This window comes from Iodidimonas nitroreducens (assembly GCA_000710935.1).
In the GTDB taxonomy this organism is placed as follows: domain Bacteria; phylum Pseudomonadota; class Alphaproteobacteria; order Sphingomonadales; family Rhodothalassiaceae; genus Iodidimonas; species Iodidimonas nitroreducens.
Map to the genome: position 1 here is coordinate 57672 of BAYV01000010.1, position 57671 is coordinate 115342.

Genomic DNA, 57671 nt, shown 5'->3' on the forward strand with positions numbered 1-57671 from the left:
TTGGGACGAATTTCCCAAAAGCCCCCAAAAAAGCGATGCAAGCTTGGAAACATTATTCGCCTAAACAATATTCCCACTTGAAATAATTTTATATGATTAATGCTGTCTTTTCTTTATTCACTGACCTGATTTATATAAAAACTCTCATAGGCAATAAAAAATACATCAGAGTTATTAAGAGTAAAACATCGAAAACATATTGAAACGCATCTATCAATCCATGATTCTCACAATCTTAACGAAGCTGCAAACTATCCCTGCAACTCCAAATGCGCCTCAACCCAAATGAAAGCAAGCTGGCACATGTTTAGCCAGAACATCCCCAACCGCATAACGGGATCGTGAATTGCGCGGGCAAGCGATGCCTCCATATCTCCCGCACGATCAGAGTATAGTCTTGATCGGCTTCAAATAAAATCAAGGGACGGGAGAGACGAATGCGATTTTTCATTAAGATTCTTTCCAGCATCGGCTTAGCTTTGGTGCTGGGAACCGGGGCAGCCCATGCAGAATGGGTGGATTATTCCAAAGAAGCCTTTGCGCAGGCGCAGAAAGACGGGCGCACGCAGCTCGTTGATATCAGTGCCGATTGGTGCCCAACCTGTCGGGCGCAAAAGCCGATCCTTGATGAACTTGCAACCGAAGATCGTTTGGGGAATGTGGTCTTTGTCAAGCTCGACTATGACACCCATAAGGATTTTCTGCGCACCTATAATGTGCCACGGCAATCCACTATCCTGATTTTCGACGGGGCAACCGAGGTGAACCGCTCCATTGCTGAAACCGACCGCGAGCGCCTGCGCAGCTTCGTGTTCGAGAGCGTCGACCAGATCACCCCTTCGGATCGTTCTGATGGGTAGTGCTGCCCTTGCCTATCTCGCAGGCTTGGTGACGATCCTCAATCCCTGTGTGCTGCCGATCCTGCCGATCCTTGTTGGATCATCCCTCAGCCAAAGCCGCTATGGTCCGGCGGCGCTGGCTGCGGGCCTGGTGTTTTCGTTCTCAACGTTCGGGCTTCTGATTCTTGCTTTTGGTTTTTCCATCGGGCTGGATCAGGAGCTTTTACGCATGGGGGCGGGGGTGCTTCTGGTTGCGGCGGGGTTGCTCTTTCTATTGTCCCGCGCCCAGATGGCCTTTGTCACGGCCACCGGCCCGTTGGTGAGTGGCGGCAATCGTATGCTTGACCGAATATCGGGGGATGGCCTTGCCGGTCAATTCAGCATTGGGGCGCTTTTGGGGCTGGTTTGGGCACCTTGTGTGGGCCCAACCCTTGGCGTGGCCATCGCCGCCGCCAGCCGGGGCGAAAATCTCGCCGGCGCCTTTGGCATTTTTCTGGTTTTCGGCTTGGGGGTCGCCACCTCAATTTTGGCCTTCGCCTATGGCTCACGCAAAGCGCTGGCAGGGCGCAAGCAAAGGCTTCAAGCGCTGGCGCGCTATGCCAAACCGATATTTGGCATGGCCCTGCTTTTCGTGGGTGTGCTGATCTTATCCGGGATTGATCGCATGATCGAATCCGCGATGCTCGACATCATGCCGCAATGGCTCATCGAATTTACCACGCAATTTTAAATCCATGACCCCCGGGGCCATCCCCGGGGTCGTGAGGGAAAGACAGCCATCATCGCGTCGCGCAGCGCATCATCCATTCTGCTCATTTCCCTATGCCATCACTGATTTTATAGTGCATGCTGGCCTCTTCATAATGAGGCTTTTTTGGCACAATATCCACAATCTGCTACTCGCCGGTGATGGCATCTTGATTGCATGGGGGATCGATGACTATGCCAAATGCGGATCAGCGCCAGCCATCATGGCACATCTTAACAACCAAGGAGTCGCTCGACCGCCTAGAGACGCAGGCGGGCGGCCTTTCTGAAGCCGAGGCGACAAATCGGCTGGCAAAATTCGGCCCGAACCGGCTGCCGGAAGGCCCCCGACAAAGCGACTTCCTGCGCTTTCTCAAGCAATTTCACCATCTTCTGATCTATGTGCTCCTTGGCTCTGCAGTGCTGACAGCAGCGCTCGGCCATTGGATCGATACAGGCGTCATTCTGGCCGTGGTCCTTGCCAATGCCCTGATCGGCTTCATTCAGGAAGGCAAGGCGGAAAAGGCGATGGATGCCATTCGCCATATGCTCGCCCCCCACGCCACTGTGCTCCGCGATGGGGAACGCCACAGCATCAAAGGCGATCACCTCGTTCCCGGTGATATTGTCTTGCTTGAAGCCGGAGACAAAGTGCCCGCCGATCTGCGCCTTTTGGCCGCGCATGGCATGGCGGTGCAGGAAGCTATCCTGACCGGGGAATCCGTACCCGTTGAGAAACATATAGAGCCAGTAGCTGAAAATGCTGCCTTGGGAGACCGATCATGCATGGCATTTTCCGGTACCCTGGTCACGACCGGGCAGGGAAAAGGCGTGGTCGTTGGCACCGGCAGCCAAACCGAGATCGGGCGCATCAGCGGACTGCTTTCAAAGGTTGAAACGCTGACCACACCCCTTGTGGCGCAGATGGCTGTTTTTGCCAGATGGCTGACCATCTTCATCCTGCTGATTGCCGCGCTCCTGTTGGTTTATGGCTATTTTGTCAGCCGCCATGAGTTCACGGAGACGTTCATGGCGGTGGTCGGGCTCTCAGTTGCCGCGATTCCCGAAGGATTGCCCGCCGTGCTGACCATCACGCTGGCCATCGGCGTTCAGGCCATGGCGCGCCGCAATGCCATTGTCCGGCATTTGCCAGCGATTGAAACTTTGGGGTCGGTTTCCGTTATCTGCACCGATAAAACCGGCACCCTCACCCGCAATGAAATGATGGTGGCCTCTATCCTGACCGTTCGGCATCTCTTCACTTTGGAAGGTGAAGGCTATGCGCCCATGGGGGCACTCAAGCTTCTCGACGCGCAGGTGGAGCCATCCGATCATGACCTGCTTTCAGAACTCGGCCGTGCGGCGGCCCTGTGCAATGATGCGGTCCTGCGCCAGCAAGGCGGCCTATGGATGGTGGAAGGCGACCCGATGGAAGGGGCGCTTCTCGCCTTCGCCGGAAAGATGGAGCAGGATGTTGGCAAGACACAGGCCCTGTGGACACGCGCCGACATCATCCCCTTCGATGCCAAGCACCGCTTCATGGCGACCCTTAATCATGACCATGAAGGCCGAGCCTTCATTTTCGTCAAAGGCGCACCGGAAAAAATTCTGGCCATGTGCCGGGATCAGCGCGGCATGGATGGCGAAACGGAAGCGCTGGCGATCCATGACTGGCATGAGAAAGCCTGTTCCATCGCGGCGCTCGGCCAACGGGTGCTTGCCTTTGCCATCAGGCCGGTGGAAGCCGACCATAAAGCGCTTGAGCATAAAGATGTTGAAGGCACGCTCACGCTTTTGGGCATGACGGGCATGATCGACCCGCCGCGTGCTGAGGCGATAGCCGCCGTCGAAGACTGCCATCAAGCCGGCATCCGGGTGAAAATGATCACCGGCGACCATGCACAAACGGCCGCCGCGATTGCCAAACAAATTGGCCTGAAAAACCCCGAACAGGTTTTGAGCGGACGCAATCTCGACAACATGGATGATGCCACGCTGCATCAGGCCGTTCTGGATTGCGACATTTTCGCCCGGACCAGCCCGGAACATAAGCTGCGATTGGTGATGGCGCTGCAATCCCATGGCTTGACCGTGGCAATGACCGGAGATGGCGTGAATGATGCACCCGCCCTGAAACGCGCGGATGCGGGCATCGCCATGGGGATGAAAGGCAGTGAAGCGGCCAAGGAAGCAGCGGATCTGGTGCTGGCGGATGATAATTTCGTTTCCATCGCCGCCGCCGTGCGCGAAGGCCGCACTGTTTACGACAATATCAAAAAGGTCATCAGCTGGACGCTCCCAACCAGTGCGGGCGAAGCGATGACCATCATCGTCGCTTTATTGGCGGGGATGACGCTGCCGATAACCCCGGTCCAGATTTTATGGGTCAATCTGATCACCACTGTAACCCTAGGCATGGCGCTTGCCTTTGAGCCCACAGAAGAAAGCACCATGCGCCGTCCGCCGCGCCCGCGTGATCAACCGCTGCTGACCGGCGGATTGATCTGGCATATCATTCTGGTCTCGATCCTGTTCCTTTGCGGCGTGTTCGGCATGTATCACTATGCCATTAATCAGGGCTACACACTGGAACTCGCCCGCACCATCGCCCTCAATACGCTGGTGGTGATGGAAATATTCCACCTGTTCTTCATCCGGAATATCTATGGAACATCGCTGACATGGAAGGCGGTGCGCGGAACCAGAATGGTGTGGACAGTGGTCATCGTTATTACTGTCGCGCAGTTCGCTCTCACCTATCTGCCGTTCATGCAAACCGTTTTTGCCACAAAGCCCATCTCATTGAAGGATGGTATGCTGATTGTCGGCGTTGGCGTGGCCCTGTTTGCGATCATCGAAACCGAAAAGCAGATCCGCCTTCGGCTGTCGAAAAAAGTGATGAATGATGATGTTCGGGCATAGCGTCTGATATGCTCTAGAGCCTGCCGCTATTGGCCAAGCCAAGCGCATTTCAATATAATTTCATGATGTCAGGAAATGGTGACCCCTACGGGACTCGAACCCGTGTTTTCGCCGTGAAAGGGCGACGTCCTAGACCGCTAGACGAAGGGGCCGTGCGGCTTGCGTGGAGCGGTGTTTAGACAATGCAGGCATGATCCGTCAAGCACCCTTCGCCAAAATCCGAAAAATATTTGATCCCGCGTGCAAAAATACGCGGATTTTGCGCGCATATCCGAGAGTGTCCGGTGTTTTGTGTAAGTGGGATTTGGTCCATGTTTCCTGAAAGAAGCAAGGATGATAACGATTTCGAAAGAACTACTGGACGAATTGCTGAAGGGCTGCGAGCGGCCTGAGGATCTGCTTGGCGATGCCGGGCTGATGAAAGAGCTCAAGATCAAGCTGATGATCCGAAGGGACCGTGGCCGCAGTGCGGCCGCGTAAGCCCGAAGGATGATGCTGGGGGCCGAGTTGACGGCGCATCTGGGCTATGAGGAGGGCAAGGACGCGCCGCCCGATCAACCCAACCGGCGCAATGGTTCATCCGCCAAGAGATTAAAGGGCCAAGACGGTGAACTGCCGATCGCCGTGCTGCGAGACCGGGACGGTAGTTTCACGCCCGAACTGGTGAAGAAGGGCCAGACCCGGATCGACGGGATCGACGACAAGATCGTTGGCCTTTATGCCGCCGGACTGACAGTGCGCGACATCCGTGCCCACCTTGAGGATGTCTATGGCTTACAGGTCTCGCCAGACCTGATCAGCCGCGTGACCGATGCCGTGCTGGACGAGGTGCGTGACTGGCAAAGCCGGGCGCTGGAGCGGATGTATCCCATCATCATTTTTGACGCTCTGCGGGTCAAAATCCGTGATGCCGACAGCCGGATGGTGAAAAACAAGGCGGTTTACGTGGCCTTAGGCGTCACCCGTGACGGGGTGCGCGAGGTGCTTGGCCTATGGGTTGCTGAGAGCGAGGGTGCCAAATTCTGGTTATCCGTGATGACGGAACTGAAGAACCGCGGGGTTCAGGACATCCTGATCGCGGTCGTGGACGGGCTCAAGGGCTTTCCTGACGCCATCACCACCGCCTTCCCGGAGGCCACGGTTCAGACCTGTATCGTGCATCTGGTGCGCCATTCTCTGAACGTCTGCGCCTGGAAGGACCGCAAGGCCGTGGCCGCCGATCTGCGCCTGATTTACAGCGCCCCAACGGCCGATCAGGCTGCTGCCGAACTGAACGCGTTTGAGGAAAAATGGGCCGGAAAATATGCCTCCATCGCCCCGGCCTGGCGGCGGGCCTGGCAGGAGGTGATCCCGTTCTTTGCCTTCGATCCGGCCATTCGCAAGATCATCTACACGACCAATGCCATCGAGAGCCTGAACCGCGTCATCCGTAAATCGATCAAAACCCGGGGATCCTTCCCAACCGAGGAGGCTGCGACCAAGCTGATCTATCTGGCGATCCGAAACTTCGAGAAAGGCGGCAGGACTGTCCAGAAATGGTTTGCCGCCCGCAATCAGTTCGCCATAATGTTCGATGAACGCTTCAACGCGTGACCGTATCTGAAACCCCCATGGGCCAGACCAGATACACAAAGGTCATGACACTCCCGCATATCCAAAGATGCAGCCTGATCGCCCTCCTTAAACGAGGGCGGCATCATCGATGGTCATTTCGATTTTTGGCGTCATGCCCCATTCATCGATCTTGAGCCTGCCTGCCAGATGAAAGCGCTTGCCCACGCCCCCAAGAAGGGCCGCCCCCAAATCCTGATCGGCCGCGCGAAAGGCAATCGCCTTCAATCGCCCGCCCCCACGGCTCCCGAAAATGCAGCGCACATGGCCACGGCCCACTTCATCGCAGCGCACCAGATCAAGATCGGGCAAAACAAAACGCGGCGCCGGATTGCCCATACCAAAAGGGCCAAGGCGTTCAAGAGCCGTAACCAATTCAAGGCTGGCCCCTTTCAGGCTGAGCACACAATCCACCTCATGCAGGCGGCCCGCCCGGGCCTTTTCCACCCGCGCCAAAAGCCATTGCTCAAGAAAATCACGAAATGCCGGAAGCTTTTGCGCCGATGCGCTGAAACCCGCCGCCATGGCATGGCCGCCGCCCTTTTCGAGATGGCCCAGCCGCACCGCTTCAATCACCGCCGCACCAATATCCACATGGGGAATCGATCGCACCGAGCCTTTCGCCTCGCCCTTATCATCGATGGCGATCACGAAAGCGGGGCGGCCAAAGCGTTCGGTGAGCCGCGAGGCAACAATCCCGATCACCCCGGGATGCCAGCCCTCACCCGCTGCAAAAACCAGCGGATGAGGATCGCCGCCCGCGTTTTCCTTCAGCACCTGCGCCAGGGCTTCATCGGCAACGGCGGCTTCCAGCGCCTGGCGTTCGGTATTATAGAAATCAAGCTGCTCGGCCATGTGCCTTGCTTTTTCAGGATCATCAGTGGTCAGCAACCGCGCCCCCAGATCAGCTTCACCCACCCGGCCACCGGCATTCACCCGTGGGCCCAGCAAAAAGCCCAGATGATAAACCCCCGGCATCTGATCCATGCGCGCCACATCAGCAAGCGCCGCCAGTCCGATATTATGCCGCCGGGCCAGCACCTTCAATCCCTGCGCCACAAAGGCCCTGTTCACCCCGGTGAGCGGCACCACATCACACACCGTGCCCAAAGCCACCAGATCCAGCCATTGCATCAGATCCGGTTCAGGCCGGCTCGCCCCATACCAGCCCGCCGCGCGCAAAGCACGATTGATCGCCACTACCAGAAGAAAGCTCACCCCCACAGCGGCAAGCTGCCCATAAGTGCCATCTTCATCAAGGCGATTGGGATTGATCACCGCCACCGCAGGCGGCAAGGCGCTTTCGGCCTTATGATGATCAACAACGATCATATGAAGGCCCATGGCCTGCGCCGCCTTCAAGGGCTCGAACGACAAGGTACCGCAATCAACGGTGATCACCACTTGGGTCTGTTCATCCGCCAAAATCCGCAAAGCCGCTTCATTGGGGCCATAACCCTCGCGCAGGCGATCCGGGATATAGATCCGCGCCACCGCCCCCACAGCAGCGAAAAACCGCCACAGCAAAGCGGAGGATGTGGCCCCATCCACATCATAATCGCCAAAAATCGCTATTTTTTCTCCACCCATAATGGCTTTGGCCACGCGATCGGCCGCCACATCCATATCCGCAAAGCGCGAGGGATCAGGCAGGCTCTGGCGCAAAACGGGCTGGAGAAACGCCTCGGCCGCATCGATGTCAATGCCCCGGCCCGCCAGCACCCGCCCAACGATTTCATCGAGTTCAAGACGCTGGCTTAAGTGCAAAGCGAGACGATCATCACAGGGCCTGAGCCGCCAATGCCGCCCGCTCAAGGAACGGCTGACCCCCAAAAGGGCATCCTGATGAAGCGCGGGCGCGGCATCGGCGCTTATGTCGGGTTTCGTGCTCAATTGCGGTCGATCTCATGCTTGATATGATCAGATTGGATGCGACGCACCGTGCGGGTGGAAGCCCGCATCACCAGGGAATGGGTGCGCCAGCCGATCCGGGTTTTACTCACCCCCTTCATCATGGTGCCATCCGTCACACCGGTTGCGGCAAAAATGGTATCGCCACAGGCCAGTTCATGCATCTGATATTTACGATGAAGATCCGTGATGCCAATGCGCTGCGCCCGTTCCTTTTCATCGTCATTGCGGAAAACCAGCCGCCCCTGAAACTGCCCGCCCACGCAATTAAGCGCTGCCGCCGCCAGCACCCCTTCGGGGGCACCCCCCTGGCCCATATAAAGATCAATGGCGGTATCGGGTTCGGTGGTGGCGATGACCCCGGCAATATCACCATCGGGGATCAGGCGCAGCCGAACCCCAATGGCCCGCAATTCATGGATCAGCTTTTCATGCCGGGGCCGATCAAGCACGCAAACGCTGATCTCGCCAACTGCAACATTTTTCGCCGCAGCCATTGCCTTCACATTAGCCGTCGGGCTTTGATCCAGATCCACCAGCCCTTGGGGATAGCCGCCGCCAATGGCGATCTTGTCCATATACACATCAGGGGCATTGAGCAGATTGCCCTTTTCGGCAATGGCCAGAACAGCCATGGAATCGGGGGCCCAGCGGGCGGTGAGGCCAGTGCCTTCCAAAGGATCGAGGGCGATATCAACCGCCACCCCGCCCAAACCCACTTTTTCGCCGATAAACAGCATCGGGGCATCATCGCGCTCCCCCTCGCCAATCACCACGGTGCCATCGATATAAAGCTTGTTGAACGCCGCCCGCATGGTTTCAACGGCTGCCTGATCGGCCTCTTTTTCCCGCCCCAAACCGCGCCATTGGGCTGCAGCAATGGCCGCTGCTTCGGTCACACGCACCATTTCAAGAACGAGTTGCCGGTCAAGCGTGCCTTTATCTGTCATGATTTTTCCTCATCCCCTGTTCCCTTTAAACCCAAAAAATACCGGACCTCGAAAAGCCGGGGGCTTTGATTGCACGGTATCTTGAATTAACGTACATCTCATAAAAAGGCTAAACAAAGCATCCTCTAAATCTTTTTCAATATCGTGCCCCTGATGATGGAGACGGCCATGACACAATCGGATCATGCTGCAGATAAAACACCGGAAAGCCCCCTTACTCAGGCCGACTGGCAGGCATATTCCGATAATATGGCAAAAGTGGCCACCCGCACGCAGGAGCTGATCCAGGAATGGCTGAAAAAACAACAGGGTGCTCAACAGGATCAGGATATCGACCCGCTTAATATCGGCGAATCCTTTTTTGAACTGACCGCAAAAATGATGAGCGATCCCGCCCGCTTGGCGGAAACCCAGATGGCGATGTTCCAGGATTATCTGCAATTATGGCAGAATGCGACTTTGCGCATGATGGGGGCGGAAACCGAGGCGGTGATCGCGCCGGAAAAGGGCGATAAGCGCTTCAAACACCCGGAATGGTCGGAAAATCAGCTTTTCGATTTCATCAAGCAATCCTATCTGCTGGCATCGCGCCACATCAATAAAGCCGTTGAAGAAACCGAAGGGCTCGACCCTGAGGACGAGCGCAAAACAGAATTTTACACCCGCCAGTTCATCGATGCCCTTTCCCCCAGCAATTTTGCCCTCACCAATCCGGAAGTCTTGCAAACAACGGTGGAAACCCGGGGCGAAAATCTGATCAAGGGCCTGGAAAATCTGCTCAATGATCTGGAGCGGGGCAGCGGCGATCTTTCAATTTCCATGACCGATGAAAAAGCGTTCGAGGTGGGGCGCAATGTAGCCGTCACCCCGGGCAAGGTTGTTTATGAATGCGACTTGTTCCAGCTCATTCAATATAGCCCCAACACCAAAGAGGTTTATGAAAAGCCGCTGCTGATCTTTCCACCCTGGATCAATAAATTCTATATCCTTGATCTGACCGCGCAAAAAAGCTTCGTCAAATGGTGTGTCGATCAGGGCATCACGGTGTTTATGGTTTCATGGGTAAACCCCGATGCCAGCCTGCGCGACAAAACCCTTGATGATTATCTCAAAGATGGCCAATTGCGCGCTTTGGAGATGGTGGAAAAAATCACCGGCGTGCGCGGGATCAATGTTATCGGCTATTGCGTTGCCGGAACCCTTCTGGCCGCCACCCTTGCCTGGCTCGAAGCCCGGGGAGAAGCCGATCGGATCGCTTCCGTAACCTTTTTCACCGCCCAAGTGGATTTCGAAGATGCCGGTGAATTGAAGGTCTTTGTTGATGAAGATCAGCTTGAAGCCCTGTCGCGTCGGATGCAGAAAAAAGGCTATCTGGATGCCAGTGCCATGGCGGGCACTTTCAATATGCTGCGATCCAATGATCTGATCTGGTCTTTTGTGGTCAATAATTATCTGTTGGGCAAAGAGCCCTTCCCCTTTGATCTTTTATACTGGAATTCCGACAGTACCAATCTGGCCGCCGGGGTGCATGCGCAATATCTGCGCGCGATGTATTATGAGAATGCACTGGTCAAACCCGGCGGGCTGACACTGGCCGGAGAATCCATCGATCTCAGGCGCATCAAAACACCGGCCTATATTCAGGCCGGGCGCGAAGATCATATCGCACCGCCACAATCGGTTTATAAAATCACCGGCATTCTGGCCGGGCCGCAGCGCTTTGTGCTTGCGGGATCAGGCCATATTGCCGGTGTCGTCAATCCGCCCGATGCCAAGAAATACCAATATTGGACCAAATCGGGAAAGCTGCCCAAAAGCCTTGATGAGTTTACCTCGAAGGCCATCGAAACCCCCGGCTCATGGTGGCCGGATTGGCTGCAATGGCTGGAAAAATATAGCGGGCCGAAAATTCCGGCGCGTGATCCCGGCAGCGATCAGTTCCCGCCCATCGAAGAGGCCCCCGGCCGCTATGTAAAGGTGAAGGCGCAATAAGCTCATTGATCCCGGGCCCCGCGTGGGGGGGCAGATTTTTTTTGCAGTGCCCTAAATTTCAATTATTGCGTCTTTGTGATGCATTATTGCGCAAAATCCCCCCCAAGAACGAAAGCTCATTACGAGCAATGCATGTCATAATAGGACCTTGATAGAACGCCCGTTCAGTCTTTGGCCCCGCATCGGGCCGCAAGGCTGAAAGAGGGCGCAGCGCATATTGATCCGGGGTCTGCAGATGTTCATGCAAAAAGTCACGCTCGACGATAAATATCAGCTCAGATCGGGCCGCGCTTATATGACCGGTATTCAGGCGCTGGTGCGCCTGCCGATCGTGCAGCGCTGGCGCGATATCGAGGCCGGGCTTAATACCGCGGGCTTCATCTCGGGTTATCGCGGATCGCCGCTTGGCACCTATGATATGGAATTGATGCGCGCGAAATCCTATCTTGAACCCCTCCATGTTCATTTCGAGCCCGGCCTCAATGAAGATCTGGCCGCCACCTCGGTCTGGGGAAGCCAGCAATCCAATCTGGCGGGTCAGGGCCTTTATGATGGCGTTTTCGGCATCTGGTATGGCAAGGGCCCCGGTGTCGATCGCTCCATGGATGTGTTCAAACACGCGAACGCCGCGGGCACCATGGAACATGGCGGCGTGCTGGCCATCGCGGGCGATGATCATGCCGCCAAATCATCCACCCTGCCCCACCAGACCGAGCATGATTTCATGTCGGCGATGATGCCGGTGCTTTATCCTGCGGGCGTGCGGGAGTTCGTTGAATTCGGCCTTCTGGGCCTTGCCATGTCGCGCTATACCGGGGCTTGGGTCGCCTTTAAAACCACATCCGATACCGCCGAAACATCGGCTTCGATTGATCTTGAAGGCGAAAAGCGCTCGATCATCCTGCCCACCGATTTTGAAATGCCCCAAGGCGGCCTGCATATCCGCTGGCCCGATCCATGGCGGGGTCAGGATACCCGCTTGCAGCGCTATAAGGGCTTTGCCGCCCATGCTTTTGCCCGGGCCAATCAGATCGATAAAGTCGTTCTGGATAGCCCCAATCCGCGCTTTGGGATCATTGCATCGGGCAAGGCTTATCTCGATGTGTGCCAGGCCCTCCATGAAATGGGCATCACCAAAGAGGTCGCCAGCGAGATCGGCCTGCGGCTTTACAAGGTGGGCATGGTCTGGCCATTGGAACCCCAAGGTGCCCGCGCTTTCGCCGAAGGACTTGAAGAGGTTCTGGTGGTGGAAGAAAAGCGTGAGATGATCGAATATCAGCTCATGCAGCAGCTTTATAACTGGAAGGAAAGCGCCCGCCCGCGCATTGTTGGCAAGCATGATGATAAGGGCCGCTGGCTTTTATCCCCCGATAATGAGCTGGATATTTCCCTTGTTTCTCATGCCATTGCTTCAAGGCTTGCGCATTTCCACAATACCCCGCTGATCCGGGATCGTCTCGCATGGTTTGAAGCCCGGAAATCCGCTGCCGAAGCCTATGAGCCCGAAACCGCGCGCACGCCGTTTTTCTGTTCGGGCTGCCCGCATAACAGCTCGACCCGGCTTCCCGAGGGCAGCCGCGCTTTGGCCGGGATCGGCTGTCATATCATGGCCATCAATATGGATCGCCATAATGAAACCTTCACCCAGATGGGTGGGGAAGGCACGCCATGGATCGGCACCCATCATTTCACCAAAGAAAAGCATATTTTCGCCAATCTGGGCGATGGCACCTATTCCCATTCCGGCATTCTGGCCATTCGCGCCTCGGTAGCGGCCAAGGTGAATATCACCTATAAGCTGCTTTATAATGATGCCGTGGCGATGACCGGCGGGCAGGAAGCCGAAGGCCATTTAAGCGTGCCGCAGATTGCCGCACAGCTTGTGGCCGAAGGTGTGGGGCGCGTGGCGATTGCCTCGGAACGCCCTGAAATCTATGCCAAAGCCACCCTGCCCCCCGATGTGGAGGTGCATGAGCGCGATCAATTGATGAACCTGCAATATGAAATGCGCGAGATGAACGGCGTAACGGCGATCATCTATGATCAGACCTGCGCTGCCGAAAAGCGTCGCCGCCGGAAACGCGGCAAAATGGAAGATCCCGACAAACGGGTGATCATCAATGATCAGGTTTGTGAAGGCTGCGGCGATTGCTCGGTGCAATCCAATTGCGTGTCGGTTGAGCCTTTGGAAACCGAATTGGGGCGCAAGCGGCAAATCAATCAATCCACCTGCAACAAGGATTTCTCCTGTCTCAAGGGTTTTTGCCCCTCATTCGTGACGGTGAAGGGCGGCCAGCTCAAGAAATCGAAAGCGGGCGGCAAGGAAACCGATCTGCCTGATGTGCCCATGCCAAAGGTGCCCGCATTGGAAGAAAGCTATAATATTCTGGTGACCGGCATTGGCGGTACCGGGGTGCTGACCATTGGTGCCCTTTTGGGGATGGCCGCGCATCTGGAAGGCAAGGGCTGTTCGGTTCTCGATATGGCCGGATTGGCGCAAAAAGGCGGAGCGGTGCTTTCGCATATCCGCTTATTTGCGGAACAGGATCGCGAAGCCAGCGCCAAGATCATCACCGGCGGTGCCAATCTGTTGCTTGCCTGCGATAGCGTGGTGGCATCAGGCAAGGATGCGCAAACCGCCCTTTCAGAAGAACGCACCCGCGCGGTGATCAACACCACCCTCACCCCGGTGGCCGATTTCGTGCGCAATCGCGATCTCGATTTCAAGGAACTGGCCGTGCAAAAGGCGATTGCCGCCCGCACGATGAAAGATGGCCGCTTTCCCCTGCCCGCCACCGGGCTGGCCACGGCCCTGATGGGGGATTCCATCGCCACCAATATGTTCATTCTGGGCTATGCCTGGCAAAAGGGGCTGATCCCGCTGAGCCTTGATAGCATCAAGGAAGCCATCACATTGAATAAAGTGGCTATCGACAATAATCTGCGGACCCTGCATTGGGGCCGCGCCGCCGCCCATGATCTGGCGCTGATCGAAAAGCTGGTGGCTCCCTTTGATCGCGAGACGGATCGCTTTCACGCGAAAAATCTTGATGAAGCCCAAAGCTATCGCGAACATTTTCTGGAAAACTATCAGGATAAAAAACTGGCCGCCCGCTATCGCGCGATGGTGGAGGATGTGCGGGCCGCCGAGCACAAGATCGGCGCCGATCATCAGGCCCTGACCAAGGCGGTCATCCATAATTATTTCAAGCTATTGGCCTATAAGGATGAATATGAAGTGGCGCGGCTTTATGCCTCGGGCGATTTTGAAAATCGCCTGAAAGCGCAATTCGAGGGCGATGTGCGCTTGAGCTTTCATATGGCCCCGCCCTTATTTTCAAAGATCGATCCGCGCACCGGCAGGCCCAAAAAAACCGAATTCGGGCCTTGGATGCTGCCGGCCTTCCGGCTCCTGGCCAAATTGAAGGGCCTGCGCGGCACGCCTTTCGATCCCTTTGGCTATAGCGCCGATCGCAAGATGGAACGCCAATTGATCGCCGATTATGAAGCCATGCTGGCCCGTATTCTGCCACGCTTGCGGGCGGATAATCTCGATTGTGCCACCGCCCTTGCCGCCCTGCCCGATATGGTTCGTGGATTTGGCCCGGTGAAGGAAGATAGCGTCGAACTGATGCTCAAGAAGAAAGCGGAATTGCTGGATCGGTTCAACGATCCCACGATCAAAAACCCTGAAATCATGGCGGCGCAATAATGTGTCGGCCCACAACCAATCGTTAAGACGCAACAGATAAAGCTTCTGTGCTCTCTAGTTTAAAAGGATATCTCATGCCTGTTTTTTCCACACGCGCCTTCAATAAACATGAACAGGTGGTTTTTTGCAGTGATCCGGTCACCGGATTGCAGGCGATCATCGCCATTCATTCCACAGTGCTTGGGCCAGCGGTGGGGGGCTGCCGTTTTTGGGATTATGCCGCCGCCCATCGCGGGGCTTCCCTTGAAGTGGCGCAAAAGCGTGCCGAAGAAGATGCGGTGTTTGATGTTTTGCGGCTTTCGCGCGGTATGAGCTATAAAAACGCCATGGCCGGGCTGCGGATCGGCGGTGGTAAATCGGTGATCATCGGCGATCCCAAAAGCATCAAGACACCGGAATTGCTCAGAAAATTCGGCGAGCATCTGACCCGTTTGGGCGGCCGATATTATACCGCCGAAGATGTGGGCACAAAGCCGCAGGATATGGAAATCATCCATCAAACCAGCAATTATGTGGTGGGGCTTGAAAGCGGCGATTTTGCCACAGGCGATCCTTCGCCGCATACCGCTTTGGGGGTTTTCGCCGGGATCGAGGCCGCAGCAAAATATAAGCTCGGCCGCAAGGACTTGAGCGGGTTAAGCGTGGCCATTCAGGGTGTGGGCAATGTGGGCCGTGATCTGGCCATGCATCTGCGTGAAGCCGGGGCGAAGATCATCATTGCCGATATCGTGAAGGAAAATATCGAGCGTGTTTTGGCTGCTGGCCCGGCGGAGGTGGTGGATGTGCAAAAAATCCATGCCGTGGATGCCGATATTTTCGCCCCTTGCGCTTTGGGTGGGGTTTTGAATGCCAAAACCATCCCGCAGATCAACGCCAAAATCATCGCTGGCGCTGCCAATAATGTGCTCGATGATGAAGTGGCGGATGATATCGCCCTGCAAAAGCGCGGCATTTTATATGCCCCCGATTATATCATCAATGCCGGGGGGATCATCTCCGTAGAATCAGAGGTTTATCAAGAACATCTCGACCATCATGAGCGGTCCAAAAAAATCGCCCGGATCGCCGAGACCCTGATCGAGGTTTTTGAAACCAGCGATCAAAAGCAACAGCCCACGGGCAGGATTGCCAATGAACTGGCAGAACAGCGCATCGATGCCAAGCGCCAAAGCCTGAAAGATGCGGCCGAATAATCACGGCGGCACTCTTTCATCTCAAGCCATGCGCGGGACATCAGCGGATGCCCCGGCGTGGTTTGTGTTTTTTTTGGGCCTTAGCATCCCTGATAAAGGTTTCTAAGGCTGGACCCATCCCCGGCTTTGTAATAGAAAGCGCGCGCGGCCAAAAGCCTCGCCCTTGCGCTCCGATAGCCCCATGCTGAAAGGACCATATTCATGACAGATCTTCGCTATCTTTCGTCGGAAGACGGATTTCTTGGTCTTGACAGCGAAAACAGCCCACCCCCCGAAGAAGCCCGGGCGGTGATCGTTCCCTTTGGGCTGGAAGCCACGGTTTCCTATGAAGGGGGCACCGCAAAGGGGCCGCAAGCCATGCTTGATGCCAGCCATGAGGTGGAGCTTTTTGACGAAGAATTCTGGTTCGAGCCCGTGCATCATTATGGGGTGGCGACCCTTGAGCCGCCGAAAATCGAGAAACCCGTTGAAAAGGCACTGGATCAGCTGGCCGCCATCACCGGCGAGATTTTATCCCAGGATCGTTTTCCCATGGTGTTCGGGGGCGAACATTCCATCACCCCGGGGGCGATCCGGCCATTTCTGGAACAGGTTCCCGATCTGGTGGTTTTGCATTTCGATGCCCATGCCGATCTGCGCGATGGCTATAATGGGGAAAAATTCAGCCATGCTTCGGCCATTCGCCGGATTCTCGATGATCCCTCGGCGGAGGTCGTTTCGGTGGGAATCAGGAATATCTCACAAAGCGAAATCGGCTTTTATGAAGATAATCGTGATCGCATCCATATCCATTGGGCAAAAGATAAAGCCCTATGGACATTGGATAAAATCATCGAACCCTTGCGCGACCGGCCGATTTATCTGACCTTTGATCTGGATGGTTTCGATGGTTCGGTGATGCCGGCCACCGGCACCCCGGAACCGGGCGGCCTGTTTTGGGATGATGTGATGGCGATCATCCGCAAAGCAGCTGATGTGGGCGATATCATCGGGGCCGATATCAACGAACTGGCCCCCCGACCCAATTTGCATGGCTGTGATTTTCTGGCTGCCAAGCTTGCCTATAAAATCCTGTCTTTCGCGCATCTGGGCATGCCCGAAAAACGCGGGGCGCGACCTTCCAATCAATCCCTGCATTAAAATATCAGCCTGCCCTTTTTATGGGCGGGCTCGCCCTTTGCGGGATCATTCAACCCCTAAATGCTGCTCCAGAAATTGGGCCACAGCGCGATAAAGGGCCACCCGATTATTAAGTTTGCGCACGCCATGGCCTTCATCGGAAAAGCGCATATAGATAACCGGTAATCCATTGGCGCGCAGGGCTTTCACCAGCCTGTCGGATTCGGTGACCGGATCGCGGGGATCATTGGCGCCATGCTGCACAAACATCGGCACCTTGATCTGATCGGCCCGGGTGATGGGCGATAATTCCGCGAAAAAGGCGCGATCATCAGGATCGTTGATATCGCCATATTCCAGCCGATCCGATGCCTTCAGCGCCGGCGAGGCTTCTTCCAAAGCCCGCACCCAATCCGACACGCCAACAAAGGACACCCCGGCCTTGAAGGCATCAGGATAGCTGCCCAAAACAGCATTCACCATATAGCCCCCATAAGAGCCACCCATCACCGCAGCGCGATCCGCATCAACCCGGCCATCTTCTTTTAAAAAGGCCAAAGCATCCACCAGATCACGCACGGAATCCGGGCGCTTTCTTTGGTTATCCAGCCGGGCGTAATGTTTGCCAAAGCCGGTTGAGCCACGCACATTCACATCCAGAACCGCAACACCACGGCCCAAAAGATATTGTGTCACGCCCGAAAATGTGGGCCGGGCCTGCGCCGTTGGCCCGCCATGCACATCAATCACCACGGGTGGTTTCACGCCATCCGGGCTTTTTGCCGGCAGATATAAAAGCCCATGCAGCATAACCCCATCCCGGGCCTTGAAATAAACCGATTGCGGGGCCACCAGCGTTCTGGGATCGATACCCGCCAATTCGGCACGGGCGGCATGGGCAAAAGCCCCATCCGGAAGCGACCAGCTATAAACTGCACCCGGAATATCGGGAGCCGAGACCCGAACCGACAAAACCGACGCCCGATCGGCAAAATCAATGCCATAAACCCCGGCGGGCAAAGCCGGAGACTCGATCATTTCGTTTTGCGCCAGATCCCGCGCATAAAGCTTTGAAGTGCCACCGTCATTCACGGTCCAGATCAGATAGCGCCCATCATGGGACAGCGCCAGATCATCCACATCATGATCGGGCGTTTCGATCCAATCGAGCGATCTTGAGGCCAGATCATAATAGGCAAGGCCTTTGAAATTCCGCTCATGATCGCTGATCAGATAAAAACCCGCGCCATCCGGTCGCCATTGAAATGTGCCATAATAAGCGCTGATTTCAGGGCTAAACAGGGTTTGAAAGGCCCCGTCATCCACATTCAATAGGTGCAGATCATTGCCATCCTCGCCCCGGATTTCAGAAATGATTACCGATGATCCACCCGGCTGCCACGGCCCGGCATAAAAGCCAAAGCGACCCTGATGCACCATGCGGCTTTCACCGGTCAGGCGATTGGCCACATAAAGGTCGAAATCCGTGCCATTCCGTGCGGTTGACGCATAGATGAAGCGCTTTCCATCCGGCGAGAAGCTGCCAAAATTGCGATAGGCCTCGGAATGGTCGAGAATCTGCCTTTCGGCTCGGCCATCGGCACTGATCTGCCAATAGGCTTCGCGCTCATCGCCATTGCGGTCTGCCGCATAAAGAAGGGATGGCCAGTCCTCATCAGAGGGCGGCAGCCAATGAAATTCCGTCACCGCCGCGCCAAAGGTGATCTGATGGGGCCAACCCCCTTTTGCTGGCACCGTCCAGATCTGGGGAATGCCCGTGACCGTGCTGGTAAAGGCAAGGGTTTTTCCATCCGGCGACAAAGCCGCCCCGCCAATGCCGCGCACCATCAAATATCGCACGATATCGGTGGGGTTTTCCCCCGCCAATCCCGGCGCCACCGGCCCCACATCGGGAATATCGCCAGGATAGGGCCAATCCTGCGCCACGGCCATCGTGATGAAACCGCAGAAAAAAACCGGCAGTGCCAAAAGCCGCATGGCTGAAGCCAAAAAGCGGTGGCGCGGAAATCCTGTCCCAGCGGGATCAGACCTGATTGAAGGCTGCGGCATGTTTGTTTCCTTGTCCCCAGACGGTGGATAAAGCTAGACTATTGCAAAAGATATTTGGGGATGATCAGACCTCAAACACAGGAAATCAACAAGAAACGAAATGACGAGAAAGGCACTGACCAATGGCTGAACCGAGCCTGAGCTGGGATCAATTCATGGCTGTGGAGCTACGCGCCGGAACGATCATCAAGGCCGAAGCCTTCCCCGAGGCTAAAAAGCCCGCCTATAAGCTGTTGATCGATTTCGGGCCCCGGATCGGCCTGAGAAAAACCAGTGCCCAGATCACCGATCATTATCAGCCGGAAACTCTGGTCGGTCGGCAGATTTTGGGGGTGGTGAATTTCCCGCCCAAGCAGATCGGCCCGATGATGTCGGAATGTTTGGTCACCGGGATTTATCAGGATGATGGATCGGTTATGCTGGCGGTGCCGGATCGGGCCGTTCCCAATGGCGCCCGATTGGGTTGAGGCGAGGATCGGAACGCAAGAAGCCTTTCCCCCGCGCCCAGACTCCTTTATGACGATGAGACTCCTTGATGACCATCAGTCTAAGGATTTTACCCATCCAGCCGTGATGGGCCCAGAAAAAATCAACATATCCGAGTGGGTCATGACCGTATTAAAAACAAGCCTTTCCAAAGACAGCGACGCTTTCAAGGCCAATGCCCGGCATATGCAGGGGCTGGTGGCGGATCTGGCAGACATTGCCGGCAAAATCGCAATGGGTGGGCCAAGGCACGCCCGCGAAAAGCATCTGGCGCGGGGGAAATTGCTGCCGCGCGATCGCGTTTCCACCCTGCTCGATCCGGGATCGCCCTTTCTCGAATTATCGCAGCTTGCCGGCCACGGGCTTTATGATGCGGAGATCCCCGCAGGCGGGCTGATCACCGGCATCGGGCGGGTATCGGGCCATGAATGCATGATCTTGTGCAATGATGCCACGGTGAAGGGCGGCACCTACTTTCCTATCACGGTGAAAAAGCATTTGCGGGCCCAGGAAATTGCCCGGGAAAACAATCTGCCCTGCATTTATCTGGTGGATTCCGGTGGGGCCAATCTGCCCAATCAGGATGAGGTTTTCCCTGATCGCGATCATTTCGGGCGCATTTTTTACAATCAGGCCACCCTGTCGGCGATGGGCATACCCCAGATCGCGGTGGTGATGGGAAGCTGCACCGCCGGGGGGGCCTATGTACCCGCCATGGCTGATGAATCGATCATCGTGCAAAATCAGGGAACCATTTTTCTCGGCGGGCCGCCTTTGGTAAAAGCTGCCACGGGCGAAGTGGTTTCCGCCGAGGATCTGGGCGGCGGCGATGTGCATGCGCGGATATCGGGGGTGGTGGATCATCTGGCCCAGAATGATGCCCATGCCCTGATGCAGGCCCGGCGCATCATCGGCAATCTGAACCGCCGCAAAACCATGAGCCTTGAAATTCGGGAGCCGCGCCCGCCGCTTTATGATCCCCAGGAAATACATGGCATCATTCCCCATGATACCCGCCAGCCCTATGATGTGCGCGAGGTGATCGCCCGGCTTGTGGATGGGTCGGAATTTGATGAGTTCAAAAAGCTTTATGGCACCACTTTGGTCACCGGATTTGCCCATATCCACGGCTATCCGGTGGGGATCATTGCCAATAATGGTGTTTTATTTTCGGAATCCGCATTGAAGGGGGCGCATTTCATCGAGCTGTGCTGCCAGCGCGGCATCCCGCTGGTTTTCCTGCAGAATATCACCGGCTTCATGGTTGGGCGAAAATATGAAACCGGCGGCATCGCCCGCGATGGGGCGAAGATGGTGACAGCGGTGGCCTGCGCGGCGGTGCCCAAGTTCACCATTTTGATCGGCGGCTCATATGGCGCGGGCAATTATGGCATGTGCGGGCGCGCTTATGGTCCGCGCTTTTTGTGGATGTGGCCCAATGCCCGCATTTCGGTGATGGGCGGCGAACAGGCCTCGAATGTGCTGGCAACCGTAAAGCGCGATGCCATGGAAGCCCGGGGCGAAACATGGAGCCAAAGTGCCGAAGATGAGTTCAAAAAACCCATCCGCGAGAGCTATGAGGCGCAGGGGCATCCTTATTATGCCTCGGCCCGCTTATGGGATGATGGGGTGATCGATCCCGCCGATACCCGCATGGTTTTGGGGCTTGGGCTTTCGGCGGCGCTCAATGCCCCCATCGGCGAAAGCCGCTTTGGCGTCTTCAGGATGTAGGGAATGTGACAATGAATGACAATCTGGAAATCACCCGGGATGAGGCGGGTATTGCCCGCATCAGCCTCAATCGCCCGGCGGTTCATAATGCCTTTAATGATGCCCTGATCGATGATCTGCACAAGGCTTTCACCGAGCTATCCGCCGATGAAAGCGTGCGGGTGATCGTGCTGGCCGCCAAAGGGAAAAGCTTTTGCGCGGGTGCCGATCTTGAATGGATGAAAAAGGCTGCAGGCTATAGCGAACAGGAAAACCATCGCGATGCCCAAAAGCTTTCGCAGATGCTGCATATCATCAATAGCGCGCCCAAGCCGGTCATTGCTTTGGTGCAGGGGGCGGCTTTAGGCGGCGGTGTGGGGCTTGTGGCCTGCTGCGATATTGTGATTGCCGTGCGCGATGCCCTGTTTGGGCTGAGCGAGGTGCGCTTAGGCCTGACCCCCGCGACCATCAGCCCCTATGTGATCGCCAAGATCGGGGAAACCGCCGCCCGCCGCTATTTTTTGAGCGGAGAACGTTTCGATGCCGAAACAGCCTCGAAAATTGGGCTTGTTCATGAAACGGTGGGATCGGCTGGTGATTTGATCACTGCCGAAAAGCTGATCACCCAAAAGCTTTTGGCAGGTGCCCCCCAAGCGCAGGCCGAGGCCAAAGCGCTGATCAGTGCGGTGAAATATCGGCCCATCGATGCCGCCCTGCGGGATGAAACCGCCGCCCGCATTGCCACGCGGCGCATTTCCCCCGAAGCCCGCGAAGGCTTTGCCGCTTTTTTCGAGAAAAGACCCCCTTATTGGGCACCGCAAAAATAAAGAGAATAAAATGAGCCGTCATTTCAAAAAAATCCTGATCGCCAATCGCGGGGAAATCGCCTGCCGGGTGATCCGCACCGCCCGCGCCATGGATATTGCAAGCTGCGCGGTTTATTCCGATGCCGATGCCCATGCCCTGCATGTGGAACTGGCCGATGAAGCCATTCATATCGGGCCATCACCTGCCGCCCAAAGCTATTTAATGGCCGATAAAATCATTGAAGCCGCCAAGCGCTGCGGTGCCGATGCCATTCACCCCGGCTATGGCTTTTTATCGGAAAATGCCGATTTTGCCGAAAAATGCGCCGCCCATAATATCTGCTTTATCGGCCCCACCGCCGACAATATCCGCAAAATGGGTTTAAAGGATGAGGCCAAGCGCCTGATGTCTTTGGCGGATGTGCCGGTGGTGCCGGGCTATCTGGGGGCGGATCAAAGCCCCGAAAATCTACTGGAAGAAGCCCAAAGCATCGGCTTTCCGGTCTTGATCAAGGCGGTAGCGGGCGGCGGCGGCAAAGGGATGCGGCGGGTGGATGATGCCACCGATTTTGCGGCCGCGCTCAAAGCCGCCAAGCGTGAAGCCTTGGGGGCTTTTGGCAATGATCATGTGCTGATCGAAAAATTCATCCTTAAACCCCGCCATATCGAGGTACAGGTTTTTGCCGATCAGCATGGCCATGCAGTTTATCTGTTCGAGCGGGATTGTTCCTTGCAGCGCCGCCATCAAAAGGTGGTGGAAGAAGCCCCCGCCCCCGATATGCCCCTCGCTTTGCGCCAGCGCATGGGGGATGCTGCCGTGGCGGCGGCCCTTGCCATTGGCTATCAGGGTGCAGGCACCATCGAATTCATCGTTGATGTGGCAAATGGGCTCAAGGATGCGCCCTTTTATTTCATGGAAATGAATACCCGGCTGCAGGTGGAGCACCCGGTCACGGAAATGATCAGCGGCGAAGATCTGGTGGAATGGCAGATCCGGGTGGCGGCGGGCGAACCCCTGCCGCTGGATCAGGGTGATCTGGCGATTGATGGCCATGCCATCGAAGTGCGCCTTTATGCCGAAGACCCGGCCCGGGATTTTTTGCCCGCCAGCGGCACATTGCAGTGTTTCCGCCCGCCTTTGGATGAAGATTTCACCCGGATCGATACCGGCGTGCGCGAAGGCGATGCGATCAGCGTGCATTATGATCCGATGATTGCCAAGATCATCTGCTGGGGCGAAGATCGCGATGCGGCGATCAGCCATCTGCAACGCGCGCTGGCGCAAACCCAAATCGCCGGATTTGCCACCAATTTGTCGTTCCTGCAAAAAACCATCGATCATCCGGCTTTCCAGGCCGTAGATCTGGATACCGGCTTTATCCCGCGCCATATTGATGATCTTTTGCCCAGCAGCGAACCGGCAAGCCCCTCTATGCTGGCCTTGGCCGCCCTTGGCATCATCGCCCAGCGCAGCCATGAAGCCGCCGCACAGACCCAAAAAAGCGCCGATTCCACATCGCCATGGCACCAAAATCATGGCTGGAAAGCCAATCTGCCCGCTTTAGAACATCATAGCTTCATGGATGCCAGTGGCCGGGAACAGCGGATTGCGATCAATTTTAACAAGGCGACAGGGGCGATATCGGGTGTTGAAACAGGCGATCATGTGCTCAGCGCCGAACTCCGCACCTCCACCCCCGATGGCGGGCTGGAGATTGTCCTAGATGGCCAGATCCTGCGCGCCACCGTGCGGGTTAATCAGGCCAATGTGCATGTATTTGCCCAAGGCAGCCATTGCCAATTAAAGCGCATGGACACCCATCTCGATAGTGATGAAGAGGCCGATGGGCCGGGGGTTGTGGCGGCCCCCATGCCGGGCAAAATCCTCGATCTGTTTGTAGCCGTGGGGGATAAGGTGGAAAAAGGCCAGCCCCTTTTGGTGCTGGAAGCGATGAAAATGGAACACAGCCTTGCCGCCCCCAAGGCGGGCATCGTGGCCGATATTCCGATCAAGGCCGGCGATCAGGTAGAAGATGGCGCGCGCCTCATTATGCTCGAGGACGACACGCCATCATAAGATCATCGCCCAAGCTTAATCCGCATCATCGATCACAGCGGCATCGCTACCATTGATGCGCATGGCCAAAGCAGCTGCCAGATAGGCATCAATTTCGCCATCCAGCACCTTATCGGGCTGGCTGCTTTCAACGCCGGTGCGCAGGTCCTTCACCATCTGATAGGGATGCAGCACATAGGATCTGATCTGATGGCCCCAACCGATATCCGATTTGGTGGCATTGGTTGCGGCGGCAGCATCTTCGCGGCGCTGCAATTCCTGCTCATAAAGCCGGGCTTTGAGCATCGACATGGCGCTGGCCCGGTTTTTATGCTGCGAGCGTTCGCTTTGGCAGGCCACGATGATGCCGCTGGGGATATGGGTAATGCGCACGGCACTATCGGTGGTATTCACATGCTGGCCACCGGCGCCCGATGATCGATAGGTATCGACCTTCAGATCTTTATCCAAAACCTCAATCTCGATACTATCATCCACCACGGGATAGACCCAGACCGACGCAAAGCTGGTATGGCGACGGGCCGAGCTATCATAAGGCGAGATGCGCACAAGGCGATGCACCCCGGATTCGGTTTTCGCCCAGCCATAGGCATTATCGCCCTTCAGCAATAGGGTCGCGGATTTGATGCCCGCTTCTTCCCCGGCAGAATATTGGATGGTTTCCACCTTGAATTTGCGCTTTTCAGCCCAGCGCATATACATACGCAACAGCATTTCCGCCCAATCCTGGCTTTCGGTTCCCCCCGCGCCGGAATGGATTTCGATATAGCAATCCGATCCATCGGCCTCCCCCGAAAGCAGGCTTTCCACTTCCTTTGTGGCCGATCGTTTGACCAGATTTTCCAAAGCAGCCACACTTTGCTGCTCGAGCTCGGAATCGTCATCCATTTCCGCCAGCTCGATCATTTCGATGGTTTCATCGAGCTCCGCCTCCATGACGCGAAAAGCCGAAATGGCATCATCAAGCCGGGTGCGCTCGCGCATCAAAGCCTGAGCCCGAGAGGGATTGTTCCACAATTCAGGATTTTCGGATTCGGCGTTCAGTTCTTCCAAGCGATCAAGGGCAGCATCCCAGTCAAAGATGCCTCCTCAGCAGTGCGAGCGACTGCTTGATTTTATCGACCATGGTCTGGGCTTCAGCGCGCATATCATCCTCTTTATCGGGATCGGAATCGGGATCGGTTTCATACCAACGGCCTCTTTCATAAGAAAAGCCTTAATAAAGACCGCCGGTTCCTTTTCTTAGCCTGCCGTCTAGCGCCAGCGAGCCCGGTCCGTCAAGCACCGCGATATCACCCCCGCTCGGTTCGGTCCCCGGAATGAAGGCTTCCAAAATGACATCCTGATCCCCCAGGCGCGCCGGAACTCCGGTTTGCGCATCCACCCGCACCAGCCGCACGCCCTGGGGAATCCGAAAGGGGATGCCCTGCTCGCCTTCAAAGGCTTTGGCCATGAAATCCCTGAAAATGGGGGCGGCAGCGCTTGATCCTTCTTCGCCCGGCCCCAAAGAGCGCGGCTGATCAAAGCCAACGAAAACACCCACCGCCAGATCGGGGGCAAAGCCCACAAACCAGGCATCAAAGGATTCATTGGTGGTGCCGGTTTTGCCAGCCAAGGGGATGCCCACGGATCGAATCCGCCGACCGGTGCCCCGCTCTACCACCCCTTCAAGCATATGAACCACCTGATAGGCAATGCGCGGATCGATGATTTGCGGACGATGATCGGGCAAAGTGGGTGGCGCCTGATTGTGCCATTCCGTGGCATCGCATTGCGGGCAATCGCGCTGATCATTGCGCATGATGGTTTTGCCATAGCGATCCTGAATCCGGTCGATCAGGCTTGGCTCGATCTTTTTGCCGCCATTCACCAGCATGGCATAGGCCGCCGTCAGATCGATGGGGGTCACCTCGCCAGCACCTAACGCATGGGCAAGATTAGGCTCCATCCCCTGGGCCAAGCCAAAGCGATTGGCCAAGCCCAGAACCTTATCCATCCCGATGAATTGCGCCACCCGAATGGTCATCAGATTGCGGCTTTTCTCAAGCCCCAAACGCAAAGTTGAGGGGCCATAAAAACGATTGGATGAATTGCGCGGCTTCCATTTGCCTTGGCCTTCCCCCTGATCGATCACAAAAGGCGCATCCAGCACCAAAGACGAGGGCGTGAAGCCTTCTTCCAAAGCCGCCGCATAAACGAATGGCTTGAAAGCCGAACCGGGCTGCCGCTCGGCCTGGGTGGCCCGATTGAATTGGCTGGCCGCGAAATCAAAGCCCCCCACCATTGCCAGAACCCGGCCCGTATGGGGATCAAGGGCCACCAATGCCCCTTCAACGGCGGGGATCTGCCGCAGGGCATATGAGCCCACGGCCCCCACCGGTTCGCCCGCATCGGTCACAAAACGATCGAGCACCGTTTTCTTTTCCTGATCAGGCAAAGGCTCTACCGCGATCACATCGCCAATCGATAAAACATCGGCGGGATCATCGGGGCTTTGGCTCACCCGTTCGCCGGGCAGCCAGCGCCGCGCCCAGCGCATTTCATCAAAGGGAATGAAGCCATAGCTGCCATCCACCAGACCAATCACCGCCCCTGCCGCCCGCACATCATGAACAAGCGCCATCTGCCAATCGGCCATGCCCAGCATTGTGGGCACCGCCGCCAACCTTGAAGGCCAATCCCCTTCAATCGACCGCTGGGTGATGGGCCCACGCCAGCCATGGCGGCGATCATAAGCGATCAAACCATCATGCATGGCTTTTTCGGCAATGGCCTGAAGCCGGGGTTCAAGGCTGGTGCGCACCGAAAGGCCGCCGCCATAAAGCTCATCCGTGCCATAATCCCGAGCCAGATGGCGCCGCACGGCTTCTTCGTAATAATCGGCGCGAAAATTAGCCGCAGCACTCCGGGGCCGCACATCAAGGGGCTGGGCCTGAGCCGTTTGCATGGCATCTTTGCTGATATAGCCATTTTCCTGCATCTGCCCCAAAACCCAATTCCGCCGACCGATGGCAGCCTCTTTGCGGCGGATAGGATGGTAATTATAGGGTGCCTTGGGCAGAGCCGCGAGATAGGCGCTTTCCGCCAATGTCAGTTCATCAACCGATTTATCAAAATAGTTCAAGGCCGCAGCCGCCAGACCATAAGATCCATAGCCGAACAAAATCTCATTCAGATAAAGCTCAAGAATGCGATCCTTGCTAAAGGCTTTCTCTATCCGAAAGGCCAGAATGGCTTCCTTGATCTTGCGTTCATAAGACACTTCATTGGTTAGGAGAAAATTCTTGGCAACCTGCTGCGTGATGGTGCTGGCCCCCACAGGCCGACGGCCCACAAAAACATTCCGCACATTCATCACCATGGCCCGGGCAATGCCCATGAAATCAAGGCCGGGATGCTGATAGAAATTTTTATCTTCCGCCGATAAAAAGGCGTGAACCACCCTTTTGGGAATCACTTCAATCGGAATGAACAGGCGTTTTTCCGTGGCAAATTCGGCCAGAACCGATCCATCGCCCGCATGTACCCGGGTCATCACCGGGGGTTCATAATCCGCCAATTGCCGATAATCGGGCAAATCCCGGCCATAAACCAGCAGGGCATAGATCACCCCGCCCGCCAGCAAAAGCCCGGAAAAAAGGGCCATGCCACCGAACCCGGCCAAACACCAGACGACTATCCGTTTCCTGCGACTCATTCCAGCCTGTCTATCCGTGTTGAAGCAAATGCCTAAGCCATAGGGCCCAAGCCTTGGGACCCTTTCACATCCTGATCATGAATATGGCATTGATATGGCTGCAATCCAGCCTATAAACTCAGCTTTTCAAAATAAAGATATCAGAATTGTTCGCGATCAAGAGCGGCAAAATAGCTGTCGATCCCCGCAAGCAAAGCATTGGCAATCTGCGTTTGCCCGGCGCGCGAGCCCAGAAACTGGGCATCTTCGCGGTTCGACATATACCCCATTTCCACCAGAACCGATGGCACATCCGGCGCTTTTAAAACCACAAATCCGGCAAAACGATGGGAATTACGCCGCAATTGCACCCGATTTTTCAATTCGGGGATTAGATAATTGGCAAAGCGCGCGGAATAGTTCATCGATTCCCGCTGGGCCAGATCAATCAGGATATTGGCCACTTCGGGGGCTTCTTCGGCCAGATTCATCCCCGCCAGAACATCGGCCTTGTTTTCCCGGGCGGCCAATTGCGCGGCTTCGCGGTCGGATGCGGTTTCAGACAAAGTATAAACCGTCGCCCCTCGCACAGAGCGATTATTCAGGGAATCCGCGTGGAGGGAGATGAACAGATCCGCATTCACCTTGCGGGCAACATTGATGCGCTGGCGCAAATGCAGATAAATATCACGATCCCGGGTGAGTACCGCCCGATAACGCCCCGATGCATTGATCACCCGCGCCGTTTCGATGGCGGCGGCGAGCGTGATGGCTTTTTCCGGTTTGCCCGCGGCCCCCGGTGCGCCGGGATCATTGCCGCCGTGCCCGGCATCAATCACGATCAGCCGCTGATTGCGTGCGGCGCGCACCGATGGCACCGGGGCCAGATTGGATTGCGATGCTGTGCTTTCAACAACCCGATGAGGCTGTCTAACGGCTTTGGCAAATTCCGAACGGCTGGTTTTTTTAAGATCGAAAACAAGACGATAGAGATTTTGCCCTTGCGGCGGCAGGGTAAACACCCGATCCACGGCCACCGGACCTTCGAGATCCAGAACCAAACGCGATGTTTTTTCATCGAAAAGCCCGAACCGATAACGCCGGACCAAGCCGCGCCCATCGCCCACGCCCTGACTATCAAGCTGAAAATCAACGGCGGGCAGATCAATGACCAGACGATAGGGATCAGACAGGGTAAATACCTCGGCGCTGACCGCCTCATCAATATCGATCACAAACCGGGTTCGATCGCCATTTTCCCCCAGCCTCAATCCATTCACCGCCGGTGCAGCCATGGCGATGGATGCCCAGATCATCGCCATTATAAGCGCAAGAAAAAAGCGCATGCCCAAGCCTGTCCTCTCGTCTGTCCGTCTTGTTCTAAAGCCGCACGCTATCCCGAGCATGGGAGATTTTTGCGCGTCATGCGCCTTTATAATCCTCATAAGGTTAAAAATTCCCAAGGACCGGCTGGCAGCTTAACCAATTTGCACGACAAGGAAAACAGACTGTTTGCCCGTAATCGCTATAAAAAAGGCTGATGACAGGGCATTTTGTTGATATTTCGACATGTCCGCAAAGATTGGCGCTATAAAGTGATTGTATATGCCTGCCCAACTGATTAGGTTAAGAACACAAGTTTGCGCGATCATCATGCACAGGGTTCGTCCGGCATGAGATCTGCTCCGGTGTTCTGCCTGTCGTCAGAAGCGGCAATCCGTCTCAGCCCTCACCGGCAAAAGACCAGATCCCGGCTACTTGCCCGGCGGCTATAACCGATGGTTTAATAAACGTGATACGCAGAAATTCATTCCTGATCCGAAACGAGATTGAAAATGGTCTCTGCGCCCGCATCGTTGTTTTGAAACCATCCCTTTCAGCCAAATCTCACGATCATTTTACATCATACCCGCCCACCAGCGCGCCCGAATATCTGTTTCGGAAGTCGGCGCGGTGCGGCGTTCGGAGAATATTTCAATGTCAACGCGTATGCTTATCGACGCGCGCCACCCGGAAGAGACGCGGGTCGCCGTTATCCATGGTAATCGGGTAGAAGAATTCGATTATGAAAGTGTTGCCAAGCGGCAGCTTAAAGGCAATATCTACCTTGCTAAGGTCACGCGGGTAGAGCCATCCCTGCAGGCCTGTTTTGTTGACTATGGGGGAAACCGGCATGGGTTCCTCGCTTTCAGCGAAATTCATCCCGATTATTACCAGATCCCCGCCGAAGATCGCGATGCCCTGATGGCCGAAGTGGCCCGGGAAGCCGCATCTGATGCTTTGGACAATGAAAAAACCAGAAAAAAACAGAAATCTGCAGCCAATTCTGATGCAGAAGATGAGGCCGATCAGGGTGACGACGCTGATGATGCATCGGATGTCGAGCAAATCTCCGGCGAAGATGATTATGAGGATGATGGCCGCAGGCGCGCCCATGTGCTGCGCCGCCATTATAAAATCCAAGAGGTTATCAAGCGTCGGCAGATCCTGCTCATTCAGGTGGTCAAAGAAGAGCGCGGAACTAAGGGTGCCGCGCTGACGACCTATCTGTCCCTTGCCGGTCGCTATTGTGTTTTGATGCCCAATAGCCAGAATGGCGGCGGCATCAGCCGGAAAATCGCCAATTCTGCCGATCGTAAAAAGCTCAAGGATGTGATGTCCTCGCTGCAGGTGCCGGAAGGCATGGGCTGCATCATCCGCACCGCGGGGCTGAACCGCACAAAGGTCGAGATCAAGCGCGATTTCGATTATCTGGTGCGCCTTTGGGATGGTATTCGTGATCGCACGCTGAGTTCCATTGCGCCCGCCCTTATTCATGAAGAGGCCGATCTGATCAAGCGGTCGATCCGCGATCTTTATTCCCGCGATATCGATGAAATTCAGGTGGAAGGCGAAGATGGTTATAAGCTCGCCAAGGGCTTTATGAAGCTTTTGATGCCCAGTCACGCCCGGCGCGTGCAGCATTATAAGGATCGCATCCCGCTGTTTCACCGCTATCAGGTGGAAAATCAGCTTGAAGCCATGTATTCGCCCATCGTGCAGCTTAAATCCGGCGGCTATATCGTTATCAATCCGACCGAAGCCCTGATCGCCATCGATGTAAATTCCGGGCGTTCCACCAAAGAGCATAATATCGAAGAAACCGCCTATAAAACCAATCTGGAAGCCGCCGATGAAGTGGCGCGCCAATTGCGCCTGCGGGATCTGGCCGGATTGATCGTTATCGATTTCATCGATATGGAAGACCGGGGCAATAACCGCTCTGTTGAAAAGCGGATGAAAGATGCGCTGAAATCTGATCGCGCCCGCATTCAGGTTGGCCGGGTGTCATCCTTTGGCCTGATGGAAATGTCGCGCCAAAGATTGCGCCCCAATCTTCTTGAAGCGTCGATGATCACCTGCGGCACCTGCAATGGCGCGGGTGTGGTGCCATCTGTTGAAATGGCTTCGCTCAATATCCTGCGGGCTTTGGAAGAAGAAGGCATCCGGGATCGCAGCGCTGAAATCACCATCAAAGCGCCTTTTTCGGTGGCATTTTATCTGCTCAACAACAAGCGCTCCATGCTCACCGATCTTGAGCAGCGCTATGATTACACGCTGAGCATCAATGCCGATGCCCATCTGGGGATCGAGCCCTGGGAAATGGAACGGGTGGCGAAAACACCCGAACAGATTGCCGCAGGTGCCCGGGATGCCGCCCGACGCGCCGCCGAGGCCCCCGCCCTCATTGATGAGAGCGATCTGGATGACGATCTGCCCGAAAGCGATGAGGATACTGCGCCCGAACCAGGCGCATCAGCCACATCATCAGCCGATGCACCAGAAAAATCGGCCGATCATCGCGGTGATGATAAAGCCGCAGATAATAATGATGATGAAGGCGGTCGCAAAAAACGGCGGCGGCGGCGGCGCAGAGGTCGGCGTGGCCGGGGCGGTGATGATCAGCAAAGTGCCCAGGATCAGGGCGATCAGGACGATAGCCCGCGCGATGCCGCTGATGGCGATCAGCCGAGCATCGATCCGCAAAGGGCCGGGGAACAATCCTCTTTGCCAGTGGGTGCCAAAGATGATGAGCAAAAACCACGGCGGCGGTCCCGGCGGCGGCGGTCGCGCGGCTCTGATGAGACGGCAGGCCCAGCCCAACCTAATGCCACAAACAATGCTGAAGGCAGTGCTGAAGGAAGCGCTGATACGGCGGCACAACTCGGCGAACCGTCTGTATCAAACGCCACGGAAAACGCCCCTGATGCCGGCGATGACAAGCCCCGGCGCAGGCGGCGCGTGCGCAGAAAATCGCCAAGCGGTGAAGCGGCTTCCTTATCGGCTGAAGCGGATCCGGCACCGGCGGTGCCACCTGCTGCGCAAAGCCCTGAAGAGCAAAATCCTGCTGAACCCCAAAATCCTGCTGAACCTGCACGTGAGGCGTCAGATGACGAGGCCGTAGAAGCGGTGAAAAAGCCTCGGCGTCGGCGGAAAACGGCCAAAGCCCCTGATGAAGCGGCTGATGCCGGTGCGAGCAATGAGGCAGACAAACCGGTGAAGGCAAAAGCGCCACGGCACCGCGCGCCCGCAAAATCTGCCACGCAAAAACCGACCAAGGCCGATGGAGATGCAAAGGCCGAAGCAGAAGCGCAAGCAGCACCTGAAGCTCAGGCCCCGCAAACACCGCCTGAAGCTCAGACACCACAAACACCACCAAAAACTCAACCGGAAGTTCAGCCATCCCCGGAAGCCCAGCCAGCGCCTGAAAAACCGGTAGCGCCCGCCCCAGATGTTCTGGAGCGACAGATCGTTACCCCGGATGGTGTGAAAGAAGAAAAGCTGGAGGAAAAAGGCGAGGCCGATAGCAGCAAGCGCAAGCGTGGTTGGTGGCAGCGCGCTTTGGGGCGCTGATTATCCGGCCCCAAAGCACGGCTATAAATCTCAACTGAAAATTGTGGAAAAAGGCGGACAGGTGATCATCATCCTTCCGCCTTTTTTGACCTTTAAGGATAAACTGCCCCTGTTCATATCCCCACATCTTGCTTTATGGTGATGGCTATGAATGGGGTTTGTGCCTTGGGCCGAACGGGCCTGCAATGCCGCCCGATATGGACCTGACCGGAGTTAATCTGTGTTTTATTTTATGAGACTATTGGTCCTTTTTGCCCTCGTCTTCTCTTTCATCTCGCAGCCAGCCATGGCGCAGGGCATCCGAACCCTGCGCGATGCCGAATTTGAAAATTTTCTGCACCGGATTTCCGATCCCATTTTTGCGGCCGGGGGGCTTCGTCCGGAAGATGTGCAGATTTATATTGTGGATGATACCAATCTAAACGCTTTTTATGCCGGTGGGCAGGCGATTTTCATCCATACCGGGCTGATTTTGCAAACCGATAATGTGGATCAGGTGATCGGCGTGATCGCCCATGAAGCTGGCCATATGATCGCAGGCCATGTGCAGCGCTTTGATGAAGCTCTGAAACCCGCAACCAGCCTGTCGATCTTGGGGCTTGTGCTGGGGGCTGCGGCTATTGCCGCCGGGGCCCCGGAAGCCGGCATGGGGCTGATCACGGGTGGTCAGGGTGTGGCCCAACGCTCGGTTTTGAAATTCCGCCGGGTGCAGGAAGCCTCGGCCGATCAGGCAGCGATTCAGTTTCTCAAGGATACCGAGATGTCTGGGCGTGGTCTTCTCGAAATTTTCGAGAAATTCCGCTATCAGGAACTGCTCACCGCCCCCAATATCGATCCATATGTGCTGACCCATCCGCTTTCCGGCGAACGTATCGCCAATGTGGAACAGCGGATGAAAGCATCACCCTATTGGGAGAAGCCCACCGATCCCGTTTTGCAGGCGCAATATAATCGGATCAAAGCCAAGCTGCAGGGCTATATCTGGCCAGCCTCATCCACATTGGGGCAATATCCCCCCTCCAATAAAAGCATACCTGCGCGCTATGCCCGCATTTACGCCTATAACAAAGCTTTGGAATGGGACAAGGCCATGGCCGAAGCCGATAGCCTGATCGCGGAAATCCCCGATGATCCTTATTTCCATGAAATCAAGGGCCAGATTCTTCTGGAAAATGGCCATGTCGAACAATCCTTACCACATCTGGAACGGGCCGCCCAACTGGCCCCTACCGAGCCTTTGATTCTCACCCTTTATGCGCAGGCGCTGGTGGCGAAAGACGAGCCGGAAACCGACAGGCTGGCCATGCCCATATTGGAAAAATCGGTTCGGATCGATCCCTATAACAGCTTTGGCTGGTATCAGCTCGCCATCATCTATACCCGTAATGAAGAACCCGCTTTGGCCAATCTGGCAACCGCCGAACGCTATATGCTGCAACGCAATCCCGGCCGTGCCGCCATGCATGCAAGCCAGGCTTTGGAAGGCCTGAGACCCGGCACGCCAAAATGGTTGCGGGCGCAGGATATCCGGCAGGCCGCCGGTGTAGAGATTGAGCAAAGCGCAAATCGTCGTCGATAACGGAATATTATTTTATGTCAAACAAGCCGGGAGCTTCGCGGCTCCGCCCCTATAGCCTGATCATTGCCAGCCTTGCTTTGGTCATTTCCATGGCCTCCTTGCTTTTGGTGCTCAATTCTTCGCAAAAATCGGCTTTGGGCACAAACCCCGATCAAGCCCGGATGCATGAGATGTTTCGGGCTTATTTATTGGAAAATCCTGAAATTCTGCCCGAAGCCATCGCCATCTTGCGCCAGCGCGATGAAGCCGCTCAGCAGCAAAGGCTGCAGGCTTTGGCATCGGATCGCTGGGATGATATCCGCAAGGATGCTTATTCCCCCACCATCGGGCCCGATGATGCGGCGGTTACGGTGGTTGAATATTATGATTATCGCTGCCCATTCTGCCGCCGGGCACATCCCGATATGGTCCGGCTTCTAGAAGAGCATGGGGATAATATCCGCTATGTGTTCAAGCAGTTTCCCGTGCTGGATCGGGATGGGGAAAATGGCGTTTCCCATTTTGCCGCCCGCGCCGCCATCGCCGCTTCAAAGCAGGAGGTCTTCCCGGCTTTTCATGAAAAGCTGATGACCCATGAAGGATCGTTGAACAAGGGCGTGATCCTTGATTTTGCCGAAGCCCTAAAGCTTGATATGGGCCGCTTTCGCAGCGATATGGATGATCCGGCCCTCTCCGCTTATTTTGAGCAAACAATCAATCTGGCGCGCATGATCGGCATCAGCGGCACCCCCACTTATGTCATCAATGGTCAGGTGCTGGCCGGTGCTCAGGGCTATGATGCCATTCTGGATCTGGTTGAAAAAACCCGCAACTAGCCCCGCCTTCCCTAAAAAATCCCCTGTGAACAAAGGCCAGCCGCTGATGGCGGCTTGCCCCCTTTGCCAGTTATGCGCACAGTGCTTTCATCATGAAAACTCTTTAGCCCAGAAAGACCGCCATGTCTGATCTTCCCTTTCCGGATTTAACCGCCAAAATCGGCCAAAGGCTCGTCCTTTCCGATTGGCATGACGTGACACAGGCGCATATCAATGCCTTTGCCGATGCCACCGGTGATCATCAATGGATTCACATCGATGTGGACCGCGCCAAGGCCGAAAGCCCTTTTGGCGCCCCCATTGCCCATGGATTTTATACCTTGTCGCTGCTGCCCTATCTGATGGGGGATTTTTTTGGCGCTTATAAAGTGGCCCAAGGGATCAATTATGGCTGCGATAGCGTGCGCTTTCCCGCCCCGGTTCCGGTGGGATCAAGGGTGCGCGGCAGCTTTGTGCTGAAAGCAACGGCGGCAGGGCCGATGGGCTCCTTGAAATGCACCGTCACCTCAACAGTTGAAATCGAAGGCGGCCAAAAGCCTGCCTGTGTGGCCGATCAGGTCTTTTTACTTTTTCCATGAAAGGATTGAGCATGAGCGGACTTTTCTCCCTCAAGGATAAAGTGGCGATCATCACCGGATCATCACGGGGCATTGGCCGGGCGATGGCCATAGCCATGGCCGATGCCGGGGCCAAAGTGGTGATTTCTTCGCGTAAGCGCGAGGCCTGCAAGCCGGTGGCCGATGCCATCAAGGCGGCGGGCGGCGAAGCCATTGTGGTGCCCTGCAATATATCGGATAAGGATCAGCTTCTAAATCTGGTCAACAAAACGCGCGAGCAATATGGCCGGATCGATATTTTGGTGTGCAATGCCGCATCCAATCCGGTTTATGGCTCGATGACGGAAGTGTCTGATGATGCCTTTGACAAGATCATCGGCAATAATGTGCGCGCCAATATGAATCTGACCCATATGGTTCTGCCCGAGATGGCCGAACGCGGCGATGGGGCGATCATTCTGGTGTCTTCTATCGCGGGCCTTTCAGGCAGCCGCAATCTGGGGATTTATGCGATTTCCAAGGCCGCTGATTTTCAGGTGGCCCGCAATCTGGCCGTGGAATGGTCGAAAAAAGGGATCCGAATCAATTGCATCGCCCCCGGCCTTATCCGTACGGATTTCGCCAAAGCCCTGTGGGAAAATGACAAGGCCCGCGCCTATGTGGAAAAAGTGACCCCGGCAGGCCGCATCGGCGAACCCGAAGATATGGCGGGGATTGCGGTTTTTCTAGCAAGCCCGGCGGCGCGCTATATCACCGGCCAAACCATCATCGCCGATGGCGGGGTGACCATTGCCGATATTTTTTAGGCAAAGATGGCATAGAGAGGCTGTCAAAAAGGGAGGATGGTGCCCGCTGCCGGACTTGAACCGGCACGGCCAAAAGGCCGAGGGATTTTAAGTCCCTTGCGTCTACCAAATTCCGCCAAGCGGGCACACGCACATCCTATGGCACAGCCTTTGCGGCATGAAAAGATGCCACAAAGGCTAAAACCAAAATTATCCGACTTTGTGCCATCAGCCTTCGCGGGGATCGCGCACCGGTTCGGCCCCAAAGCGGCGCACGGCGGCCTCGATCTCGCGAAGGGCGCGATCGATCAATGCCTGATCCAAGGCCCGCACCACCACATGGAGGCCAGCCCGACCCTCCCGATAATAGGGATAGCTGCCGATCTGAACATCCGGGTGGGCTTTGGCAATCAGCCCCAGATCCCCGGCCAAGGCGCTTTCCGGCACCGGCACAGACAGGCTGGCCGATAGCATCGGCAGGCCGCCCACCAGCTTATGGCGAATGCTTTCCAGCATCGATTGCATGATCAGGGGGACCCCCGCCAGCACAAACACATTTTCAATCTGAAAGCCGGGGGCCACGCTCACCGGATTATCGATCAGGCTGCCGCCCTCAGGCACCCGCGCCATGCGCTGGCGGGCTTGGGTAAATTCACCGGGGGGATAATGCGCTTCCAGCAAAGCCATTGCTTCAGGGTGAAAATGCAAAGGCACAGCAAAAGCCTGGGCAATCGATTCTGCGGTGATATCATCATGGGTGGGGCCAATGCCGCCGGTGGTGAACACATAATCAAATTGCCGCCGACAGCTATTCACATGATCAACAATTCTGTTTGTATCATCGGGGATCACCCGCACTTCATCAAGCCTGATGCCTTCCCCATTCAGCCATTTCGCCAGATATGCCAGATTGGCATCTTTGGTTCGGCCGGATAGAATCTCATCACCGATGATGATCAGCGCCGCCTTTACAACAGGCTTTTCTGCCGCATCATCAGGCTGCGTGGGAATAAAATGATCGCTCATGGATTGGGGCTCCGGGCGTCAGATTGGGGAACGACGCTAGAGGCTCGGTGTATCCTATCTGGCTGGCAAAATCCATTCCCCGCATCCGCTTTTCTTTCTGTGCTGGCAAGCCCTGCGCTGCGCATTGATCAGGATCGCACGATCGTCTAGCCTTGGTCGAACAATATGGGGATAAGGATCAAATACAATGCAACAGCGCCATGATAAAGGCCAAAATCCACAGGCCAAAATCCGCAAAAATCGCTTCTCTGCCGCCCTTTTGCTGGGCGGCCTTTTCAGCAGCAGCCTGCTGATTGCCATCATCACCACCAGTGCCAGCGCGCAGGTGCCACCGGGGGAAACCCCCATCCTGCGCGAAATGGGCGCCAAGGCCAGCCCCGAACGGCTGCGCGCCGATGTGGAAAAACTGGTGAGCTTCGGCACCCGCCACAGCTTATCTGAAACCCAATCCGAAACACGCGGCATCGGCGCAGCGCGGCGCTGGATCGAAGAGGAATTCAACCGGATTTCCAAAGCCTGTGGCAATTGTCTGGAGGTGATCAGGGTTGCTGATACCGTTTCAGGCGAACGCCGCATTCCCGATCCCACCGAGATCGTCAATGTCATCGCCATTCAGCGCGGCACCCTTGATCCTGATCGCATGGTGATCATGTCGGGCGATATCGATAGCCGGGTCTCTGATCCCATGAATGCGACCGCCAACAGCCCCGGCGCCAATGATAATGCAACGGGCGTTGCCGGCACCATCGAGGCGGCGCGCGTACTATCGCAATATCGCTTCCCCGGCACCATTGTTTATGCGGCCCTTTCAGGCGAGGAACAGGGCCTTTTTGGCGGCAAGATTTTGGCCGAATATGCCTTGAAACAGGGCTGGCAGGTCAAAGCCGTGATCAATAATGATATGATCGGCAATATTTCCGGCATCAATGGCGTGATCAACAACAGCACCGCCCGGGTTTTTTCTGAAGGCACCCGCGCCACCGAAACCCCCGAAGAAGCGCGCATCCGGCGTTTCAGCGGGGGTGAAGTGGATAGTGCCTCGCGCAATCTGGCGCGCTATATCGACCGGCTGGCCGATGATTATATCCCCAATCTGGATGTGATGATGGTGTATCGGCTGGATCGTTTTGGCCGGGGTGGCCATCATCGCCCCTTCAATGATGTGGGCATGCCCGGGGTTCGGATCATGGAAACCAATGAAGATTATACCCGCCAGCATCAGGATTTGCGCCGCGAAAACGGGATTGACTATGGCGATGTGATCGCAGGCGTGGATTTCGCCTATAATGCCAAGCTCACCGCGCTCAATATCGTGACTTTGGCCTCACTGGCCTCGGCCCCGCCCTTTCCATCAGATGTCAAAATCGCTGGCGCTGTTGAGCCATCGACAAAGCTGAGCTGGACCCGACCCACCGGCAAAGAGGCTGAAAACCTGGCCGGTTATCGGGTTTATTGGCGCTTGACCACCGAACCACAATGGACCTTCAGCCGCTGGGTTGGCGATAGCGATCAGGTGACTTTGGAGAATATCGTGATCGATAATTATTATTTCGGGGTCGCCAGTGTTTCCAAAGATGGCTTTGAAAGCCCGGTGGTTTTCCCCGGGCCTGCGGGCAGCTTTGATCATGGCTCAGCGCCAGAAGCGGAATGAGCAGGCTCTGCCGGTCATGAAAAAACAGGATCAGGATTTTGCCACATCGATGCGTCCATGCATTTTCCTGATCCCCTGATCCCGGCGCGGCTGATCCGGCGCTATAAACGCTTTCTGGCCGATGTCGTGCTTGAGGATGGCCGCCAGATCACCGCCCATTGCCCCAATCCCGGAGCCATGCTGGGCTGTGCCGAGGATGGGGCCCGTATCTGGCTTTCCCCGGTGCATAATCCCAAAGCCCGGCTGCGCTGGCGTTGGGAACTGGTGGAAAGCCACAACACATTGATCGGTATCAACACCATGCTGGCCAATCGCATCGTGGCTGAGGCCATCAAAAAAGGGCAGATCGCCCCACTTGCGGGCTATGGCAGCCTTCAGTCTGAAGTGCGCATGGGTAAGGGCACGCGCTTTGATTTCATGGCCAGTGATCACCCCGAAAGGCCGGGTGAGCCATGCTATATTGAGGTGAAAAGCGTTACCTATCGCCGCGATGGCCTTGCCCAATTCCCCGATAGCGTCACCCAAAGAGGTGCCAGGCATCTTTTGGCCCTGAAAACCTTAGTTGACAGCGGGGCGCGCGCGATGATGATTTATCTGGTACAACGCTCTGATTGTAGCGAGATGACATTTGCCTGTGATATAGACCAAACTTATTACCGCGCCTATGAGGAGGCCGTGGAAGCGGGGATCGAATCTTATGCCTATGGTTGTCATTTATCGCCGTCTGCTATTGAAATCGATCGACCCCTTTCCATCGGCAAGCCAGCCTTGTATGCCGGTCCTTAAAGACCACATCATGAGACAGCACATCATGAACCACGCCACCAATCTGTGACCATGAGGATAATCCGGTGAGAGAAATGCAAGAAAACGCCATGACCCAGGAACGCCGATCACAGGGGATCAAGCTTCATGATGAAGCGGGTTTTGAAGGCATGCGCAAAGCGGGCAGATTGGCGGCCGAGGTTCTTGATTTCATCGCCCCCCATGTTGAACCCGGTATCAGCACCGAAGCGCTGGATCGCCTGTGCCATGATTTCATCCTTGATCATGGGGCCATTCCGGCACCGCTCAATTATCGCGGTTTTCCCAAATCGATCTGCACATCGATCAATCATGTGGTTTGCCATGGCATTCCCGGCCCCAAAGTTTTGAAAGATGGCGATAGCATCAATATCGATATCACCGTCATTCTGGATGGCTGGCATGGCGATACCAGCCGGATGTTTTTTGCCGGCACCCCATCGGTAAAGGCCCGCAGGCTGGCGGATATCACCCATGAAGCGATGATGCGCGGCATCGAAATCGTGAAACCCGGGGTGACTTTGGGCGATATCGGCCATGCCATCCAAAGCTATGTGGAAAGCGAACGCTGCTCGGTGGTGCGGGAATTTTGCGGCCATGGCATCGGGCTGGTGTTTCATGATGCGCCCAATATCCTGCATTATGGCCGCCCCGGCACTGGCGAGGTGCTGGAAGAAGGCATGTTTTTCACCATCGAACCCATGGTCAATGCGGGCAAGCCGGATACCAAAGTGCTTGATGATGGCTGGACGGCGGTGACCCGTGACCGGTCCTTGTCGATGCAATTCGAGCATAGCCTCGCCGTTACCGCCGATGGTTATGAGATTTTCACCCGCTCACCGGCGGGCCTTCACCAGCCGCCCTATGAACTCTAGGGCCGCTTATGCCCGGCGATCCATCTGATAACACCGACCATCGCCAGCGTTTGCGCACACGCTTCATGGCGACCCGGGGCCAGGGGATGCCCGATTATGAAATGATAGAATTGCTCCTTATGGGTGCAATACCACGGCGCGATGTGAAGCCTTTGGCCAAGCAGATGTTGAAGCTTTTTGGCAGTTATGAAGGCGTGATCACCGCCTCGCCCGAACGACTGCGCGAAGTGGATGGGGTTGGCGAAGTGGCGATTTCCATGATCAAGCTGGTGGAAGCCACCGCCCTGCGGCTATCGCAATCAAAGGTGCTCAATCGCCCGATCCTCAGCAATTGGCGGGCCCTGCTCGATTATTGCACGGCCGCTATGGCCCATGCCAAAACCGAACAATTCCGCATTTTATTTCTGGATCGCAAAAACATCCTGATGGCCGATGAAGTGCAGCAGCAAGGCACCATCGATCACACCCCGGTCTATCCGCGTGAGGTGATCAAACGGGCTTTGGAGCTTCATGCCTCTGCCCTTATTCTGGTGCATAATCATCCTTCCGGCGACCCCACGCCCTCGCGCGGCGATATCGAAATGACCAAAGACATCGTGGAGGCCGCCAAAAAGCTGGGCATTTCCGTTCATGATCATCTGGTCATCGGGCGCAAGGGGCATGTCAGCTTTAAAAGTCTCGGCCTGCTCTAGTCGATCTTGCGAAGAAAAATGCGGCGACTTGCCAGCATCGCCCCCCGATGTTAGGGAAACCGCGCCTGCCCCATCACCCGCCCGGAGACCCACCGATGATCACCCGCTATTCCCGCCCCGAAATGACCGCCCTGTGGTCGGCAGAGAGCAAATTTGGCATCTGGTTCGAGATCGAAGCCCATGCCTGTGATGCGCAGGCAGCGCTTGGCATCATCCCCCCTAAAGCGGCAAAAGCCGTGTGGGAGCGCGGCCGGTTCGAGGTGGCGCGGATCGACGAGATCGAGGCCGAAGTAAAACATGATGTCATCGCTTTTCTCACCAATCTGGCCGAACATGTAGGGCCGGAAGCGCGCTTTGTGCATCAGGGGATGACCTCATCCGATGTGCTGGATACCTGCTTTAACATCCAGCTTGTGCGGGCCGCCGATCTGTTGATTGCCGATCTCGATGCGCTTTTGGCGGTGCTGGAACGCCGCGCCCATGAACATCGCGATAGCATCACCATTGGCCGCAGCCACGGCATCCATGCCGAGCCTACCACCTTTGGCCTAAAAATGGCGCAAGCCTATGCCGAATTCGACCGCGCCAAAAGCCGGATGCGCGCCGCCCGCGAAGAAGTGGCGACCTGCGCCATTTCAGGGGCGGTGGGCAGCTTTGCCAATATCGATCCCCATGTGGAAGCCCATGTAGCCGAAAAACTGGGATTGGCCATCGAACCTGTTTCAACCCAGGTGATCCCCCGTGATCGCCATGCCATGTATTTTGCAACCTTGGGCGTGATCGCCAGTTCGGTAGAGCGGTTGGCCACGGAAATCCGCCATCTGCAACGCACCGAAGTGCTGGAGGTGGAGGAATATTTCTCACCCGGCCAGAAGGGCAGTTCGGCCATGCCCCATAAGCGCAATCCGGTGCTCACCGAAAATCTCACCGGGCTGGCCCGCATGGTGCGCTCTTATGCCTTTCCGGCCATGGAAAATGTGGCGCTATGGCATGAGCGCGATATTTCCCATTCATCGGTGGAACGGATGATCGGCCCCGATGCCACCATTACCCTGGATTTCGCGCTGGCCCGCCTCACTTCGGTGATGGATAAGCTTTTGGTTTATCCTGATCGGATGCGCGCCAATATGGATCGCTTGGGGGGATTGGTCAATTCCCAGCGGGTGCTCCTTGCCCTCACCCAAAAAGGGATGAGCCGCGAAAAGGCCTATGGCCTCGTTCAGCGCAATGCCATGAAGGTGTGGGAAAGCGATGGCCGCGATCATCTGCTCGACCTTTTGAAAGCCGATCCCGAACTGGCGGACCTCTTTGGCGCAGGCGAATTGGAAGGGCTTTTTGATCTGGGCTATCACACCAAACATGTGGAAACGATTTTCCACCGCGTTTTTGGCCGATAGATTTTTGGCTGATCTGTTTTAGGCCGCTCGCATCCGAGGCTTACGGGCGGCCTCTGGCCGCTCGCATCCGAGGCTTAGAAATTATTTTCCTGCATGATCTCGTTGCGGGCTTCTTCCATGCATTCCTGCAAGCGACGCTCCAGATGATGCTCGGTCATCTCGATCTTATGGGCCCGGAAATCGGCCAAAACCTTACGGATGACATCCTTATCGCCTACTTCTTCAAAATCTGAATCGATCACCGTTTTGGCATAGGCCAGCGCATCTTCAGCGCTCATGCCGAATTCGGCAGCCGCCCACAGGCCCAGAAGCTTGTTGCGGCGCATGGCCGTTTTGAACCGCAGATTTTCATCCAGCGCATATTTCGCTTCAAAATTCTGTTCACGGTCATTGAACATGCTCATCTGGAGTCCTTGATTTTCGGTGATGAATGGGTCTTTCACGATGTAATCACATTGTTCGCGCATCGCAAGCGTTCACAAAGCTTGACGAACCGAATTTTACGCGCTTTTTTAGGGCCCGTGGTGATTTGGTCCGACCGGCTTGCGGCCACGTAAAAAAAGCAGCTAAAAGGTGGGGGCTTGCCTCGACTCTTCATGCGCCGGTTGGGCAGATCTTTGCTTATGAACTTGAAAGGCGCTTCAGCATGAAAAATAAAACCGGCTTTGATCGCCAGATCACCCAAAAATGGCGGCGCGATACGCAGCTCATCCGGGGCGGCAGCCTGCGCAGCAATTTAGGCGAAACATCAGAAGCCATCTTCATGACATCAGGCTTTGCCTATGCCACCGCCGAAAGCGCTCAGGCCCGCTTTGAAGGCGAAGAAGAAGGCTTTACCTATAGCCGGCAGGGCAATCCCACCATTGCCATGTTCGAGGAACGCATGGCCCTTCTTGAGGGCGCCGAAGCCGCCGCCGCCACTGCCAGCGGCATGGCCGCCATGAATGCCGCCCTTTTGGGGCTGCTGCGCGCCGGTGATCATGTGGTCGCTGGCCGGGCGCTTTTTGGCTCCTGCCGGTGGTTGATCGATGAATTGCTGCCCCGCTATGGCATAGAGACCACCACCGTCAACGGCCCCGATCTGGACGAATGGAAGCGTGCTATCCGCCCCAATACCAAGCTGTTTTTCCTCGAATCCCCCTCCAATCCCACCCTTGAGATCATCGATATCCAAAAGGTTGCCGATCTGGCGCATGAGGCGGGCGCGCGGCTGGTGGTGGATAATGTCTTTGCCTCACCTATTTTGCAAAAACCGCTGGACCTGGGTGCCGATGTGGTCTGCTATTCGGCCACCAAGCATATCGATGGCCAGGGCCGCACCTTGGGCGGAATCATTTTGAGTAGTGCTGCCATCATCGTGGATGAATTGGGGCCTTTTTTGCGCCATACCGGGCCCAGCCTTTCGCCCTTCAATGCATGGCTGCTTTTAAAATCCCTTGAAACCCTTGAACTGCGGGTGAATGCCATGTGTGATCGCGCCGATCATCTGGCCGCCGCAATGTCCCAAGCCGGGATCGATTGTCTGCATCCCAGCCTGCCCGGGTTCAAACAGGCCGATCTTGCGCAGCGGCAGATGAAGCGCGGGGGCACCGTCGTCACCTTTACCTTGCCCGGCGGCGCCCAACAGGCCTTCCGCTTTTTGAACGCCCTCAGCATCATCGATATATCGAATAATCTGGGCGATAGCCGCAGCATTGCCGCCCATCCCTGGACCACGACCCATAAGGCGCTGGATGAACAGACCCGGCTGGAAATGGGGATCACCCCGGGCATGATCCGCTTGAGCGCGGGCCTTGAGGATAAAGACGATCTGGTGGAAGATGTACTGGCCGCACTGGCCGCAAGCGCGCCATAATTCATCGGCACATATGGGCGTTGGTCACGGACAGGAAAGGGGCCCCATGAAAAACGCGCGCGCATCTGCCTTGCCGGGCCGCCTGTTTTATGCACGCAGCTTTGCTTTGTTCGCCGTGCTGATATTGGGCTATCTGGTCTGGCTCATTTTGTCTCCCTTCATGGCACCTTTGGCCTGGGCGGCGATCATCGCTTTTCTGCTCCACCCCGCGCATCTCTGGCTTAGCCGGTCGCTGGGAGCTCGGCACAATCTGTCTGCCATCATCCTCACCGGCTTGAGTTTTTTCTTTCTGCTGGGGCCGATCTCGCTTTTGCTGGCGGCCTTTGCCGCCCAGGCCGCCAATCTTTTGGAGCCGATGCAGCAGGCAGCGGCCAAAGGCGATTTTTCGATTTTGCAATCTGTGATGGATGTGCCGATCATCGGCGATCTGATCGACCAGATGCAGCAGATGTTCGATGTTTCTATCGATGAGCTTGGCCAATGGCTCAATCTTCGTATTCAGGAAGGCGCGAAAATCCTGTTGTCCTTTGGCAGCCGTGTCTTTTTGGGGGCCATCGGCACCATGGCCGCTTTTGTGATCATGCTTTTTGTTTTGTTTTTCCTGCTGCGGGATGGGCGAAAAATCCTCAATGCCACAAAGGCGTTGGTCCCGATGTCGGATCAGCGCACCGATCTGTTGTTTGCACGGATCGCCAATGCCGTTCATGCGATTGTTTTCGGCACCGTTCTCACCGCCCTTATTCAAGGGGCTTTGACCGGGCTTGCCTTGGCGGTCACCGGGCTGCCGGCCCCCGTGGTTTTTGGCGTATTGGCGGCGATTTTCTCATTATTCCCGGTGGGGGGAACCGCCCTGATCTGGGTCCCCGCCGCCCTTGTTCTGGCCTTTCAAGGGCAATGGGTCGAAGCCATCGGGATGCTTTTATGGGGCACGCTTCTGGTGGGCACCATCGATAATTTTCTGCGCCCGGTTTTTGTGTCCCGGCGCGGGCATATCTCAACCCTGACCGTGTTCATCGGGGTTTTGGGCGGTGCCGTTGCCTTTGGGGCCGTGGGCCTGCTTTTGGGCCCGGTGATCCTGACCATCGCCATGGTGCTTTTGCGCTTCACCCGCCAGCAGCGCGAGGCGGAAAATGAAGACGCCCCCGAAGACGATCAGGCCATGAGGGCCGAAAAATCCTGAAGCCCGATATTGCCCCCCGAAAGGACGATGGCAATGATCCGATCACGGGTTTCGATTTTATGGGCCAGCACCGCCGCAAGAGCCACAGCGCCCCCCGGCTCGACAACGATCTTCAGACGCTCGAAGGCAAAGGCCATCGCCGCCTTCACCTCATCATCTGTCACCACCACGCCGCTCTCTAAAAGCTGCCGATTATGGGCAAAAGTCAGGGCCCCGGGCATGGGGGCCAATAAAGCATCGCAGATCGAGCGGCTTTCAAGATCATTGGCCACCCGCTTTCCAGCCTTCAAGGATCGGGCCGTATCATCAAAGCCCAAAGGCTCGACCCCATGCACTGCGATGGCCGGAAAGGCTGCCTTCAGGGCCGTGGCGCTGCCCGCAATCAAGCCGCCGCCGCCAACGCAGATGAGGGCGGCATCGAGCGTGCATCCGCGCTTTTTGGCCTGATCGGCGATTTCCAGCCCCACAGTGCCCTGCCCGGCAATGATCTGACGATCATCATAAGACGGCACCAAGATCGCCCCGCTTTGGGCGCACAGATCCATCGCAATCTGTTCGCGGTTTTGGGTATAGCGATCATAGGCAATGATTTCAGCACCCAAAGCGCGGGTATTCTCGCGCTTGATCGCGGGCGCATCATGGGGCATCACGATCTGGGCCCGCACGCCTAAGCGCCTTGCGGCTTCGGCCACTCCCTGGGCATGATTGCCCGACGAAAAGGCAACCACCCCTGCGGCACGCTCATCCGCGCTCAGGCGTGACAGGCGGTTATACGCCCCCCTGATCTTGAATGAGCCGGTGCGTTGCAGGCATTCCGCCTTTACCAGAACCCGGCCCCCCGCCCGCGCGTTTAAAATCGGATGTTCCATAAGCGGGGTGCGCAGGGCCACCCCGGCCAAAGCTTCGGCGGCGTCCTCGATATCCGCGATGCCGATGAGGTCGAGATCGTCTTCATGATGGTGCATGATCATTCCTTGCGGGCTTTTTTATTTTTGAGACGTTTTGACAAGCCATCGGCAAAGCGCAATAAAAATGGCAGAACCACCAGGGTTGTCAGCACCGTGATGCTGATCGCGATCATCAGCAGCATCCCCATGCTGGCGGTTCCACGATGCTGGGAAAGAGCCAGCGAGCCAAAGGAGCCGATGGTGGTGAGCGCGCTTAAGACAACAGCCCGGGGTGTGCTGCTGGAAAAAAGCGCGGCCATCCCGCTCTGGCCCGGATCGGCCTGTTTTTCGAGCGCCATATGGCGCGCCCGCATCGCCAGATGAATGGCGCTATCTACCCCCAAACCAATCAGCAGGGGCAAAACGATCACATTGGCAAAGTTAAAGGGCAGCCCGATCAAAATCCCGATGGCCGCCGTGAGGACCCCCGCCAAAAGGATCGGGGCCATCACAATAAAGATAAAACCAATCCGCCGGATCAGCACAAAAATAAGGATCGATCCCAGCGCCAAAGCCAGCAATGATGCCTGCACCATCGCCTGCCCCACCACATCACCCGCCCGCAGAACGGAAATGGCGCCCCCCGATAAATCCGGGGAAATTTCAGCCACTTCATCCACAAAAACACGGCGGGCCTCCTGATCGCGCACATCATGGGCGGGAAGCACCTCGACCCGGACCAGACCATCGGGCGAAATAAACCGCCTGCTGATCGCCGGGGGCAGGCTTTCCATCTCCACGGGCCGGGCCGTCAATTGCAGGCGCAATCGCGCCATCTGCATCGGGAAATAGCGCATCAGGGCTTCATCAAGGCGATCATAAAGCGCCGGATCATGGCGCGCTGCCTGGAAAAAAACCTGCAAGCTTTCATTCAACCGGGCGGCGGCCTCGGCCGTTGGGCTATCGGGATCAATCGCGCCTACGATTTGAGTATCCGCGATCAGATCCGCCACTGCCAGTTCAGCCGCGCGGGCATCCGTGGGGGGCAAGGCGGCCATCCGAGCTGCGAGATCATCACCACTTTGCAAGACAAAAACCAGATCACCCGCCAGAAAATCAATTTCCGCCAGTTTCAGATCCTGTTCATCAGGGATGAAATCATTCAAGGTGATCGCAGCCTCGACAGTGTCTAATGCTTCTGCCTTTTGCGCAAAATCGAAAGCCGCATCAGGGGATGGGCTGAGATAATTCAGCCTATAGGGAAAATCCTGCGGCCGATCAAACAACAGATCGAACGCGACCACCCCGGGTGATTGCGGATCACGCAGATGCATCGGATCAGCATCAAAACGCACCTTATCCATCAGGCCCAATGACAGGAAACCCAGCACGATCAGCAATCCCGCCAGTGGCGCGCTGAAGCGTTGGCCAAAAGCCTGCAGCCGCCTGATGGTGCGGCCTGCTGCCACTTTCGCCGCAATGCCGTTCGGCTTGGCGGATGTTTTGACCGAAGGAAAAAGTGACAGCAAGGCGGGGATCAGGGTCATGGCAATGATAAAGGCCAGCAAAACCCCGGTCCCGGAAATCACCCCCAATTGCGCCATGCCCACAAATCGGGTGGGCACGAAGGCAAAAAACGCAACGCTCGTGGTGAGCGCAGCCAGCGCCAAAGCCGGGCCCGCCTTTTCTATGGCCTGCACCATAGCGGCGCCTTGATCATCATGATCGCGGCTTTGCTCGGCATAGGCGAGGATCAAATGAATGGCAAAATCAATACCCAAGCCAATCAGCAAAACCGTAAAGGCGATGGAGACCAGATTAAGCTCGCCAATCAAAACAGCCGCCGCCCCGGATGTAAGGAGAATAGACACAAGAAGCGAGGCCAGGGCCGCCACCACATATTGCCAACGCCCCAGCCCCACAACCAGAATAACCGCCACCAGCACAAGGGAGATGAGGGCCGATATCTCGATCCCCTGCGACACCGATTTCAATTCTTCGGTCCGCAAGACAAGATCGCCGGTGATCGCAATGCTGGCGGCCTCAAGAACAGGCGCGGGCAGCCCGGCAATGGCCTGACGCAGCCCATCAATGGCGGCACGGGCGGGCTGCAGGGATTGATAATCCAGCACCGGATGAACCACCAGAACAGTCTGGTTGATCGCCTGTGTTTCGCCAAACATCTGTTGCCATGAAAGCGGCCTTGCCTCTCCCTTATTAAGGGCCGAAACCGTTTCATTCACCGCATCATAGGCACCGGCGATCATCGGCAGATCAACGCCATCCTCGCTCGCCTCAGAAATTCGTCCTAATTCGGTGAAAAAGGTGGATAATGTTGGATGCTCTACTAAAGATTGCAACAAAGGGGCCGCACTGGACAGCCGCCCGGTCAAATCCATCAGATCATCAAGGGGCAGAAACAAAAGCCCCTGACGCTGGAAATAGGGATCGACCCGAGGGGCAAAAACATCGCTGAAAAGATCACGGCGCTGGCGCAGGGCTTTGGCGAGTTCGCTGGCTGCATGATCAGCTTCATCGGGGGTTTCGGCGCGGATGATAACAAGGATCTGATCGCGCAATTTCGGAAAGGCACGATCCATGGCAATGGCGTTTTGCCGGAAAGCCTCGCGGCTGTCGATCATCTGAGAGCTATCGGTATTGATCCCAAGGGACGTGATCGCCGCATAAACCGAAAGCAAAACAAGAAGCCCCAAAATGGCCACAACGCGCCGGGGCTTTTGCCATGCCTGCGCCACCACAAAGGACAGGAGGCGCTCGATAAGGGTTTCAAATGTCGCCTTCACGATGTGCTTCTTGCCCCTGCGCTTTAGGATTATGGAGGAGGATGAGAGATCAATGATCGCTGGCGGCCAGCATGCTCTCCCTGATCCCGGTTTTCAATGCCAAGCCTTCGGCAGTGATGGTGATGGCATGCGGCCAGTTCGCCCGGGCCAATCCCTTGCGTTCCAATGTTCCCCACACATTGGGATTGATAAGCCCACTGGCAAAGCGGGTGGAAACCGTGAGGCGGCCAATATGCAGATGATCGCCATGGGCCTCTTTATGGGCTTGGGGCAGATTGAAAAGGGTAATTTCGCCGGTCTCTTCGTTGGTGGAGGCCAATTCGGATTTTTCAGCCAGTTCCTGCAATAAGGCGAGAGTCCGCATTTGCAGATTATTGAGCCTGATCATCGGCATTGTGCACTCCGTTTTTTTTCATTGATGGGCTTCAGGGCTGGGCTGAGCTTTAGCGCTTTTTCAAAAATGAGCTTTAGCGCTGTTTCAAAAAGCTGCCCTTTATTCTGGCATGAAAAGCGGCAGGCGATTATTGTCATGGGCGGCTCGATGATTAAAGATATGTTTTAGCTTAATCATGCGAAAAGGAAAAATGCCCAAAGCCGCAGGCAAAAAGCCAAGAGTTTTCGTTGAAAGATCGGGCCATCTGGCTTAGGTCCTGACTTAAGCTGAACAGGCACGGATTATCCAGCAGGAAGGCACGCTCATCCCATGTCACAGATGACCCACTTACAGCGTCTGGAAGCCGAAAGCATCCAGATCATTCGCGAGGTTGCATCGGAATGCCGCAATCCCGTGATGCTGTTTTCCATCGGCAAGGATTCGATGGTCATGCTGCATCTGGCGCGCAAGGCTTTTTATCCCTCGCCTTTGCCCTTTCCCATTTTGCATGTGGATACCACCTGGAAATTCCGCGAGATGATCGCCTTCAGGGATCAACTCGCCAAAGATTGGGGCCTTGATCTGCTGGTTCATATCAATCAGGACGGGGTGAAACAGGGTGTGGGGCCGATCAGCCATGGCTCTGCCATCCATACCGACATCATGAAAACCCAATCGCTCAAACAGGCGCTCGACCTTTATAAATTCGATGCGGCTTTTGGCGGCGCCCGGCGCGATGAGGAAAAATCCCGCGCTAAGGAGCGGATTTTTTCTTTCCGCTCAGCCCAGCATCGCTGGGATCCTAAAAATCAGCGTCCTGAATTATGGCACATCTACAATACCCGCATCCATAAGGGCGAAAGCATGCGGGTGTTTCCCATCTCGAATTGGACCGAATTGGATGTGTGGCAATATATTTATCAGGAAAAAATCCCCATCATCGAGCTTTATTTTGCCAAGGAACGTCCGGTGGTGGAACGCGATGGCGCGCTGATCATGGTCGATGATGATCGCCTGCCCATCAATGCAGGAGAGACCGTGGAAAAACGCATGGTCCGCTTTCGCACTTTGGGCTGCTATCCCCTTACCGGCGGCATTGAATCCCAGGCAACGGATATGGAAGGGATCATCATGGAAATGCTGGTTTCCCGCACTTCCGAGCGGCAAGGTCGGGTGATCGATCGCGATCATGGGGCCTCGATGGAAAAAAAGAAGCAGGAAGGCTATTTCTGATGCATGATCAATCCGTGGGAAAAGCGCCCGAAGCCCTGATCCGCTATCTGAAGGAACAGGAATCAAAGGATTTGCTGCGCTTCATCACCTGTGGCAGCGTGGATGATGGCAAATCCACCCTGATTGGCCGCCTGCTCTTTGATTCCAAAATGATTTTTGAAGATCAACTGGCCAGCCTTGAAAAAGACAGCCGGAAAATGGGCACCACGGGTCAGGATATCGATCTGGCGCTTCTTCTCGATGGTTTGGAGGCCGAGCGCGAACAGGGCATCACCATCGATGTGGCCTATCGCTTTTTTGCCACCGACAAGCGCCGGTTCATCGTGGCCGATACCCCCGGCCATGAACAATATACCCGGAATATGGCCACCGGCGCCTCGACCGCCGATGCCGCGATCATTTTGGTGGATGCGCGCAAGGGCCTGCTCACCCAAACCCGCCGCCACAGCTATATCTGCTCGCTTTTGGGTGTGCGCCATATCATTTTAGCCGTCAACAAGATGGATCTGGTGGATTATTCCCAAACGGTTTTTGATCAGATCCGCGCCGATTATGAAGCCTTTGCCAAAACCATTGGCTATGATCATGTCAGCTGCCTGCCGCTTTCAGCGCTCAAGGGTGAAAATGTTCTGCATCGCACGGCGGCCCTTGATTGGTTCAATGGCCCCACCCTTCTCGCCAAGCTTGAAACCATTCCCGTGGCCGATGCTGATGATACAGGCCCCTTTCGCCTGCCGGTGCAGTGGGTCAATCGCCCTAATCTGGATTTTCGCGGATTTTCCGGCACCATCGCCGCCGGGCGGATTTCGGTGGGCGATCCTGTCGTGGTTTTGCCATCGGCCAAAAGCAGCAGGGTATCATCCATCGTCACCTTTGATGGAACGCGAGAAAGTGCCTCGATCGGTGAAGCCATCACCCTCACCCTTGAAGATGAAATCGATATTTCGCGCGGCGATGTGATCTGCCACTCCGAAAACCGGGCCGGGCTTTCCGATCAATTCGAGGCGAAAATCGTGTGGATGGCCGATGAACCGCTGATCCCCGGGCGGCCCTATCTGCTGAAAAGCGGCGCTCGCACGGTTTCAATGGTGGTGACCCGGCTAAAATACAGTATTAATGTCAATAGCCTCGAACAAGCCGCCACCAAACGGCTTGAGCTTAATGATATCGGGGTTGCCAATATCAGCCTTGATCAGCAGATCGCCTTTGATCCCTATCACGATAATCACGAAACCGGCAGTTTCATCATCATCGACAAGATGACCAATGGCACGGTGGGGGCCGGGATGATCGATTTCGGCCTGCGCCGGGCCACCAATATTCATTGGCAGGCGGTGGATGTGAACAAGGCCGCCCGCGCCGCGATGAAGGCGCAAAAACCGGCTGTTTTGTGGTTTACCGGGCTTTCAGGATCGGGCAAATCAACCATCGCCAATCTGGTTGAAAAGCGCCTTCATGCCGCTGGTCGACACACCTATATGCTGGATGGCGACAATATCCGCCATGGCTTGAATAAGGATCTGGGCTTTACCGAAGTGGACCGGGTGGAAAATATCCGCCGGGTTGCCGAAGTCGCACGCCTGATGGCTGATGCCGGTTTGATCGTTTTGGTTTCGTTCATCTCGCCTTTCCGATCCGAACGTAAGATGGCCCGCGATCTTTTGCCGGAGGATGAATTTCACGAGGTTTTCGTGGACACGCCCATCGCCCTGTGCGAACAGCGCGATCCCAAAGGGCTTTATAAAAAGGCACGAATGGGTGAAATCAAGAATTTCACGGGCATCGACAGCCCCTATGAACCGCCTTTGGCATCAGAACTCACCCTTGAAACCGCTCTCTCCTCGGCCGAAGAATGCGCCGGGCAGGTGATCGATTATCTTGATCAGTTAAGCGATTGACCGCATTAAGCCGTCTCCTCGGCCATCAGCGTTCTGTTTTCCGGGAATTGCACGGTGAATTCCGTTCCCTTCCCGGGTGCTGATTGCACGGTCACGCTGGCCTGATGCAATGTGGCAAGGTTTTTAACCAATGGCAGCCCCAAGCCGGTTCCGGGGAATTGTCGCGACAGGCTATTATCCACCTGCTGAAACGGCTCGAATATTTTATCCAGATCTTCGGCCGCAATGCCAATGCCGCTATCGATCACTCTGATCTGGATGGCCTTTTCAGGCATATCCACACACAACCTCACCGATCCATCGGACGGGGTGAATTTGATCGCATTCGACAACAGATTGAGCAAAATCTGCCGCAGCGCCCGGCGTTCCGCCCGCAACATGGGCAAATCCATCTTGCAATCGAGCTCCAGGGCAATCTCCGCCTTGGTGGCCATGGGGGCCATATGATTAAGCGCCAATTGGGTCAGTTCCTCCAGATCGATGCTTTCTTCTTGCAATTCATAACGGCCCGCTTCGATCCGCGACAGATCGAGAATCCCAGAGATCAGTTCGAGCAGATGGCGTCCGCTTTCCTTGATATGAACGCTATAATCCCGCACGGTTTTAGCGGGCATGGGAATATCATCCCGGGCGATCAATTCGGCAAAACCGATGATCGAATTGAGGGGCGTGCGCAATTCATGGCTCATCACCGATAGAAATTGAGATTTCGCCTGATTGGCGCTTTCGGCTTGTTTTCGCGCCTCGATCAATTCCTGTTCTTGCTGCTTTAAATGGGTGATATCGGCATGAACACTGACCAATTCGCCGGATGATGTGCGCCGCAAGGTGCTTTGCACCCAGCGCCCGCCTGCCAAAGGCTGTACAAGCTGATGGCCCGGTTCAAGATTGGCCCCGGCATTGCCAGCATTGCCATCGGGGAAAAAATCGCGAAACATCCGATTGGCAAGCTGCAATTCCCCTTCGGCCGAGAAAATGGCAAAAGCTTCGCCTGTATTTTCAATGGCATCCCTGATCCGCATATGGGCCATCTGCAAAGCCTGTTTATCGCGCAGAGCTTCCATAAAGGCATGAAAACTGCGAAAGGCGATATAGGCCAGCACCAACACGAAAACGATCAGCAAAAGGCCCATCGCAAAGCCTTCGCGCGATCCATGATAGAGCATGCATAAAACCGAAAGCGGCATGGCTGTTAATGAAAAGGCCAAACAATGACGCGGCAAGGGTGACAGGGATGTGACCACGCCCGCTGTGAGGCCAATGGCGATAAAGGCAATGAAAATATGAACATTTTCATTATCGGCAAAGCCAAAAACCAGTTCCGCCGCCCCCCATGAAAGGCCCATCATGATGGTAAAGATCAAGGAGGCGCGCAAGGATCGACCCTGGATCGCTTCGGGGTTGAAATAGCGCCTGATCTGATAGGCTTTCCACAGGCTGAAAAGCGAAAGCCCGATGATCACAGAAATCCAGAGGCTGGCATAAAGGGGATTGGCATGGGGATATAAAACCCCCAAAACCACAATCGCCACCACGATATTCATGATCGACATGATCGGGATGAATTGCAAAAGATGCAGAAATTGAGCCCGGCGCACAATCCGGCGCGGCATAAAAACCTTGATGTCATCGGCCTCGGACCCCAGCGCCGAATGGCCTTTCTTATTTTTGTTCATTACATATCCCAAGGATCGCTGAGATCAGACGATCTCATGGGGATGTAAATTAATCTTTAATCATGGCGCACACCCCATCACAATGGCATGAGCGGGGCCAGAGTTTCAGTTCGCCAACGGGCTTTCGGTCCGCTCAATCCATCCCCCGCCCAGCACTTCATCGCCATCATAGAAAACCGCCGCCTGTCCGGGGGAAATGCCCGCTTGTGGCGTGCACAGCGTGATCTGCGCCCGGCGATCATCAAGCAGCCGCACCCGCGCTTTCACAGGCTCCTGCGTATTTCTGATGCGCACGAATACATCTTGTTCATCTGTCTCTGGTCGGTCCTCGCCCAGCCAATTCAGCTCGCGGGCGATGAAACGGCCAATATCCAGAGCCGCTTTGGGGCCCACGATCACCCGCCTGCTTTCAGGCTCCAGCTTCACCACATAAAGCGGATCGGCAGTGCCCCCCACCCCGATGCCCCGGCGCTGGCCAATGGTATAATGAATGATCCCTTCATGCTGGCCCAAAACCCGGCCATCCAGATGAACGATCTCGCCGGGATCAGCGGCACCGGGGCGCAGGCGTTCGATGACGCTGGCATAATTGCCCTGCGGCACAAAGCAGATATCCTGGCTATCGGGTTTATCGGCTACGATCAGCCCGAAATCTTCGGCCAGCATCCGCACATCCGGCTTTTCCAGCCCGCCCAAGGGGAAGCGCAGAAAATCAAGCTGTTCGCGGGTGGTGGAAAACAGAAAATAGCTTTGATCCCGGCGCGCATCCACCGCCTTAAAAAGGCGCCAGCCCCCCTCCCCGGGGAAAGACTGCACATAATGCCCGGTCGCCAGACAATCCGCCCCCAAATCCCGTGCCGTTTGCAAAAGATCGCGAAATTTGACCCGTTCATTACAGCGCACGCAAGGAATTGGGGTTTCACCACGCAGATAGCTATCGGCAAAATCATCCATCACGGCATCGGAAAAGCGGCTTTCATAATCCAGAACATAATGGGGAATGCCCAAGGATTCACAAACTCTGCGGGCATCGTGAATATCCTGCCCGGCACAACAGGCGCCCTTTTTCTGAACCGCCACCCCATGATCATAAAGCTGCAAGGTGATGCCGATCACCTCATAGCCCTGACGCGCCAGCAAAGCTGCGGTCACCGAGCTATCGACCCCGCCCGACATCGCCACAACCACACGGGTATCGGCTGGCGCCCGGTCAAACCCAAGGCCATTCAATGTTCCGGGCGACCAATGGGCGGCCTCGGCGATCAGCTTGTCTAATAATGTGCTCACGCGGCGCACTATAATCTTCTGCCGCAAAAATTCAACATCCGGCAAAAGCCGCCATCCATGGGGCAGAGATTGCCTGATCCCTCCCTATAAAGCATCCTTAATATCCTGATTACCATCTATAAATCATTGTTTTTCAATACGTTAAAGAAATTCATCAAATTGGCCCGATCATTGCATTGTTCTGAGCGACATAACAGCGAGCAAGCGCATCATGGCTTTTATTGATTCCATCAGCACCACGCCCCCCCCGGCTTCGGACAAGGCTGGTCTTTCTGTCTTTGCCGGGCAAAAGGCGGCCACAGGGCCAAACGCCACCGCTTTTAATAAGGCACAAGGCGGCGCATCGGGCTTTTTAGCGATTCTGGCCCAAAATCTTGCCCCCCAAAAGGCGGGTGCACCCATCTTGGGCCTTGATCAGACCACAACTCAAAATGCGGCTCAAACCGCGCCCCAAACTAGTGGCCAAACTGCTGGCCAAACGGCTGGCCAAACGGCTGCCCCACAGATGAATGATGGCGTGATCAAGGGCCTTGGCCAAAGTGCCACACCCAATATTTTGCAAAATCTGCCGGCCGATATTCGCCAAAGCCTTCTGAATGCGGCAGCCAAAACAGACAATGCCGCGCCCATGAATTTGCCATCCTCTGCAACCCTTGCTGGCTTGATCGATCTGGAGACACCGGGCCTGATGACGTCCAGCGAACAGGCGGCCTTCAACAGCGCCCTTGCCAGAATTTCGACCGGCTCCGGCGAAGGGGCCGAGGGTGCGACCACAGCCACGGGCAACAGCATGGGCGATCTATCTGGCGCAATCCCCGATCCGGATTTGGCTGGCGATGCAAAAGCAATGCCGGATCAGGGTGCAGAGCAGGGCGCGGCCCCACAAGCCGAGCCTACGACCCCATCCAAAACCCCATCTGAAATCATTGCCCAAGTCACCACCGGCCCCAAATTGATCGGGGATGAGGAGGCCGCAAGCCAAAGCGCCGCCTTTACAGTTGCGGATAGCGATCTCGCCATCAATGAACAAGCCCTCAGGGATTTGGCGACACAGAATGGAACCGAGGCACTTGATGCCAATGCAGTATCGGGATCGATCGATGGGGCAGAGCTTTTAGCCGCCAATCGAAATCAATCCGCAAATCCCATTTCAGAGCTACAGGCTGAACCGCAGATCGATCAGGCCACCGCAAACACAATCGCCGAAGCCTTGGATAGCAGTGCGGCCAAAAACCCCGCAGCATTAAGCCAGAATTTGATGGCCAGCACCGCCCCCACGGCCATTGCCCAAAGCTTGCAAACTCAGATCACCCCCACTGATGATCTGCAACTCAATGGCAGCAATCGACGGGCCGGACCGGGGCTGTTTTCCCGGATAGAAGGTGCCGCAACGCTTCAGGCCAATGGCACTGCATCAACATCGGCCAATAGCATGACGGGCGCTTCTGCAAGCGGGGCGACCCCTGATGCCTTTTCGCCAAAAACCACAGGGGCCCATGATGCGGCTGATTTTGCCGCCACGCTGAAACAGGCCGCAGAGCAACCTCTTGGCCAAAATGCCAATCAGAATACCAATCAGAATA

At 55.9% G+C, this 57671-nt stretch carries 40 protein-coding genes, 2 tRNA genes, 1 pseudogene and 1 riboswitch (2 of these 44 cut by a window edge); of the genes and pseudogenes, 28 read left to right on the forward strand and 15 right to left on the reverse strand.

Going from position 1 to position 57671, the window contains the following annotated elements:
- The 4 genes from AQ1_RS04500 to AQ1_RS04515 all read left to right on the forward strand — a co-directional run.
- Positions 1-64, forward strand: the end of a protein-coding gene (locus AQ1_RS04500; protein WP_042084708.1) for a DUF5131 family protein. 719 nt of this gene lie to the left of the window's left edge; only the last 64 of its 783 coding nucleotides appear in the window; its start codon lies beyond the left edge, outside the window; its stop codon occupies positions 62-64.
- A gap of 373 nt (positions 65-437) precedes the next feature.
- Entirely contained in the window at positions 438-860 is a 423-nt protein-coding gene (locus tag AQ1_RS04505) for a thioredoxin family protein (RefSeq protein ID WP_042084709.1), read from the forward strand.
- On the forward strand, positions 853-1569 hold the full coding sequence (locus AQ1_RS04510; protein WP_042084710.1) for a cytochrome c biogenesis CcdA family protein: 717 nt from the start codon (positions 853-855) through the stop codon (positions 1567-1569). The genes AQ1_RS04505 and AQ1_RS04510 overlap by 8 nt, the downstream gene beginning before the upstream one ends.
- A 212-nt stretch (positions 1570-1781) precedes the next feature.
- Positions 1782-4508 carry a cation-transporting P-type ATPase gene (locus tag AQ1_RS04515; RefSeq protein ID WP_152550388.1) on the forward strand — a complete coding sequence of 909 codons (2727 nt, stop codon included), beginning with the start codon at positions 1782-1784 and terminating at the stop codon, positions 4506-4508.
- Positions 4509-4584: 76 nt separating this feature from the next.
- Here AQ1_RS04515 and AQ1_RS04520 read toward each other — a convergent pair.
- Positions 4585-4660, reverse strand: a tRNA-Glu gene (locus AQ1_RS04520).
- A gap of 181 nt (positions 4661-4841) precedes the next feature.
- Here AQ1_RS04520 and AQ1_RS04525 point away from each other — a divergent pair.
- Positions 4842-6101, forward strand: a pseudogene (locus tag AQ1_RS04525) (IS256 family transposase).
- A gap of 87 nt (positions 6102-6188) precedes the next feature.
- Here AQ1_RS04525 and recJ read toward each other — a convergent pair.
- The gene (gene recJ, locus AQ1_RS04530) at positions 6189-8012 is read right to left on the reverse strand and encodes a single-stranded-DNA-specific exonuclease RecJ (RefSeq protein ID WP_313979560.1); all 1824 of its coding nucleotides are present in this window, start codon (positions 8010-8012) and stop codon (positions 6189-6191) included.
- A complete protein-coding gene (glpX, locus tag AQ1_RS04535; RefSeq protein ID WP_042084713.1) occupies positions 8009-8980 on the reverse strand; it encodes a class II fructose-bisphosphatase in 972 nt (323 codons plus the stop codon). The genes recJ and glpX overlap by 4 nt, the downstream gene beginning before the upstream one ends.
- 168 nt (positions 8981-9148) lie before the next feature.
- Here glpX and AQ1_RS04540 point away from each other — a divergent pair, with 168 nt between their 5' ends.
- The 4 genes from AQ1_RS04540 (at position 9149) to speB (ending at position 17017) form a co-directional block, all read left to right on the forward strand.
- Entirely contained in the window at positions 9149-10972 is a 1824-nt protein-coding gene (locus tag AQ1_RS04540; protein WP_313979551.1) for a PHA/PHB synthase family protein, read from the forward strand.
- A 235-nt stretch (positions 10973-11207) separates the two neighbouring features.
- The gene (locus AQ1_RS04545; RefSeq protein ID WP_042084714.1) at positions 11208-14684 is read left to right on the forward strand and encodes an indolepyruvate ferredoxin oxidoreductase family protein; all 3477 of its coding nucleotides are present in this window, start codon (positions 11208-11210) and stop codon (positions 14682-14684) included.
- A 74-nt stretch (positions 14685-14758) separates the two neighbouring features.
- Positions 14759-15877: a Glu/Leu/Phe/Val family dehydrogenase gene (locus AQ1_RS04550; RefSeq protein ID WP_042084716.1), complete on the forward strand. Its 1119-nt coding sequence runs from the start codon at positions 14759-14761 to the stop codon at positions 15875-15877.
- A 201-nt stretch (positions 15878-16078) separates the two neighbouring features.
- Positions 16079-17017: an agmatinase gene (gene speB / locus AQ1_RS04555; protein WP_042084718.1), complete on the forward strand. Its 939-nt coding sequence runs from the start codon at positions 16079-16081 to the stop codon at positions 17015-17017.
- A gap of 45 nt (positions 17018-17062) precedes the next feature.
- On the opposite strand, the gene AQ1_RS04560 is transcribed toward speB, so the two are convergent.
- A complete protein-coding gene (locus AQ1_RS04560) occupies positions 17063-19066 on the reverse strand; it encodes an alpha/beta hydrolase family protein (protein WP_052370941.1) in 2004 nt (667 codons plus the stop codon).
- A 122-nt stretch (positions 19067-19188) separates the two neighbouring features.
- Between AQ1_RS04560 and AQ1_RS04565 the strand changes: the two genes are divergently transcribed.
- From AQ1_RS04565 to AQ1_RS04580, 4 genes are all read left to right on the forward strand, one after another.
- Positions 19189-19533 carry a tRNA-binding protein gene (locus AQ1_RS04565; protein ID WP_042084719.1) on the forward strand — a complete coding sequence of 115 codons (345 nt, stop codon included), beginning with the start codon at positions 19189-19191 and terminating at the stop codon, positions 19531-19533.
- A gap of 142 nt (positions 19534-19675) precedes the next feature.
- On the forward strand, positions 19676-21283 hold the full coding sequence (locus AQ1_RS04570) for a carboxyl transferase domain-containing protein (RefSeq protein WP_042084721.1): 1608 nt from the start codon (positions 19676-19678) through the stop codon (positions 21281-21283).
- Between the two features lie 11 nt (positions 21284-21294).
- Positions 21295-22089 carry an enoyl-CoA hydratase-related protein gene (locus AQ1_RS04575; protein WP_042084723.1) on the forward strand — a complete coding sequence of 265 codons (795 nt, stop codon included), beginning with the start codon at positions 21295-21297 and terminating at the stop codon, positions 22087-22089.
- 10 nt (positions 22090-22099) lie between these two features.
- Positions 22100-24145 (forward strand): acetyl/propionyl/methylcrotonyl-CoA carboxylase subunit alpha, encoded by a 2046-nt coding sequence (locus AQ1_RS04580; RefSeq protein ID WP_042084724.1) that lies wholly within the window; start codon positions 22100-22102, stop codon positions 24143-24145.
- A 15-nt stretch (positions 24146-24160) separates the two neighbouring features.
- Here AQ1_RS04580 and prfB read toward each other — a convergent pair.
- From prfB to AQ1_RS04595, 3 genes are all read right to left on the reverse strand, one after another.
- Positions 24161-25292 (reverse strand): peptide chain release factor 2 gene (gene prfB / locus AQ1_RS04585; protein WP_150006899.1). Its coding sequence is split into 2 segments (ribosomal slippage): positions 24161-25222 and positions 25224-25292, totalling 1131 coding nucleotides; the frame shifts between segments, so codons are not numbered across the junction.
- Positions 25293-25361: 69 nt separating this feature from the next.
- Complete coding sequence (locus AQ1_RS04590; RefSeq protein WP_042084824.1) at positions 25362-27791, reverse strand: penicillin-binding protein 1A; 2430 nt, start codon at positions 27789-27791, stop codon at positions 25362-25364.
- A 191-nt stretch (positions 27792-27982) separates the two neighbouring features.
- Positions 27983-29167, reverse strand: a complete 1185-nt coding sequence (locus AQ1_RS04595) for an N-acetylmuramoyl-L-alanine amidase (RefSeq protein WP_052370945.1) — start codon at positions 29165-29167, stop codon at positions 27983-27985.
- A gap of 631 nt (positions 29168-29798) precedes the next feature.
- On the opposite strand from AQ1_RS04595, the gene AQ1_RS04600 reads away from it, so the two are divergent.
- The 5 genes from AQ1_RS04600 to AQ1_RS04620 all read left to right on the forward strand — a co-directional run bounded on the left by AQ1_RS04600 (position 29799) and on the right by AQ1_RS04620 (position 36471).
- On the forward strand, positions 29799-32714 hold the full coding sequence (locus AQ1_RS04600) for an Rne/Rng family ribonuclease (RefSeq protein ID WP_042084726.1): 2916 nt from the start codon (positions 29799-29801) through the stop codon (positions 32712-32714).
- Positions 32715-32946: 232 nt separating this feature from the next.
- The gene (locus tag AQ1_RS04605; protein ID WP_042084728.1) at positions 32947-34293 is read left to right on the forward strand and encodes a M48 family metalloprotease; all 1347 of its coding nucleotides are present in this window, start codon (positions 32947-32949) and stop codon (positions 34291-34293) included.
- A 14-nt stretch (positions 34294-34307) separates the two neighbouring features.
- Entirely contained in the window at positions 34308-35108 is an 801-nt protein-coding gene (locus tag AQ1_RS04610; RefSeq protein WP_042084730.1) for a DsbA family protein, read from the forward strand.
- 122 nt (positions 35109-35230) lie between these two features.
- Positions 35231-35686 (forward strand): MaoC family dehydratase, encoded by a 456-nt coding sequence (locus AQ1_RS04615; RefSeq protein WP_042084732.1) that lies wholly within the window; start codon positions 35231-35233, stop codon positions 35684-35686.
- A gap of 11 nt (positions 35687-35697) precedes the next feature.
- Positions 35698-36471, forward strand: coding sequence for an SDR family NAD(P)-dependent oxidoreductase (locus AQ1_RS04620; RefSeq protein WP_042084827.1), 774 nt, complete (start codon positions 35698-35700; stop codon positions 36469-36471).
- A 37-nt stretch (positions 36472-36508) separates the two neighbouring features.
- On the opposite strand, the gene AQ1_RS04625 is transcribed toward AQ1_RS04620, so the two are convergent.
- Positions 36509-36596, reverse strand: a tRNA-Leu gene (locus AQ1_RS04625).
- Positions 36597-36678: 82 nt separating this feature from the next.
- Complete coding sequence (locus AQ1_RS04630; RefSeq protein WP_042084734.1) at positions 36679-37476, reverse strand: competence/damage-inducible protein A; 798 nt, start codon at positions 37474-37476, stop codon at positions 36679-36681.
- Positions 37477-37663: 187 nt separating this feature from the next.
- On the opposite strand from AQ1_RS04630, the gene AQ1_RS04635 reads away from it, so the two are divergent.
- The 5 genes from AQ1_RS04635 to purB all read left to right on the forward strand — a co-directional run bounded on the left by AQ1_RS04635 (position 37664) and on the right by purB (position 42895).
- Positions 37664-39127 carry a M28 family peptidase gene (locus AQ1_RS04635; RefSeq protein ID WP_081837079.1) on the forward strand — a complete coding sequence of 488 codons (1464 nt, stop codon included), beginning with the start codon at positions 37664-37666 and terminating at the stop codon, positions 39125-39127.
- A gap of 57 nt (positions 39128-39184) precedes the next feature.
- Positions 39185-39913: a DNA/RNA nuclease SfsA gene (gene sfsA / locus AQ1_RS04640; protein ID WP_042084735.1), complete on the forward strand. Its 729-nt coding sequence runs from the start codon at positions 39185-39187 to the stop codon at positions 39911-39913.
- An 89-nt stretch (positions 39914-40002) separates the two neighbouring features.
- Positions 40003-40806 (forward strand): type I methionyl aminopeptidase, encoded by an 804-nt coding sequence (gene map, locus AQ1_RS04645; RefSeq protein ID WP_042084830.1) that lies wholly within the window; start codon positions 40003-40005, stop codon positions 40804-40806.
- A gap of 8 nt (positions 40807-40814) precedes the next feature.
- Positions 40815-41498 (forward strand): RadC family protein, encoded by a 684-nt coding sequence (gene radC / locus AQ1_RS04650; RefSeq protein WP_042084736.1) that lies wholly within the window; start codon positions 40815-40817, stop codon positions 41496-41498.
- A 95-nt stretch (positions 41499-41593) separates the two neighbouring features.
- Positions 41594-42895, forward strand: a complete 1302-nt coding sequence (gene purB / locus AQ1_RS04655) for an adenylosuccinate lyase (RefSeq protein WP_042084738.1) — start codon at positions 41594-41596, stop codon at positions 42893-42895.
- A 74-nt stretch (positions 42896-42969) separates the two neighbouring features.
- On the opposite strand, the gene AQ1_RS04660 is transcribed toward purB, so the two are convergent.
- Positions 42970-43299 carry a DUF1476 domain-containing protein gene (locus AQ1_RS04660; RefSeq protein ID WP_042084740.1) on the reverse strand — a complete coding sequence of 110 codons (330 nt, stop codon included), beginning with the start codon at positions 43297-43299 and terminating at the stop codon, positions 42970-42972.
- A 107-nt stretch (positions 43300-43406) separates the two neighbouring features.
- Positions 43407-43485: riboswitch (SAM riboswitch) on the forward strand.
- 56 nt (positions 43486-43541) lie between these two features.
- Here AQ1_RS04660 and metZ point away from each other — a divergent pair.
- Both metZ and AQ1_RS04670 read left to right on the forward strand, forming a co-directional pair.
- Positions 43542-44750: an O-succinylhomoserine sulfhydrylase gene (gene metZ / locus AQ1_RS04665; protein ID WP_042084741.1), complete on the forward strand. Its 1209-nt coding sequence runs from the start codon at positions 43542-43544 to the stop codon at positions 44748-44750.
- A gap of 46 nt (positions 44751-44796) precedes the next feature.
- Positions 44797-45930, forward strand: a complete 1134-nt coding sequence (locus AQ1_RS04670) for an AI-2E family transporter (RefSeq protein ID WP_052370953.1) — start codon at positions 44797-44799, stop codon at positions 45928-45930.
- On the opposite strand, the gene AQ1_RS04675 is transcribed toward AQ1_RS04670, so the two are convergent.
- The 3 genes from AQ1_RS04675 to AQ1_RS04685 are packed head-to-tail and all read right to left on the reverse strand — an operon-like array spanning position 45903 to position 50015.
- A complete protein-coding gene (locus AQ1_RS04675) occupies positions 45903-46895 on the reverse strand; it encodes a threonine ammonia-lyase (protein WP_042084833.1) in 993 nt (330 codons plus the stop codon). The two genes, AQ1_RS04670 and AQ1_RS04675, sit on opposite strands and share 28 nt — an antisense overlap.
- A gap of 2 nt (positions 46896-46897) precedes the next feature.
- Complete coding sequence (locus AQ1_RS04680; RefSeq protein ID WP_042084743.1) at positions 46898-49621, reverse strand: MMPL family transporter; 2724 nt, start codon at positions 49619-49621, stop codon at positions 46898-46900.
- Between the two features lie 49 nt (positions 49622-49670).
- Entirely contained in the window at positions 49671-50015 is a 345-nt protein-coding gene (locus tag AQ1_RS04685; protein ID WP_042084744.1) for a hypothetical protein, read from the reverse strand.
- Between the two features lie 309 nt (positions 50016-50324).
- Between AQ1_RS04685 and cysD the strand changes: the two genes are divergently transcribed.
- Both cysD and cysN read left to right on the forward strand, forming a co-directional pair.
- Positions 50325-51227: a sulfate adenylyltransferase subunit CysD gene (gene cysD, locus AQ1_RS04690; protein ID WP_042084746.1), complete on the forward strand. Its 903-nt coding sequence runs from the start codon at positions 50325-50327 to the stop codon at positions 51225-51227.
- Entirely contained in the window at positions 51227-53125 is a 1899-nt protein-coding gene (gene cysN, locus AQ1_RS04695) for a sulfate adenylyltransferase subunit CysN (RefSeq protein WP_042084748.1), read from the forward strand. The genes cysD and cysN overlap by 1 nt, the downstream gene beginning before the upstream one ends.
- 5 nt (positions 53126-53130) lie before the next feature.
- Here cysN and AQ1_RS14405 read toward each other — a convergent pair whose 3' ends face one another.
- Positions 53131-54801: a sensor histidine kinase gene (locus tag AQ1_RS14405; RefSeq protein WP_052370955.1), complete on the reverse strand. Its 1671-nt coding sequence runs from the start codon at positions 54799-54801 to the stop codon at positions 53131-53133.
- A gap of 105 nt (positions 54802-54906) precedes the next feature.
- A complete protein-coding gene (gene mnmA / locus AQ1_RS04705; protein WP_150006927.1) occupies positions 54907-56031 on the reverse strand; it encodes a tRNA 2-thiouridine(34) synthase MnmA in 1125 nt (374 codons plus the stop codon).
- 268 nt (positions 56032-56299) lie between these two features.
- On the opposite strand from mnmA, the gene AQ1_RS04710 reads away from it, so the two are divergent.
- A protein-coding gene (locus AQ1_RS04710) for a flagellar hook-length control protein FliK (RefSeq protein ID WP_042084751.1) crosses the window boundary here: on the forward strand, positions 56300-57671 show its 5' portion. 650 nt of this gene lie beyond the right edge of the window; the window shows 1372 of its 2022 coding nt (coding positions 1-1372); its start codon is at positions 56300-56302; the stop codon falls past the right edge of the window.

Bases quoted from the DNA above. Each gene is read 5' to 3' on its own strand.
- AQ1_RS04505 (WP_042084709.1), top strand. From the start codon at position 438: ATGCGATTTTTCATTAAGATTCTTTCCAGCATCGGCTTAGCTTTGGTG.
- AQ1_RS04510 (WP_042084710.1), top strand. From the start codon at position 853: ATGGGTAGTGCTGCCCTTGCCTATCTCGCAGGCTTGGTGACGATCCTC.
- AQ1_RS04515 (WP_152550388.1), top strand. From the start codon at position 1,782: ATGCCAAATGCGGATCAGCGCCAGCCATCATGGCACATCTTAACAACC.
- glpX (WP_042084713.1), bottom strand. From the start codon at position 8,980: ATGACAGATAAAGGCACGCTTGACCGGCAACTCGTTCTTGAAATGGTG.
- AQ1_RS04540 (WP_313979551.1), top strand. From the start codon at position 9,149: ATGACACAATCGGATCATGCTGCAGATAAAACACCGGAAAGCCCCCTT.
- AQ1_RS04545 (WP_042084714.1), top strand. From the start codon at position 11,208: ATGTTCATGCAAAAAGTCACGCTCGACGATAAATATCAGCTCAGATCG.
- AQ1_RS04550 (WP_042084716.1), top strand. From the start codon at position 14,759: ATGCCTGTTTTTTCCACACGCGCCTTCAATAAACATGAACAGGTGGTT.
- speB (WP_042084718.1), top strand. From the start codon at position 16,079: ATGACAGATCTTCGCTATCTTTCGTCGGAAGACGGATTTCTTGGTCTT.
- AQ1_RS04560 (WP_052370941.1), bottom strand. From the start codon at position 19,066: ATGCCGCAGCCTTCAATCAGGTCTGATCCCGCTGGGACAGGATTTCCG.
- AQ1_RS04565 (WP_042084719.1), top strand. From the start codon at position 19,189: ATGGCTGAACCGAGCCTGAGCTGGGATCAATTCATGGCTGTGGAGCTA.
- AQ1_RS04570 (WP_042084721.1), top strand. From the start codon at position 19,676: ATGACCGTATTAAAAACAAGCCTTTCCAAAGACAGCGACGCTTTCAAG.
- AQ1_RS04575 (WP_042084723.1), top strand. From the start codon at position 21,295: ATGAATGACAATCTGGAAATCACCCGGGATGAGGCGGGTATTGCCCGC.
- AQ1_RS04580 (WP_042084724.1), top strand. From the start codon at position 22,100: ATGAGCCGTCATTTCAAAAAAATCCTGATCGCCAATCGCGGGGAAATC.
- AQ1_RS04590 (WP_042084824.1), bottom strand. From the start codon at position 27,791: ATGGCCCTTTTTTCCGGGCTTTTGCTGGCGGGCGGGGTGATCTATGCC.
- AQ1_RS04595 (WP_052370945.1), bottom strand. From the start codon at position 29,167: ATGCGCTTTTTTCTTGCGCTTATAATGGCGATGATCTGGGCATCCATC.
- AQ1_RS04600 (WP_042084726.1), top strand. From the start codon at position 29,799: ATGTCAACGCGTATGCTTATCGACGCGCGCCACCCGGAAGAGACGCGG.
- AQ1_RS04605 (WP_042084728.1), top strand. From the start codon at position 32,947: ATGAGACTATTGGTCCTTTTTGCCCTCGTCTTCTCTTTCATCTCGCAG.
- AQ1_RS04610 (WP_042084730.1), top strand. From the start codon at position 34,308: ATGTCAAACAAGCCGGGAGCTTCGCGGCTCCGCCCCTATAGCCTGATC.
- AQ1_RS04615 (WP_042084732.1), top strand. From the start codon at position 35,231: ATGTCTGATCTTCCCTTTCCGGATTTAACCGCCAAAATCGGCCAAAGG.
- AQ1_RS04620 (WP_042084827.1), top strand. From the start codon at position 35,698: ATGAGCGGACTTTTCTCCCTCAAGGATAAAGTGGCGATCATCACCGGA.
- AQ1_RS04630 (WP_042084734.1), bottom strand. From the start codon at position 37,476: ATGAGCGATCATTTTATTCCCACGCAGCCTGATGATGCGGCAGAAAAG.
- AQ1_RS04635 (WP_081837079.1), top strand. From the start codon at position 37,664: ATGCAACAGCGCCATGATAAAGGCCAAAATCCACAGGCCAAAATCCGC.
- sfsA (WP_042084735.1), top strand. From the start codon at position 39,185: ATGCATTTTCCTGATCCCCTGATCCCGGCGCGGCTGATCCGGCGCTAT.
- map (WP_042084830.1), top strand. From the start codon at position 40,003: ATGACCCAGGAACGCCGATCACAGGGGATCAAGCTTCATGATGAAGCG.
- radC (WP_042084736.1), top strand. From the start codon at position 40,815: ATGCCCGGCGATCCATCTGATAACACCGACCATCGCCAGCGTTTGCGC.
- purB (WP_042084738.1), top strand. From the start codon at position 41,594: ATGATCACCCGCTATTCCCGCCCCGAAATGACCGCCCTGTGGTCGGCA.
- AQ1_RS04660 (WP_042084740.1), bottom strand. From the start codon at position 43,299: ATGAGCATGTTCAATGACCGTGAACAGAATTTTGAAGCGAAATATGCG.
- metZ (WP_042084741.1), top strand. From the start codon at position 43,542: ATGAAAAATAAAACCGGCTTTGATCGCCAGATCACCCAAAAATGGCGG.
- AQ1_RS04670 (WP_052370953.1), top strand. From the start codon at position 44,797: ATGAAAAACGCGCGCGCATCTGCCTTGCCGGGCCGCCTGTTTTATGCA.
- AQ1_RS04675 (WP_042084833.1), bottom strand. From the start codon at position 46,895: ATGCACCATCATGAAGACGATCTCGACCTCATCGGCATCGCGGATATC.
- AQ1_RS04685 (WP_042084744.1), bottom strand. From the start codon at position 50,015: ATGCCGATGATCAGGCTCAATAATCTGCAAATGCGGACTCTCGCCTTA.
- cysD (WP_042084746.1), top strand. From the start codon at position 50,325: ATGTCACAGATGACCCACTTACAGCGTCTGGAAGCCGAAAGCATCCAG.
- cysN (WP_042084748.1), top strand. From the start codon at position 51,227: ATGCATGATCAATCCGTGGGAAAAGCGCCCGAAGCCCTGATCCGCTAT.
- AQ1_RS14405 (WP_052370955.1), bottom strand. From the start codon at position 54,801: ATGAACAAAAATAAGAAAGGCCATTCGGCGCTGGGGTCCGAGGCCGAT.